Genomic DNA, 57671 nt, shown 5'->3' with positions numbered 1-57671 from the left:
TTGCAATGTTCACTTCCTGCTGACCATTACGCAATGCCGCGTTCACATACGTGAAAATCTGATCCATATAGGCATTGGTCATGGCGTAGCAGCCAATCGACTTACAGTCGCCGTGAATCATCAGGTAGTTGCCGCTGTAGCCCTGGTCACGGTCGTATTGATTCGGAAAGCCAATATTAATCGCGCGATAGAAACGGCTGTCCGGTTTAAGCTGATTCAGTTTTACGCTGTAGAAACCTTCCGGGCTTTTAAAATCGCCTTCACGGCGTTTTGGACCCAGACCGCCCGAAAAATTGCAGATGCGGTAAGTATCCAGCAAGCGGTATTCGTTACCAATCTTGCCGTACAGCTCAAGTGTCCGCTCTTCCTTAAAGATCTGAATATAAACCGGCGTGCCGATTAGCTGTTTCTTTAACTCTTTACTCACAGGGGCCAGTTGCTGAACCGGCTCGGGAGTCATTGCCATGCTGAGGGCTGGCAGTAAAAGCATCGCAAACAGAAGTGCGATTTTGCCCATGCTGTGTATACCTTGAAGTGAAGAAGAACAATGGCGCGTTATGTGCGCCTCTGTTTGCATTATCGGAACTTTCCGCTACCGCAGCGCAACATTAAACATTGTCTGTTTTTTTAGCAATACAGCACGGCGCAAAATGTCTATTTCTTTGGCGGAATGACGCCAAAAATTTGTAAACTTTGTTTGTTATTGCAAGAAATATTGCACAAGCCTTTCCGGACTGTATACTTATCCAGTACTGGAGGGGCGATGCGTAAGATCATTCATGTTGATATGGACTGCTTTTTTGCGGCGGTGGAAATGCGTGACGATCCCTCATTACGCGATATTCCCATGGCCATCGGCGGCAGCCGCGATCGACGTGGCGTTATCAGTACCGCTAATTATCCGGCCCGCAAATATGGCGTACGCAGCGCGATGCCGACCGGTATGGCCTTAAAGCTTTGTCCGCATCTGCGTCTACTGCCCGGACGGTATGACGTCTATAAAGAAGCCTCCAGTCAGATCCGCGCCATCTTTTCGCGTTATACCTCGCTCATTGAGCCACTCTCACTGGACGAAGCCTATCTGGATGTCACCGACAGCCAGCACTGTCAGGGATCGGCCACGCTTATCGCGCAGGACATCCGCGCCACCATTTTTCGCGAAACGCAGCTCACTGCCTCTGCGGGCATCGCGCCCATAAAATTCCTTGCCAAGATCGCCTCCGATTTAAACAAGCCTGATGGTCAGTATGTGATTACACCGACCCAGATGTCCGATTTCTTGCTGGCCTTACCGCTGGCAAAAATTCCCGGTGTAGGAAAAGTTTCAGCAAAAAAGCTCGAAGAGCTGGGTCTGCACACCTGCGCGGACGTGCAAAAAGCCGATTTGGCGCTGCTGCTTAAGCGTTTTGGCAAGTTTGGCAGAGTGTTATGGGAGCGCAGTCACGGCATTGACGAACGGGGCGTGGTGGTTGAACGCGAACGAAAATCGCTGGGTGTAGAGCGGACGCTGGCTGACGATATCGACAGTTGGGAGCGCTGTCTGGAAATTATTGATTACCTCTATGCCGAGCTTGATCGTCGCCTGACGCAGATTCGACCCGATAAGCACATTGCTCGCCAGGGCGTGAAGCTGAAGTTTAGTGATTTCCAGCAGACCACTCAGGAACATGTCTGGCCCGTGCTCAATAAAGAGGACATGATTGCCGTGGCCCGTAAGACCTGGGACGAGCGCCGCGCCGGACGTGGCGTCCGGCTGGTGGGGCTGCATGTGACGCTGGTGGATCCGCAGCTGGAGAGACAGTTGCTGCTGGGATTATAGAGGGGGCGCTTTCGTGTTGAGTGGGGGGATTACGGTCGTACACCGGGAGTTTTCCGCCCGCCAGGCGATGGGGAGTTTCAGCCCGGCCGCCGTTCTTTTCTTAGCGAGCCGGATGCCATCAGAAAACCCCTGTCTGTGGGATCGTGTTACTGATTTAGTATGGTGTTGTCTGAGGATTTGTCTGTTTGCCCAAGGGGCGGGGGTGATTACGGTCGTACACCGGGAGTTTTCCGCCCGCCAGGCGACAGGGAGTTTCAGCCTGTCCGTGCAGGCGGCCGGGTTAAGGGGCTCGCGCCAGCCCCTTAACAATCCCGGCGGCCGCTCTTTCTTTAGCGCGCCGGATGCCGCCAGGAAACCCTTGCCAGTGTGATCGTGTTACTGATTTGGTTTGGTGTTATCTGAGGATTTTTCTTTTTGCCCGCGGGGCGGGGGAGATTACGGTCGTGCAGCGGGAATTTTCCGCCCGCCAGGCGATGGCAGTTTCAGCCTGTTCGTGCAGGCGGCCGGGTTAAGGGACTCGCGCCAGCCCCTTAACAATCCCGGCGGCCGTCAGCCGTCGCTGTTCCTTCGTCACTCACTGCGGCCTGACGGACCGTCCGGATGCGCCGTCCCTGGCGCAGCCGTCCTCTGCGCGGTATCCCTGCCGCTCCGTCCTGGCCTCCGTTCCCTCCTCAGCGCGCCGGATGCCGGCAGGAAACCCCTGCCTGTGGGATCGTGTTACTGATGTGGTGTTGTCTGAGGATTTGTCTGTTTGCCCAAGGGGCGGGGGTGATTACGGTCGTACACCGGGAGTTTTCCGCCCGCCAGGCGACAGGGAGTTTCAGCCTGTCCGTGCAGGCGGCCGGGTTAAGGGGCTCGCGCCAGCCCCTTAACAATCCCGGCGGCCGCTCTTTCTTTAGCGCGCCGGATGCCGCCAGGAAACCCCTGCCTGTGTGATCGTGTTACTGATGTGGTGTTGTCTGAGGATTTGTCTGTTTGTCCAAGGGGCGGGGGTGATTACGGTCGTACACCGGGAATTTTCCGCCCGCCAGGCGACAGGGAGTTTCAGCCTGTCCGTGCAGGCGGCCGGGTTAAGGGGCTCGCGCCAGCCCCTTAACAATCCCGGCGGCCGTCAGCCGTCGCTGTTCCTTCGTCACTCACTGCGGCCTGACGGACCGTCCGGATGCGCCGTCCCTGGCGCAGCCGTCCTCTGCGCGGCATCCCTGCCGCTCCGTCCTGGCCTCCGTTCCCTCCTCAGCGCGCCGGATGCCGGCAGAAAACCCCCGGCCTGTCAGTCCTGGTTTCTTTTAAAAGCGGGTGTTGTCTGTTTGAATGTGTTCAGTGAGGCTTAAAAAGAGCAGACTTGATAAACGGGGAGTGCTTCAGAACCCACAAGAGCAGGTTTTGCGATTACTTACAGCGGCACCGGAAGTGGCTTTAACACAGAGATAGTGAAGCGGGTGTTTGGGGCGGCCTTCCCACCCGCTGAGCGGATGAGGGATTTCCGGATGAGCCGACAGGACGTCGGCGAGAGCCGGGCCGCGCCACGGATGGCGCGTCCTGGCGGTCCGCAGAAATCCTGAAGCAGCGAAGGCACCGCGAAGCGGCGGGTGGGCAGGACGGGAGCCCGGGGTCAAGGGGCCGCGGCGGCTGGCGGCCCCTTGTCGGTCGCCCGCACCGGGCTGGCTGAAACTCCAGGCCGCCTGGCGAGCGAAACCCCCTCAGCGCTTTATAAGCTGTCAGCGACTCAAACCTTCTCAACGCCTGCTCGCGCAAGCATCACTGCAACTCATTATCGGTATCCAAAGGAATAAAAACGCCTGAGCAGGCGAAAATCTCAAAGCGGGGGAGTTGGGCGGCCTTCCCACCCGCTGAGCGGATGAGGGATTTCCGGATGAGCCGACAGGACGTCGGCGAGAGCCGGGCCGCGCCACGGATGGCGCGTCCTGGCGGTCCGCAGAAATCCTGAAGGAGCGAAGGCACCGCGAAGCGGCGGGTGGGCAGGACGGGAGCCCGGGGTCAAGGGGCCGCGGCGGCTGGCGGCCCCTTGTCGGTCGCCCGCACCGGGCAGACTGAAACTCCAGGCCGCCTGGCGAGCGAAACCCCCTCAGCGCTTCATAAGCTGTCAGCGACTCAAACCTTCTCAACGCCTGCTCGCGCAAGCATCACTGCAACTCATTATCTGTATCCAAAGCAATAAAAACGCCTGAACAGACGCAAATCTCAAAGCGGGGGAGTTGGGCAAGACGGGAGCCCGGGGTCAAGGGGCCGCGGCGGCTGGCGGCCCCTCGTCGGTCGCCCGCACCGGGCAGGCTGAAACTCCAGGCCGCCTGGCGGGCGAAACCCTCTCAGCGCTTCACAAGCCGTCAGCGACACAAACCAGCCACCTCGCGCAGCGAATTAACCGCCCCGCGTAAGCGCCACCAACACCCCATTACTTCTTATATTTTGCTTCCAGCGTCGCAAACCACGGCTGGACAAAATCGTTATTGCTGCCCCAGCCCGGAATGATCTTGTTAAGCGACGCGACATTCACAGCGCCAGGATGACTGTCGAGCGCCTGTTGTGAAATCGACGACGCTTTAAATTCATACGTTGCAGGCGTGGTTTCACCGGCGATCTTGTTCGCCACCAGGCGCATATTCACGGCACCGATAGTTTTCGGATCGACCGCGACGGTCTGCACCCACGGGCTGCCTTTCTGGCGCATCAGCTGCAAATCCTGATTGGAAACATCAATGCTGTACAGCTTGATCTCGGTGCGGCCATTTTCCTGCAACGCTTTATACGCGCCCTGGCTGAAGGCATCCCATGCGCCCCAGATGGCGTCAATCTTGCCTTTCGGGTATTTCGCCAGAATCGCGCCCACTTTGTTGGCCGTGTCGCCCTGGACATCCGTTGATACGGCACCAATGGACTCTAGCTGATGAATGCCTGGGTTTTCTTTTAATAATTTTTCATACACCACCTGACGGCGTTCCATCGGCGGGAAACCGGCGACCCATAACTTCACGATGTTAGCTTTGCCGTTGAAGTCTTTGATCAACTGCCCCAGGGAGAGCTGCGCCAGCGAGGCGTCATCCTGGGCGGTCACCGTCACGCCGGGAATCGGGTTGTCTACCGGTGTGTCAAATACCGACACTTTAATGCCCGCGTCAGCGATGCGTTTTACCAGTGCGCTGGCATAGGGCGCTTTGCCGTGTGACAGCACAATACCGTCGTATTTTTGGCTGATCGCCTGATTAACAAAATCCTGAAAACGCGCGTCATCACCGTTGCTGAGGAAGGTGCTGACTTTGAAGCCCAACTGGCGACCCTGCTGAATCGCGCCTGCCACAAACTGAGTCGTATTGTCGTCGGAACCGAGGTTACGGATGACGGCAATACGAATCGGCCCTGCATGATTGGCGATGGCGGCAGGGACAGGCGTTATGGTGTCGGCAAACGCGGCACTGGCGTTTAACAGGCTCAGGGCCAGCAGCGAGAGTGTTATCTTTTTCATTATTCTTAACTCCAGTAGAAGAACGCGTCTTAACGACGCTGTACATAAGTGATGGCCAGCGCTAAGGCCAGCACTAATCCTTTGATAATGTCCATGGCGTAATAGGGCACGGATAACATTACCAGGCCGTTTTGCAGAACCCCTAAAATGACGGCCCCGACCAGCGTACCCAGCGCATTTGGCTTACCGGAGCCGGCCAGTGAAAAGCCGATCCAGGCGGCGGCCACGGCGTCCATCAGATAACCGCTACCGGCATTAACCTGGGACGATCCAATGCGTGAGGCCAGCAGAATACCGCCCAGTCCGGCCAGTAGTGAGGCAATCACATAGGCCAGAACGCGATAACGCGTGGTGCGAATACCGGAAAGTCGGGCGGCTTCGGGGTTTCCGCCCAGCGCATACATGCGGCGGCCGTGTTTGGTCAGCGACAGCGCCAGCTGTGCCACCACGGTCACCACCAGCATGATAATCACGATCGTAGGTACCTGACCCAACAGGTTAAAGGCAGCAGGAATGGTGCCTTCCGCCATATCGCCGCTGGGCAGCACCATGTTTTCCGTAATCGAGCCGCCAAAGCTGTAGGTCATGGCAACGCCCTGAATCACAAACAGGGTGGCTAGCGTGGCCAGCATGTCGGGAATGCGCAGCACGACGATCAGAAAGGCGTTAAACAGTCCCACCAGCGTGCACAGCGCCAGAGTGATGGCGATCGCCGCCGTGGTGTCGAAGCCGTACCAGACAAACAGCGAAATGACCAGGGCGTTTGCCAGTGACGCGGTAGAGCCCACCGAAAGGTCGAAGCCGCCAACGGTCAGGGATACAGAAACGCCCACGGCAATCACGGTTACGATGGCAATAGACCGCAAAATATTGATGATATTGTTCGGCTCCAGAAAGCTGTCGGAAGCCAGGCCAAAGGCAGCGATCAATATCACCACCGTCAGCAACATGCCCCACTTATAGAGGAAATCGAACAGCTGATGGCGCAGCGATGGCGATGCGGAATTCAGGGCTAACTCTTTACTGCTCACGCAGGGGTTCCTCCGGTGGAATAGAGCAAAAGTGTCTCCTCCGTGGCGCGTTGTCCGTCTAATTCCGCCACAATACGTCCGTCCCAGAGCACACAAATACGGTCGCATAAGCCGACCAGTTCAGAAAATTCGCCAGAGGCGTAAATAATCCCTTTGCCTTCATGGGCAAGGTTGCTGATTAGCGTGAACAGTTCCGTTTTGGCTTTTACGTCCACGCCTTTGGTCGGTTCGTCGAAAATCAGGACATCGGCGTTATTGCGTAACCATTTGCCAATCGCCACCTTTTGTTGATTGCCGCCGGAAAGCCGACGTAACGGTTGGGCGGGGCCAGTCGTACGCACGTTAAGACGACGAATCACCGCTTCCGCCCAGCGCCAGGCCTGACGATGGCCGAACAGGCTCCAGCGGGAAAAACTGTCGTCTGCGCTGATACTGAGGTTCATCGCCACCGATTCGTCAATGAAGATGCCCTCTTTGCGGCGCTCTTCCGGCACCAGTGCCATGCGCTGACTCACGGAATCGTGTGGCGATCGCGGTTTCCAGCGTTTACCGTGCAGTTCACCGCGGGCAACCCGGCTTTTACTGGCACCAAATAACGCTTTGCAGAGTTCGGTTTTGCCAGCCCCGGCCAGCCCGGCAATACCCAGAATCTCGCCCTTGTGTAAACGCAGTGAGATATCCTGAAGCAGGTGTTCATCATGTAATCCTTCCACCGCCATGAGTACGGATGAGGACTGCAATGGCCGGCGCGGAGGATAGATATCGGTCAACGGATGACCCAGCATTTTTTCAACGATTTGCTCACCGCTCAGGGAAGCCATTGGGCTACTTTCCACCAGGCGGCCATCGCGCAGTACCGTCAGGCGATCGCAGATGGCTTTCAGTTCGTGAATACGATGAGAGATAAATATCACGCCAATACCGCTGGTCTGCAGGCGACGAACTACGGCGAACAGGCGCTCGCTTTCGTGTTGGTCGAGTGGGGCAGTGGGTTCATCGAGAATCAGAAAGCGGCAGTGGTGCGACAGGGCTCTGGCCAGCAGGATTTGCTGCTTTTCCGCCAGCGAACAACGTTCGACCGGGCGTCTGACATCAATCGTGGCATCCAGCTGCGCCAGCAGGTCCCGCGCCTGACGACGCATATCGCCCCAGCGAAAGCCATGGCCCGGTTCGGCCAGCTGATCCAGCAGAATGTTCTCGGCCACGCTTAACTGGGGCACCAGCGCAACATCCACTTCCTGCTGCACCAGGTGAATGCCGAGCTTTTTGGCGTCACTCGGGCTGCGAATCGACACGGGCTGGCCGTCCAGCAGAATCTCACCGTGATAGTGGCTGTGGGCACCGGAGAGTACCGCCATCAGGGTGGATTTACCCGCGCCATTGGCCCCGGTCAGGGCATGAACCGAGTGACCTTCCGTCAGAAAATCCACTGAGGTTAACGCGGCAAATCCGCCGAAATCGATAGAGATGTTACGCATCTCAAGGCGATTGACTGCACGCATCACGGAGCTCTCCATTAAAGTCACTGATCGCATTTTTTCCCGAAGCTACCGGTGCGGCAACTAACGAAAGCGCATAAGTTAGCACAGAAATTTATTAGCCATCCAGACATCTGGACATAATGGCGGCTAAAGCTGACTAAGCGCAGCAAGTTGGTGATTTAACGGTAAGAAGTCGCCTTAACCCAGCGGATTATGCTGCGCCTGGGCGTCAGTCTTTTTTAAACGGATGCGCTTTTATCTCAGGATCGGAAAATGCGACGTGGTTTTGTCGCAGACTTCACCACGTGAAGAACGCATCGCATCCGTCGCGGTTACTTCACGGCATAGATTTCGGCGAGGTCGGCCAGATCCCAGTTACCGCCTGTTAACAGTACGCAGACTTTCTCAGCGGGCTTCAGGCTGACCGATCCCGCCAGCAACGCGCCAAGGCCGATGGAGGCCGCAGGCTCGGCAATCAATTTTGCCTCACTGGCCAGCACCCGCATGCCCTGAGCAATATGCTCGTCGTCAACCAGCACAATCTCATCTACGTACTTTTCAATAATCGGGTAGGGGTTGCGGCCCGGCACGCTGAGTCTTAAGCCATCCGCAATAGTATTGAGCAGCGGCAGTGACGTTGGCTGTTTGTTGATCCGACTTTGGTAATATTTCGGGGTCAGAGCGGGTTCCGCGCCAATCACTCTGACGGCAGGGCGGGTTTCTTTGATTGCGGTGGCCACACCGGAGAGAAGTCCGCCACCGCCCAGCGGCACAATCACGGTATCCACATCCGGCAAATCATGCAGGATTTCGCAGCCGATCGTTCCCTGGCCCGCCATGACCATCGGATCTTCAAAGCCATGCACTACCGCATAATTGTTGAGCTCGGCAATTTCATACACCTTCTTCCAGCGGGACGCATTGTCGCCATCGAAGAGAATCACCTCTGCGCCCAGGGCGCGCGTATTGTCGATTTTGATTTGCGGCGTTGTGACCGGCAGCACCAGAATGACCTTTACGCCCAGCATTCTGCCTGCATAAGACAGGCCCTGGGCATGATTGCCTGATGAACTGGAAATCATGCCGTTGGCAAACGCTTCAACGGGCAGAGAAAGGACCTTATTCAGTGCGCCCCGTATTTTAAACGCGCCGGTAATCTGCAACGTCTCCGGCTTGAGGTAAAGCTCACAGCCGACCCGTTTTTCAATTTTTTCAGCGCGGAGTAACGGCGTATGACGAATATGGGCAGCGATGCGCTGCTGTGCGTCATGAATGTCCTGCAGGGTGGGGTACGAACGCGTCATATACATTACCTTCGTCTGAACGAAACGTTATTCAAAAAATGCAAATCCGGTTCCGTAGCCTTTTTCAAGGGCCTTGCGGTAAATGCGCCCGGCTGTCGTGTTGTCCTGAATGGCAAGCCCGGTGGAGTCAAAGAAGGTAATTTCCCGATCGTTTTCCCGGCCCGGTTTCATCCCGGACAAAATTTCCCCGATTTCGGCATGGATCGCGTTTTCACTGATGATATTTCTGTCCAGCGCATGCCAGGTTTCTCCTTTCTGCGTGCACTGGGGCAGGGAATCCACGATCACTTTTGCCCGACCAAAAATCTGCGGGTCAAACTCCTGTTTACCGCGCTGATCGGTGCCAATAGCGATGATATGCGTGCCGGGCAGAATCCAGTCGGCCTCAATCAGCGGACCTTTGCCCCGGGTGGTGGTGATAAGAATATCGGCTTGCCCGACCGCCGCCTGACAGCTGTCCGCGATAATGACCGGAATACCTGTGGTGTTTTCAATGTCCGCTTTGAAAGCCTGACGGGTGGCTGGCGTTCGGCTCCAGGCATGGATTTCCTCAATATCCATTACCCGGGCGATCGCCTGGATTTGCATTCTCGCCTGATTGCCAGTGCCAATCGCGGCGATTTTTTTGGCATTTTTACGTGCCAGTGCTCGGACGGAAACAGCGCCCGACGCACCGGTTCGCAGACCGGTAATCAGGCTACCGTCCATCACACAGCACAGGGCGCCGCTTTGGGCATCAAACAGGATGATCGTGCCCATACCGCCCGGCAGACCAGGACGGGACGGGTTTTCTGAAAAACCGCCGGAGGAGGCTTTCATCGAAATCAGTTCGTTGGTGCGGTAATAGCAGGTTTTAAAATCAATCTCGCCACGGGGGGCGGGCAGGTGCAGGCCGATATAGTCAGGCTGTTCCACCAGGCCGCCGTTAAAGGCCCTGTAGGCTTCGTCGACGGCTTCAATGACATCATCAATGCTGATGAGCTGTCGTACATCTTCTTTGGTGAGTAATAAGGTCTTCATGCGTCCTCGGGTCGTGTCAGACGAACGATTCCCGACTAGCGCAATGGTGTTAAAACGCGGTCGGGAAAAGAGGGATTCCCGACATTATTACACTGGCGTTGCAACAGAAAATGCCAATCTGCACCCCGGAGAAACGCTTTAAACTGTTTTAGCGACGGGTGACGAAAGCTAATGCTCGGGCAAGTGCGACGGCGGAAAGGCGAGCGAGGCGCAAAAAAAAAAGGGCTTATGCAGAACATAAGCCCTTAATCTTATGGCGTACGGATTTTATTTCTCCGGCACCACATTCAGCAGTGTAGTCAGCAGCTTCCAGTACAGGCCAACGCTTTCGATATGGACCTGCTCATCGGGGGAGTGCGGACCTGTGATGGTCGGGCCGATCGAGACCATATCCATGTTGGGATAGGGCTTTTTAAACAAGCCACATTCCAGACCCGCGTGGATCACCTGAATATTGGGTGTTTTGCCAAACAGGGCGACATAGGTTTCACGCGTCAGGGCCATGATGGGCGAGTCGGCATCGGGCTGCCAGCCAGGATAGCCGCCTTTTGGTTTGGTCTGCGCGCCCGCCAGCTGGCCGAGTGAGGTCAGCATCTGCACCACATAATCACGTCCCGTGTCGATCAGCGAACGAATCAGACAGTTAATTTCCGCTTTGTCGGCATCCATCGTCACAACGCCCACATTAAGTGAGGTTTCCACAACGCCTTTGGCGACATCAGAGTTGCGGATCACGCCGTTCGGGGTGCTGTTTAACAAATTCAGGAAGCGATCGCGGCTTTCACGGCTCAGCGCCTCGTCCTGATGGGCAACCGGCTCGCTGACAAAAGCAATATTCTTCTCTTTCACACCGTGCTCATTCTGTACCGCAGCCAGGAAGCTGGCGGCGGCCGATTTGAGGTTATCCACTTTGCTGCTGTCGACAGAAACGGTTGCAAAGGCTTCGCGAGGAATCGCGTTGCGCAGTGTACCGCCGGTGAACGCAATCAGGCGAAGATCCAGCTCTGCCGCATGCGCGGTCAGAAAACGGGCCAGCAACTTATTGGCATTCCCCAGGCCCATATGAATATCCGCACCCGAGTGACCGCCACGCAGCCCTTTCAGGGTAAACTTCAGGGTTTCAAAACCGGCAGGAACCGCTTCGCGCGTCAGGGGCAGGGTTGTGATGAAATCGATGCCGCCTGCGCAACCCATGTAGATCTCACCTTCTTCTTCCGAATCGGTGTTGATCAAAATGTCAGCCTGCAGCCAGCCTGGCTGTAAACCAAAAGCACCGTCCATACCGGTTTCTTCGGTCATGGTGAGCAGGACTTCCAGCGGGCCATGGGTCAGGCTGTTGTCCGCCAGTACCGCAAGGGCCGACGCCATACCAATCCCGTTATCGGCGCCCAGCGTCGTCCCGCGCGCTTTCACCCATTCGCCATCAACATACGGCTGAATAGGATCTTTGGTGAAGTCGTGAACGGTATCGTTATTTTTCTGCGGCACCATATCAAGGTGTGCCTGCAGGGCCACGGGCGTGCGTTTTTCCATACCGGCGGTCGCAGGTTTACGAATCAGGATATTGCCGACCTGATCGCGCTCACACCAGAAGCCTTGTTCTTTGGCCCAGTTAACAATGTAGTTAGCCAGCGCTTCTTCATGAAAAGAGGGATGAGGAATCGAGCAGATTTTGGCGAAAAAATCCCACAGCGGCTGTGGAGAGAGTTGAGACAATTCAGACACGACAAGTCTCCTGTGTCAGTGCGCCGGCTTTGCCGGACAGTGCGAAGTTCCAGTGAAAGATCGCCGTCAGTGAACTGACGAGATAGGGCGAGAATATCACTGTTTTTCGTTCTGTGTGTCATTCACCGCGCTAAAAAACCGCAACCAGCCGCCAGGTGCTGGTTTTTAGCGCGTCATGTCCTTATAATCTCGCGCAACCTTTTCCCCGTTGCACATTTTTTAAGCCACACTGACTGGCTGGGATTCCTATTTATGAGCGAAAAATACGTCGTTACCTGGGACATGCTGCAGATTCATGCCCGTAAACTGGCTCAACGCCTGCTGCCTGTTGAACAGTGGAAAGGCATTATTGCAGTGAGTCGCGGCGGTCTGGTACCGGCTTCGCTGCTGGCACGTGAACTGGGTATTCGCTATGTCGATACCGTGTGTATTTCCAGCTATGACCACGATCATCAGCGTGAAATGAAAGTCCTGAAACGCGCCGAAGGCGATGGTGAAGGCTTTATCGTGATTGACGACCTGGTGGATACCGGCGGTACCGCACAAGCCATCCGTGAGATGTATCCGAAAGCGCGCTTCTGCACCATCTTTGCAAAGCCTGCCGGACGTGCGCTGGTTGACGACTATATCGTTGATATTCCGCAGAACACCTGGATCGAACAGCCATGGGACATGGGCGTGGTTTATATTCCACCGATTGTCAAAGGCTGATTGACGCAACACAAACAACGCCCGGTTTTCCGGGCGTTGTGCTTTCTGCGCCTCGCGACTTGCCGTGCAGTACAGTAAACTTAACTGCTGCTGTCTGTGTTGTTAGAGAGGTGATATGTCTGGCAAAAACCTGAGCGTTGAGCTGTTTAAACCTCGCTTTAAACATCCCGAAACGTCGTCGCTGGTACGCCTGCGTCGGCATGCCACGCATGAAGTGCATTCTGCCCTGGATGGCGACAGCCGGCGCGGCTGGTATCGGATGCTTAATAAGCTGATGTGGACATGGCGGGGCGTGCCCGCGCAGGAGATCAGCGAGGTACTGGCACGTATTGCAATCAGCGATGTTGAGCACACCAACCCTGCGCTACTGGATACGGTAATAGGTTATCGCAACGGTAACTGGAACTACGAGTGGAGCAGACAGGCAGGTCGCTGGCAACAACGTGCACTGGACGCGAAAGAGGACGCCCACGACCAGGCCGGGCATGACTGGCTGCACGCGTCTCATCTCTACAGTGTGGCCGCGTACCCCTATATTAAAGGCGATGAACTGGCGGATCAGGCGCAGGCCCTGGCCAGCCGCGCTTATGAAGAAGCGACCCGCCGCTTACCCGGGGAACTCAAAACGCTGACCTTCCACATTGAAGGGGGCAGCCCCGTCAGCGGCTTTTTGCATATGCCGCCTGGCGTGGAAGCCCCTTATCCGACCGTGATGTTTTGCGGTGCGCTGGACTCGCTGCAAACTGACCACTATCGTCTCTTCCACGATTATCTTGCGCCGCGCGGCATCGCTATGCTGACGCTGGATATGCCGTCCGTCGGGAACACCATTAAGTGTAAGCTCAGCCAGGATACCAGCTTTCTGCATCAGCAGGTGCTGCGCGATCTGGCTTCTGTTCCGTGGATCGATCACACGCGTGTAGCGGCGCTGGGTTTTCGCTTCGGTGCTAATGTCGCCGTTCGTCTTGCCTATCTGGAAGCGCCGCGTCTGCGAGCCGTAGCCTGTCTCGGGCCCATCGTGCACAGCCTGCTGACACAAAATACCTTGCAAAACAAAGTACCGGATATGTATATGGACATGCTGGCCAGCCGACTTGGCATGGCAGGCAGTACAGACAGCGCCTTGCGGGCGGAACTGCTCAGCTACTCGCTGAAAAATCAGGGGCTACTGGGACGTCGAACTGCCACGCCCATGCTGTCAGCATACTGGTCCAACGATCTCTTCAGCCCTGAGGAGGAAAGCAAACTGATTGCCAGCTCTTCAGCACAAGGTAAAGCGTTGTTAATTCCGGTAAAACCGGTAGCGGCCAGTTTCGATAGCGCCCTGAATGAAATCTGCGACTGGCTGGCACAACGTTTAAAAAGATAGCTGGCAAAATTGACAGTGTTTGCTACAACTACTAGCTGGAATCATTCGGATCGTTGCAAGACAATGCAGCATGGCTGCTGCGGTTCGAGATATAAAGCCTGTCCTAATGGAGAATTAGCATGACGTTACCGAGTGGTCATCCCCGCAGTCGCCTGCTTAAACGCTTCACGGAACTGGGACCTTACATACGCGATGGAAAATGTAGTGAAAATCGCTTCTTCTTCGACTGCCTGGCTGCCTGCGTAAATGTTAAACCTGCGCCTGAGCTGCGAGAGTTCTGGGGCTGGTGGATGGAGCTGGAAGCGCAAGCCGATCACGTTACCTATGTGTATCATATTGGCCTGTTTGATAAAGAGGGCGACTGGTCTGTCGCCACGATCAAGGGCAAAGATAATTCAGCCCGCGTGGAAGAAACGCTGCGTAATTTCCATGGCCGTTTAAAAGAGACGTTGAAAGAGTTTGAACTGGATCTGGTGCCCGCCAGTGACTTCGATGAAAAACCGATAAAACTCAGCGCCTGAAACTGAAGCCCCTGCGGGGGCTTTGTTGTCAGGATCGATCCCGCTCAGATTGCCCTACAGGAAAGGGCGAGTGATGGTCACTCGCCCTTTTAACAGACACATTCACATTGAGGGTAAAGCACTAAACCTCTCCATCACGCGGGCCGTCATTCCTTCGACAGCCTCTCTCGTCAGGCGAAGCTCAGATTCATCAGAACTGGTAGGTCAGGCCGACAGCAACGATGTCATCGTTGTTAAGCGCCAGCTTGTTGTCTTTATCCAGTTGGTTAATTTTGTAATCAACAAACGTCGACATGTTTTTGTTGAAGTAGTAGGTGGCGCCCACGTCGATATATTTAACCAGGTCTTCGTTGCCGATACCGTTTTCGATATCTTTGCCCTTGGTCTGCACGTAGCCAATAGAAGGACGCAGGCCGAAGTCAAACTGATACTGCGCAACCAGCTCCAGGTTTTCTGCTTTGTTGGCTGAGCCCGAAACGGAGCCGCCAGCGACACGGTTTGTTCCACTGATAGGCGTCATGTTGCGGGTTTCGGTATAAATCGCGGCCAGATAAATACTGTTGGCATCATATTTCAGGCCCGTGCCCCATGATGTCGCTTTATCGCCATGACCATAGGTGCCAGCCTGTTGAGCATTGGTACGGTCGGAAGAGGTAATGGCACCTAAAATGCTCACGCCAGAATCAGCAATGGTATAGCCTAGTGACGCGCCGTAACCGTCGCCATTCTGGCTTCTCGTATCAATGGTTGATGTTCCAACACCGCGCGCGTTAACGCTCTTGTCATCGTTTTTACCCTGATACTGCAGGGCAAACTTCAAACCGTCGACCAGCCCAAAGAAGTTGGTGTTGCGGTAGGTTGCTACACCCGTTGCGCGTTGCGCCATAAAGTTATCCGCACGGGCTGTACCGTCACCACCGAATTCCGGGAAGACGTCAGTCAGCGATTCAACGTCATACAGCACGCCATAGTTACGACCGTAATCAAATGAACCGTACTGAGAAAATTTCAGACCGGCAAAGCCCAGACGGGTCTTGTTACCACTGTTCGCGTCGGAACCTTCGGAGTTATTAACGTTATACTGATATTCCCACTGACCGTAACCGGTCATCATATCGTTAATCTGTGTCTGGCCTTTAAAGCCAATACGGACATAAGATGTATCGCCATTCGCACCGGCATTATCACTAAAATAATGCTTAGCCTTTACTTTGCCGTAGAAATCCAGCTTGTTACCGTCTTTGTTATAAACTTCAGCGGCCTGAGCGGCAGAGGTCAGCGCCAGAGCAGAGATAACGATTGCCAGTGTACTTTTCTTCATTTGCTATCAATCCCAATGAGTAAAATGCTTATATCCTCACTATTTTCTTGCTGCAGGCAGGGCTGCCTTATTCTCTGATGGCTCAGTGAACGCACCAGGGGGCATTCATTTGCCGCCTTGTTACATCAAGAAAACTTTTGAGGCATTAGTGAAAATATTTGTAAAACACCGACTTTTTACCGATGAATGGTGAAGTTTTTATGACAACTTTTATGTTTTGTTGTTAAAGGGGAACTTTTGGTCTACTCCGCACTCTGCAAAATTTGCAGCTTTTCCCTTACTGGCTGTTGGCTTCCCTCACCGCACCTGTTAAAAAGTCGGTTCACAGAAATTTTTTACGGCAGGACAACATGAGTGGCAGTCAGACCCTTGTGGTCAAATTGGGTACCAGCGTGCTTACCGGCGGTTCGCGTCGGTTAAACCGGGCACATATGGTGGAATTAGTGCGTCAGTGCGCGCAGCAGCACGCCGCCGGCCATCGTATTGTGATTGTGACCTCCGGCGCGATGGCGGCCGGTCGTGAACATCTGGGTTACCCCGAACTGCCGCCTACCATCGCCTCAAAGCAGCTGTTAGCTGCGGTGGGGCAAAGTCGTCTGATCCAGTTGTGGGAACAGCTGTTTTCTATTTACGGTATTCATATCGGGCAGATGTTACTGACCCGTGCTGATATGGAAGATCGCGAACGCTTCCTCAATGCCCGCGATACCTTACGGGCATTGCTGGACAACCACATTGTGCCGGTCATCAATGAAAATGACGCCGTTGCCACGGCGGAAATTAAAGTGGGCGATAATGACAACCTCTCTGCGCTGGCGGCAATGCTGGGCGGGGCAGACAAACTGTTGTTACTGACCGATCAGCAGGGATTGTTTACCGCCGATCCGCGCAGTAATCCGGATGCCCAGTTAATCAGCGATGTGCATATCATTGACGACGCACTGCGCGCACTGGCGGGCGGAAGCGTATCCGGGTTGGGCACGGGCGGCATGTCGACGAAGCTGCAGGCTGCCGATGTCGCCTGCCGGGCCGGTATTGATGTCATTATTGCGGCCGGAAGTCGTCATGGCGTGATCAACGATGTGATTGAGGGCAAGCCCGTCGGTACACTGTTTCATGCTCAGCAGACGCCGCTGGAAAACCGTAAACGCTGGATTTTCGGTGCGCCGCCCGCCGGAGAGATCACCGTGGATGACGGTGCGCTTGCTGCGATTATTGCGCGCGGCAGTTCGCTGCTGCCAAAAGGGATCCGCGAGATTCAGGGGAATTTTTCCCGTGGTGAAGTGATCCGTATCCGCAGTTTGCAGGGGCGCGATATTGCGCACGGCGTCTCGCGCTATAACAGTGATGCGATGCGCATGATTGCGGGTCACCATAGTCAACAGATAAGCGAGATTCTGGGCTACGAATACGGGCCGGTTGCCGTGCATCGCGACGACATGATCGTCAGTTAAGGAGTAGACATGCTTGAAGAAATGGGAAAGGCGGCGCGCGCCGCGGCCTGGAAACTGGCGGATCTGTCTGCGGCAGAAAAAAATCAGGTTTTGCTGACTATCGCCGATCGGCTTGAGGCAGAAAGCGAGGGGATCCTGGCGGCAAACGAGCAGGATCTGGCTGAGGCGCGGCAGAACGGCATGAGCGCCGCATTGCTCGATCGCCTGACGTTGACGCCCGCGCGCCTCAGTGCGATTGCCCACGATGTTCGCCAGGTTTGTCGGCTCGGCGATCCGGTAGGGCAGGTGATCGATGGTGGTTTACTGGACAGCGGCTTGCGCATTGAGCGCCGCCGGGTGCCGTTAGGGGTGATCGGCGTCATTTATGAAGCGCGTCCGAACGTCACGGTGGATGTGGCGAGCCTGTGCCTGAAAACCGGCAATGCGGCCATCCTGCGTGGAGGGAAAGAGACATGGCGGACGAACGCGGCTACCGTCCGGGTAATACAAAACGCTTTGCAGCAGCACGGCTTGCCATCAGCTGCCATTCAGGCGATTGAGAATCCGGATCGGGAACTGGTCAATCAACTGCTAAAACTGGACCGCTATGTGGATATGTTGATTCCGCGAGGGGGCGCCGGACTACACAAACTCTGTCGCGAACACTCCACTATTCCGGTGATTACTGGCGGCATTGGCGTTTGCCATATGTATATCGACGACACGATGGATATCGACGCCGCGCTGGATATCATCGTAAATGCCAAGAAGCAGCGTCCGAGTGCCTGTAACTCCCTCGAAACGCTGCTGATCGACGCGGCCATGGCGGCGCGCTTTCTGCCCGCTTTTATGGCCCGCATGGCAGAGGAGAACATTCCGCTGCATGCTGATGCCAGTATCCTGAGTGAACTGCAGCAGGGACCGGCCAGCGTTACCGCCATCCAACAGGGCGATTACGACGATGAATGGCTGTCGCTTGATCTCAACGTTAAACGGGTTGCCGATATGGATGAAGCTATCGCGCATATTCGCGAGCACGGCACGCAGCACTCAGACGCTATCCTGACACGCAGCACACAAAATGCCGCGCGCTTTGTTAAGCAGGTTGACTCGTCTGCTGTTTACGTCAACGCCAGCACGCGCTTTACCGACGGGGCACAGTTTGGTCTGGGCGCGGAAGTCGCGGTCAGTACGCAAAAACTGCATGCCCGTGGTCCAATGGGCCTGGAGGCGCTGACGACCTATAAATGGATTGGCTGGGGAGACGACAGCCTGCGTGCATAACCGCATTTTAGTGAATAAAACGGGAGCCTGTGCAGGCTCCCGTTTTTTTTAGATGGCTTTTTTCGCACCACTCAATGGTAGAGTTTTTCGCCTGTTGGCCGCTTTTTAGTCAGTAAGAGGGAGGTTGTTCATCAGAAACGATGAAGGTAGGGCGCAATTTTTTACACAAGATTACTGAAAGGTGAGGTCAGACGCGGCTTAGCGCCTGATTTTATGCTTCGCTTGGCATAATAACGGTTAACAATAATCAAAAATGCCTGGCAATGCCGTTAGGTAGTCAACGGGCGGTAATATAAAATGAACTGGTAGCAATAACGAAAATAACATTCAGCACCTCTTTCATGGTTGATTATTAACTGATGGTTAAAAAAGAGAGTATCAAACAAGCGTTCACTGCCAGGCTGATCGCCGCGTGTGAAAGTGCGGGCATCACCGGTCATGGCCGAAATAAGCAGGTCGCCTGTGCGCTGCAACAGCAGGGTTGTCAGATTTCCGCACCCGGCGTGTGGAAATGGTTTAACGCGCAGTCCGTGCCCGATAACGGCAATCTTCTGGCGCTCAGCCAGTTACTGGGTGTCAGAGTAGAATGGTTGCAATATGGCATGGAGCAGACCCCGGAACCGTATTTACTGCAGGATATGCCGTGCCAAAAAAGCACGTTTCGCGTTAACAGTTTTGACCTGGGGCAAACGTCAGCAATGGGGGTTCCCGTCGGGGATGACTTCGTTGAAACGATTAAGGCTATCGAATACGGGCAGGAGGAAGCCCGCATCTTGTTCAGCGGCCGCCCGGCCGATCATATTCGGTTAATCGCAATGAACAGCGATGCCATGTCAGACACATTTGCCCCACGGGATCAGCTGTTTGTGGACATTAGCGTGCAGACATTCGACGGAGATGGCATCTACATCTTTACGCTGGACGACAGACTTTACCTCAAACGCCTGCAACTGCAGCATAAAAGAATTGCTGTTATCTCAGATAATAAACGTTACGAAACCTGGTATCTGGACCGGAATGATGCGGGCAGTTTAACCGTTCTGGCAAAGGTGATCATGAGCCAGGCCAGGCAGTATCATATTCTGGGTTAGGCAATTCAGTCAGACTGATGATCCTTAAGTGAAAAAAATAATCGGTCTAAATTCAAAAAGTTAACTTATGGTAAAAAATAAATTAACCAGTGGTGTTTGATAAAGCATAAGAACCTGTTAATAATTTGAGCAGGGACGAAGAAAGTTGTTACCTCCAGGATGAAACGCTCTTAAACAATTGAGGCGCTGCACAAGCGCGAATCAACCCCCCAACGCTAATGAGCTTTGGGATGGGGTGGATGCGTACCGTGCAGTGTCATCAGATGCCGCCCGAACCCTTTGCTTACCCTTCCACCTGACTGATTATTCAGCCGGGAGGAGTGCCTGTGAACAGCATTCCGCGACGTTCAGGCGTGTTCAACGGAGCGAAAATGCTTGCCTGCCACCCTATCGCCAAAGACTCATTCACAGGAGGAGTTATGGCGATAATCCAGTATGGCAAAAGCGTTTTTACAGGCAATGCACGAACTCGCCGTCATCAGCGGCGTCAACCTCTTAACCGTCTCAAACACAGTATTGACGAAGCACTTAACTGTCCACCCGAAACCCGCACGCTTCGCCGCGCAGAGCAAATCTGTCAGCGGCAAGTGATATCGGCTGTTGATCGCGCGATTGCCGCACCGCGCCTGAGAAGCCAGGAGATATCAGGATTTGATAATTGCTGCCTGCCACATGTTCATCTCTATGCGGTCCGTTGAACGAATTTTTCGTCACTGATTTTACGCCTGTCGCAGACATCTCCATCCTTTCTGACCTTTTGTAAATGCTTCAATGCTGCTGCATGTTCACCCGACATCGCCGCTGCGTTTATCCCTGCACTAATCAGTTTGTTTTATGTTTTGTCAGTCCGGTCGGTTATGTCTGCATCGTCTATGAGGAGTTTTTATGAGCCAGATTATTGCAATTCTGAATTTTGAAGAGGGTTACGCAGAAATGCCGTATCTCGATACGCTGGGGTTTCCTACCGTTGCAGGCGGCATCCGTATTGGCCCGAAAGGCGCATCGCTAAGTAACTATGTCATGCGGGTTCCCCGGCGGGTCGGGGATGTCTGGAAGCAATGCATTCTGGAAAACAAGATCACAGATATGCAAAGCCGTGCGCCCATTAAGCTGGCGCTGGAGAAATGTAATGAGGCGCGTACCGATGTTCTGATGAGTATGGCCTATCAGCTTGGCGTAGATGGCATTTTGCAGTTTAAAAACATGCTCAACGCGATTGCTCAGGAAAACTTTGTTGAGGCCGGTGAGGCCATGCTCAACAGCCTGTGGGCGCGGCAGACACCGGGCCGTGTCCGGCGTCATGCCGAAGTGATGCGCAGCGGAAACTATGACGTCTACCGGGGGTTACTATGAGATGGTTACTTTTCATTATCGCGGTGTTAAGCGTCATTATTATTTTGCTGTTAATGCAGCGCTTCACCACGCTTCAGTTTGTTTCTCACGCCAAATTGTTGTTTAAAACCTGGTCTGTATGGCTTGCCTCGCTGGGATCGATGCTCAGTGCCTGGGTTCAGTCGTTTCCGTCTTCTGCGCTCAATGCCTGGCAAACGCTACCGGAGGACGTAAAAAGCATTCTTCCCCACAACTATCTGGGTCTTATCGGTGCCTTCATGGTGGCGATGGGCGTGATTGCGCAGTTTGTTCGCCAGAAAACCCTGCTCAATGAAAAACGGCAAAGTAAGGAGATGGAGTCATGACGTTTTTTTCTCTGTTAACCAACGGCGGCTGGCACTGGTTGGCTGCGTTGGGTGCGCTGATGGCGGCTTTGGGAGCCAGTTACTTTGGTGGCAAAAAAATTGGCAAGGTGCAACAGCAGGCGCAGTCAGAAGCCGAGGGGGCCAGGCAAGAGGCAGACCGCCTGACGAAGATTACTCATCAACAGCAACACAATAGTGAGGAGGCGAAGCGTGTGGCGACTGATAACCTCAATCTTGATGATGCTGCTGCTCGCGACAAGTTGCAGCAGTCCAAATATAACCAGCCCTGAACCCATCATCTCTAACGATTCAGCCTGCATTCTCTTTTCCCCTATTTACACCCATGGCGATGACGCGCAGAAGGCAGACATTCGCACTGTGCGCGCCATCAATGCCCATAACGATCTCTGGGATGCGCTCTGTGGGCACCCCTCATCGTCAAAATAGTTAACTAATTGATTTATAAACCCTTATCCTGAGGAGGATATCATGATTGAAGTCAACTCATTTGCTGAGCTGCGTACTACCATGCCGTCAAAAGCAGGTGAAATTGCCGTGTTAAAACGCTACTACGACAAAGACTCCAGTTTCCGGGGCGGCGGTGATTTTGTGGGATTCACCGGCACCACCACGTTAAAAGACGATGGCGGTACAGTCGCCGTTGGCAATAACTTTTACTGGAAGCGTTCGATTAACGATCCACGTGAAGTTAACATCCTGCATTTTGGCGCGAAAGGCGATGGCGTAACCGATGACACCGATGCGTTTAAACGTATTCTTGGCTGGTCACAAACTTACAGCCAAAATATGAAAGGTTTACCGGTCCGTTTTCCCGGCGGACGTTTCCTGATCATGCCAATGGACCTGAGTGATACAGAAATGCCGTTCTTTGGTCTGGCCGGCGATGACCTGGCGCTGGGTTCTCTGCCTGGCACAACCCTTATCTCCGACAAAAGCGCCAATACGCTGTTTAAGGTTAAAGCCCGCAGGACGACGATCCGCGGTATCACCTGGGACGGGCAAGCCAGCGCGGATATTGTTGCCAATAAAGCCACCATCACCCCTGAGATGTGCAGCAACACTCAGCCTTTCTTTGAAAATATCTGTGTGGAAGGGCAAATCGTCAATATTAGCTGTTTTCGCGGCCAGCGCAGTGGCGGCACGATTTTTAAACTGCAGGACACGCTCGACAGTAAGTTTGAGCAAATCTACACCAATACCACCTACTCACGGGTGTTTGATATTGGCTGGTCAAATTCGCCCAATGGCGTGTGGGATCACTCCACGGCGGTTGAATTGTGCAACGCGAATTTCCAGACAGGCTATGGCGATGCCACGCTTTATATGCCGCGCATGACACAGGCGATTATGCGCAACGTGTGGATTGAACATACGCGTAATCCCGGCGATCTGTCTGATGGCGGCTGGACAATTGATACGCTCAACGTCGAAGACTGTAGTGCACCTTTAATCCTCAATAATGCGCGCGTGGTAATGCGCCATATTAACCTGCAGGCGGGCGCAAAGCTCAGCCAGGATCTGGTCACGGGCAAATGGCTTTCTACTTTCGAGTATGGCTATCGCCGCGACGAGAACTACGGCACGTTTATGAGTGGATCGCTACGGGCAGGGTACTTCAGTGGCTATAAAGTCGTGAATAATACTGCGACGGATAACTGGTATCGCCTGGGCCAGGTGTTTTTCCCTTCCCCCAATCAGCAATGGGTTATTGAGTTGATTGGCAAAGCGGATAACACCACGCCTTCGGGGACTGCTACGTCACCCGTTAACATGCCGGGTACAGGGAAAACGTGGATCAACCTACAACGGCTGGATACCGTCTGGGCGGATGCCTGCCACATGGGTCAACCTGCTGTTATGGATATTCGCTACAACCGGGTGGGCACCACCTATGCTGGCGTGTGGGTCAAGCTGCGCGCTAACAGCGGTGAGACCATGTTTAACCTGAAAACCACCGGGCCGACGCGCTTTGACACCGGATCCTGCTCACTTTTCCAGAGTGATATGTCTCAGGTTGATGACGTCACAAAAGTCGGGACGCTAAAACCCGCTGCGCGCTTTGGTCTTCACAATGGTGTAGCGGGGCTGGGTGCCAATGAAAAAGGGGTGGTAACCCTGGCGACCGCAGAAGGCTCGCCGACAAATAAAACAACGCCGACCGGATTTGTGCTGATGAATATAAACGGCGTCGATCGCAAGGTAGCGTATTACGATTAGCATGCATACACATTCGCGAGGCTTCGGCCTCGCGACATTTATTTACATGCTGGCAGATGTTGAAGTGTTATTGCGATGATCTGACGCGCTGTTCGGACAGATCGCTTCCTTTTTATAAACCTTTACTAAACAACCTGCCGTTATTCGCCATGAGTGATAACGCAAAGCGCACTGCATGACAAAAATTTTTACGTTTCAATACTAAAAATTAAAGTCCCAATAACTCTTCGCAAGAAACACTCCATTCTTGCAACACAAGGAACACGTTGTATGGTGGCTGCCATTATCATTGGTATTTTTATTATTAGCGTTATCTATGCGCACTCACGCGGTGTAGAAAAGCAAAAGTTTTCACGTCAGTTATTTGATCACTCGACCTTTATGGCGCCCATCAATATGTTTATGACGGGCTTCTCCAGGTTGCCGGCAAAACAGCCTTATTTCCCAACGGATGATTTTCCTGAACTTCGTCAGCTTACCGATAACTGGGAGGTTATCCGTGAGGAGGCGATACGGCTTCAGGATCACATCAAAGCGGCACAAAGCCATAATGATGCAGGTTTTAACACCTTCTTTAAACGTGGCTGGAAACGTTTTTACCTTAAGTGGTATAGCGATGTGCACCCTTCAGCACAGCAGCTGTGTCCTGTGACCACGGCACTGGTGAGTCAGATCCCGTCCATCAAAGCAGCCATGTTTGCAGAACTGCCTGCAGGCAGTCATTTAGGTAAACACCGCGATCCCTACGCGGGATCGGTGCGTTATCACCTTGGCCTGGTGACGCCCAATGACGACCGTTGTTTCATCGAAGTGGATCGCCAGCGCCATAGCTGGCGCGATGGTCAGGCGGTGATTTTTGACGAAACGTATGTGCACTGGGCGCAGAATGAAAGCGAGCAAACGCGCATTATTCTGTTCTGCGATATTGAGCGGCCGATGAAATGGCGCTGGGCACAGGCGGTTAATCACTGGGTTGGCAATACATTAATGTCGGCAGCCGCCTCGCCCAATGATGAGAATGACAAAACGGGATTCATTAACCGGATTTTTAAATACGTTAATGCTGTTCGCGATGCCGGACAGAAGCTGAAAAAGCGTAACCGGACCCTTTATTACTGGGTAAAACATAGCTTAATTGCCCTGATCTTTTTGGCGATCATTGTCCCGGGTATGATGTAGCAAAATAACAAGGCGGTCAGGCGCAGACTGACCGCCTCATTGGCTGGCGAATATAACCGACAGCCCTTACTTTAGTTTGAACTCACTGGCATCAATCGCATAGTGTTTCATTTTTCGCCATAAGGTGGTGCGTCCAATATTCAGCATCGCCGACATAGCCTGTACCTTGCCGTGCGTCATTCGGGCTGCCTGAAGAATCGCTTCTTTTTCAATGGCGCGAAAAGACAAATCATCCGGCAACAACGCCGTGCCGGCAGTATTATCAGCCTGTTCAGAAAACAGTGATTCAGGCAGGTTGCTTAGCCGGATATGGCCATTTTCACTGCGGATCGCAATATTCTCGATTACGCTGTTGAGCTCAAAGTCATTGCCTGGCCATCCATACTGCATTAACTGCGTGATAACCTCGTCATCCACTTTAAAACGTGATGAAAACCGCTTTTCCAGCCTGCGCAACCGGTTGTTAATGAGACAGGGAATGCTGTGACGGCGCGCCCGCAGAGGCGGTATGGCAATTTCAAAGGAATGTAAGGCGTAATAAAGCTGACGGCTAAAACGATTCTGTCCCACAAGATGGGCCAGATTAGTGGTCGTCGTGGCAATCACTTTGATATCAACAGGAATAAGCCGCCGGGCATCCAGCCGGGTCAGTACGCCCTGTTTAATGACCTGAAGCAGCACAGACTGCTGAGCGGGAGTCAGATATTCAATCTTTTCCAGAAACAACGTGCCGCCGCTGGCCAGCGCCAGTCGGCTTAACCGGCCATCTTCATCCTCGCCAGGCGCACTGCCTGTAAAATCCTCTCCCAGGGAATTGTCGGCATAAAGTTGACAGTTAACCGCAATGTAGGGACCACTCGCCCGGTCGCTTTCATTATGAATCGCCTGGCTGAGTAGCTCTTTCCCCACGCCTTCTTCCCCACACAGTAAGACCGGAAAGCGGCCTTTTGCGGCCTGACGGCCGAAACAAACCAAACGTCGTGTTTCCGCATCTTCTTCAGGCATTTGTTCAAACGTATGGCTGACTTTGCCTAACTGACTGGTCATCAGCTGGCGCATCTGCTCAACCGGATGAAGCAGCAAAATAAAACTGTTGCCCTGGGGTTCAACAATCGGTTTCAACGTAATGACGGCATCCACAAACTGGTGCTGGCTTTCAAACGTGACTTCTACATGCTTCAGCGCCTGAACCTGGGTGATGGCCCGACGCAACAGGGCAGGCAGGATCACCAAATCCGCCAGCATTTTTCCCTGACTGGTCAGCGCATTCAGATGCAACATCCGTGCGGCCCGGGCGTTGAGAAACTGCAACACGCCTTGCTCGTTCCAGGCCATCACGCCGTCATCCATGCTTTCCAGCAGGCCATTGAGTTGATTCAGATGGCGGTTGGACTCGGTAAGCAAAGTGTCCGTCAGTAACGAGTTGCCCACTTCACGGGCAATGGCTAACGTCAGAGAAAGATCTGACGATGCCTGCGTCTTGTCCTGGCAGGCCAGAGAAATGGAGCCAAATAAGCGACCATGATTATCAAATATTGGGGTTGAGCAGAAAAACCAGGGATGAAGGGCCCGTTTGAAGTGCTGTTCGCCGTGGGTCTTAATGGGCTGACCTTCAAGCGCCGCCAGCGATAAGGCACAGGTACCGATAATGCTTTCCGCACAATAGCTGCCATCCCGCATGCCTAATGCGTCAAGCTGCATCAGCGTTTCAGGCGCGCCGCAGCGGGTCAGAATACAGGCTGATTCGTCCAGAATGAGCAGCGCACAGGCACGGTTTTCCATGTATTCCCATGCATCCTCCAGCGTCGCCTGACCGAGGGTTATCAACGCGGCTTTACGTCGACATATGGATTCATAGGTCAGGCCCTGCGCCTGGTGTGGCGTCTGCCAGTTATCGCGTTGCATATATTTACTGCAGCGCTGCCATGACTGCGTAATCACCACTGAACCGTCATTATTGCTATGGGGAGGTAAACCCGTCATCACGTTTTCCGCCAGAAAACCATAGAAAATCCCTCTGACAGATCCGGTCAGAGGGACGCCAGGTGCCCGTGATACCCGGGCCAGCGGTTACCGGCAGTCGGCTAACGTGACAGCCACTGCTGCCCCAGCAGATCCGCAGTCACAATGGCTGCGTACACGCTGTCCGGTGTAACCGGGAACGGCATATTGTGGATGGTTTCGCCTTCCACGCAGGCCGCATGGGCAACCGCGCTTATTTTCTCTTCAATGCCGTGTTTCACTCCCATCTGTGCCAGCGTGACAGGCAGGCCCACTTTCTGGCAGAAGTTCAGCACGGTTTCGATCTCATCTGTCGGGCTGTTTTGCAGTACCAACTGCGCGAGCGTACCAAACGCCACTTTTTCGCCATGATAAAGATGATGGCACTCTTCCAGCACGGTAAATGCGTTGTGAATCGCATGAGCGGCAGCCAGACCGCTGCTCTCAAAACCAATACCACTCAGATAGGTGTTGGCTTCCACAATACGTTCCAGGGCTTCCGTGACGACGCCCGCCTGGGCGGCACAGCGCGCTTTTTCGCCCTCAGCCAGAAGCGTCTCGTAGCACAGACGCGCCAGGCTTAACGCGGCCGCGGTCGATTTCCCTCCCGCCATGCTGGTTGCGCCCGAGTCATAACAGGCTTTTGCTTCAAACCAGGTCGACAGGGCATCACCCATACCGGCGACCAGTAAGCGAACCGGGGCTTTGGCAATGATTGTAGTATCCATGACCACCATGTCAGGGTTTTTGGGATAGATCAGGTACTCAGCAAACTCACCGGATTCGGTATAAATGACCGACAGCGCGCTGGTGGGCGCATCCGTCGACGCGATGGTCGGGATCACCACCACCGGCAGTTTCAGATACCAGGCGACGGCTTTAGCGGTGTCCAGCGTTTTCCCCCCACCCAGTCCGATCACGCCCCGGCAGCCATGCTGTTCGACAAGGGCCATCAGGCGTTCTATTTCCGTCCGGCAACACTCCCCGTTAAAGCGTTCGGCATGGCAGGTCACACTGTGGCTGGCAAGGCCGGACAGGACCTGATCGCCCGCCAGTTTCATCACAACGTCATCGGCAATCACAAAAAAATGATTTGCCAGGTTTTTGGCATATTCCCCAAAGGACAACAAGGCATCGGGGCCCTGAATATATTTCGCTGGAGACTGAATAATTTTTGGCATTCCTTTCACCCTCAAGTAAGAACATGTTCGCAAGATGAACGCGCGCATCTTTCTGGCTCAGTTGGCGATGTGAGCCGGATGATGACCGGCGTACGCGATTCACTTTACGATCAACGGTGAGGGGAAATATTTTTGACGCCAACGTTCTTATATGGAACGCCATACGGCCAGTTATGTTCCATCCTGAAACAATAAACGCGCTCGAAAAGCCATGTTGCGATCGCGATCGCCTCTTAGCGGTTAAGAGACTACCGGGAACCCATGTGAGAGGAAGGACGCGACTGCGCGCCAGCCTGAGGGGATAAAACGCTTATCGCTCAGACAGATTGATCACATGCAACGTTCCCGATTTCTTGCTTTGCCTCTCATTTTTTGCCGTAAGTGCGATAAAACGTTTCATAACGAAACATAATAACGCAGCAAAACGTTCCCTTATGGAACGCTGAAGAGGGGCATTTTTTTTCCTGTCGACTCCGTAAGAATCACTCCACCGACGCGCTGCTTTTCGCCGTCTCGCTCTCCTGATAATGCTGTCCCTTTTGCTGAGGCAAGAGCGGCGGCAAACCGATGCTAACGGAGCATACCCATGAAAAAGCTGATTAATCGTGTGGAAGATGTATTGAGTGAACAACTTGCAGGCTTCGCTCGTGCCCATCCTGAACTGACGCTGCATCAGGATCCAGTTTGTATGACGCGCGCCGATGCGCCTGTCGCCGGAAAGGTTGCCTTACTGTCGGGCGGCGGAAGCGGCCATGAACCGATGCACTGCGGATTTATTGGTCCGGGCATGCTTTCGGGTGCCTGCCCGGGTGAGATTTTCACCTCGCCAACGCCGGATAAAATGTATGAATGCGCCATGAAAATTGACGGTGGTGAAGGCGTACTGATGATAATCAAAAATTACACCGGTGATATTCTCAACTTCGAAACCGCCACCGAGCTGCTGCACGAAAGCGGTGTAAAAGTCACCACAGTGGTGGTTGACGATGACGTGGCCGTAAAAGACAGTCTCTACACGACAGGACGACGTGGTGTGGCGAATACGGTACTGATTGAAAAACTGCTTGGAGCCGCAGCGGAGCGGGGCGATTCACTGGAAGCCTGTGCGGCGCTGGGACGTAAACTCAATAACCTGGGCCACTCGATCGGTATTGCGTTAGGCGCTTGTACGGTACCCGCCGCCGGCAAACGCTCGTTCGAACTTCAGGACAACGAAATGGAGTTCGGTGTAGGGATTCATGGCGAACCCGGCATCGACCGCCGTACTTTTACCTCGCTGGATAAGACGGTCGATGAGATGTTCGACACGCTGCTGGAGAATGGCAACTACAGCCGTACCCTACGTCACTGGGATCAAAACAGCGGAAGCTGGCAAGAGGTTAAACACAGTAAGCAGGCATTAACCCGCGGCGATCGTGTGATTGCGCTGGTTAATAATCTGGGCGCTACGCCACTGTCAGAACTGTATGGTGTTTATAACCGCCTGGCTCAGCGTTGCGACGAAAGCGGCATCACTATCGCGCGAAATCTGGTGGGCAGCTACTGCACATCGCTGGATATGGTGGGCTTTTCCATCACGCTGTTAAGCGTGGATGATGAGGCCCTTTCACTGTGGGATGCCCCGGTACACACACCTGCCCTGAACTGGGGCTGTTAAGGAGTTCGACATGTCACTTACCCGCGCCCAAATTGTGAACTGGCTTTACCGCTGTGGTGAAGTTTTTACCCGTGAAAGTGATTTTCTCACCGGCCTGGATCGCGAAATTGGCGACGCCGATCACGGCTTAAATATGCACCGGGGTTTCAGTAAGGTGGTCGAGAAGCTGCCCGCGATTGCCGATAAGGATATTGGCTTTATCCTCAAAAATACCGGCATGACGCTGCTTTCCAATGTGGGCGGTGCCAGCGGGCCGTTGTTTGGCACTTTCTTTATCCGGGCGGCGCAGGTCACACAGGCACATCAGAGCCTGACGCTGGAAGAGCTGTATCAAATGATACGCGAAGGGGCCGAAGGCGTGGTGAATCGAGGAAAAGCGGAACCCGGCGATAAAACGATGTGTGATGTCTGGCTTGCGGTGGTGGCGTCACTGCGGCACGCCAGTGAGCAAAATATGTCGGTCATCGCCGCGCTGGATGCCGCCTGCGAGCAGGCAGAAACGGCCGCTCACGCCACCATTACAATGCAGGCCCGCAAAGGCCGCGCCAGTTACCTGGGAGAGCGCAGTATTGGTCATCAGGATCCGGGGGCAACATCGGTGATGTTTATGATGCAGATGCTGGCTGCCGCCGCCAAAGCTTAAGGAGAAGCACATGGTAAATCTGGTGATCGTGTCACACAGTGCGTTGCTGGGTAACGGCGTGGAGATGCTGGCGCGACAAATGTTAACCGGCGATCGCTGCAAGCTGGCGGTCGCTGCCGGCATTGACGATCCTGATCATCCGATTGGCACGGATCCCGTGAAAGTGATGGCGGCGATCGAATCGGTGGCAGATGCGGATCATGTTCTGGTCATGATGGACATGGGAAGTGCGCTGTTAAGTGCAGAAACGGCGCTTGAGCTGCTTGATCCTGCCATTGCGGCCAAAGTGCGTTTGTGTGCCGCACCGCTGGTGGAAGGTACGCTGGCGGCAACCGTCAGTGCGGCGGCGGGTGCCGATATCGAAAAGGTGATGACGGTGGCCATGAAGGCGCTGGAGGCGAAGCAGGCACAACTGGGTATTGCATCTGATAGTGCCGTGGCCAGCGTCGCCACCGTTAACCCACACGAGGACGCACAATCGGTCACGGTGACCGTAAAAAATCACCATGGCCTGCACGTCCGTCCTGCTTCACGGCTTGTGACCACGCTGGCTGGTTTTGATGCGGAGTTGGTACTGAAAAAAGATAACCAGTGTGTCACGCCAGACAGTCTCAACCAGATTGCTCTGCTGCAGGTGCGCTGTAACGATCAGATTACCTTGTCGGCACGTGGCCCCGAAGCGGGCGCTGCGCTGGAAGCGTTCACCTCTCTGGCGGCGGAAAATTTTGGCGAGCAACCTGAAACGATGTCGCTCAGGACAACGGTACCGGACACGGGACAGGTGCAGGGTAAAGCGGTGTTTTATCCCTTGCCGCTGGCGCAGCCTGACCGGCGTCCATGTGCCGATGAGCAGCAGGAATGCCGACGGCTGAAGCAGGCAATCGCTGACACTCTCTGTGATCTGGATGCGCTGCATAAACGGGCAGAAGCGAATTATGGCGAGGCGGTAGCCGCTATTTTCGCCGGGCATCACACGTTGCTGGATGATGCAGATATGTTTAATGAAGCCTGCGAGAAGATTCGCGCGGCACGGTGCTGTGCCGAATCCGCCTGGTATGAGGTGCTCATGGCGCTAAGTCAGCAATACCGGCAACTGGATGATGCTTACCTGCAGGCGAGATTTATCGATATTCAAGACATCCTGCACCGCACCCTGTGTCACCTTAGCGGTCGTGAGATTACGCTTCCAACACCGGATGTCCCCGCGATTCTGATTGCCGATGACATCTTTCCCTCTGCGGTCGCCAGTCTGGATGTGAAGCAGATAAAAGGCATTTGCCTGCGGGAGGGCAGTGCGCTCTCTCACGCTGCCATTATTGCCCGCGAAGCCGGTGTTGCTTTTCTCTGTCAGCAGGGTGATATGCTGGATATCATTCAGCCAGAGGACAGGCTGATGATAGATGTCGCCGGGCAACAGATCAGAAGTCTTTAGCGCTTTTCATTCGCCCCTGATGAGGTCTTCGGGGGCTTTATTTCGCGCTAAAATAACCCAACTTTCCAGAGCATCCTGTTTTCTCACGCCTTTCCCTTTTCAAACGACGCATTTTTTTCGCACGAAATGTGGGCTAAAAAATGCTTACATTTCAAACCAGAAACTTAAGTTAATGCGTCTGAAAAGCGCCAGATAAAAGCAAATCTGCCTGAAAACTTCATACTTACCTGACGGAAAAATAAAGCTGCAGGATTGCGTTTTATTTAAGTCACGGTTTTTATTTTTTAATTTGCATTAAGTCGCCCGCGCTTCGCTTAGTAAATTAAATATGCAATACATTGTCGTTTTTTCTTTTTATCAGGAATTTTCCAATAGTTCAGGTGATATTATGCTTTCGCTTGCTTACAAAAAACTTACATTTCTTTTCATTAGGCAATCCAATGAGAATAAAAGCAGGGACGTGGCTGGCGTTAAGCGCTTTACTGATCTCCGCAACGGCGTGGGCTGATCCCTTAACGCCGGGCGATCGCGATTATCTCCAGAATCAGCAACAGCAACGCCTGCAACAGGACCAGCAGCAGCGTGATGCACTCTGGCAGGCGCTGTCCCCTCAGCCTGCGCCTGCGCCGCGCACCGGTGCGACCGGCCGCTGCTTTCCTGTCCATCAGATTGTGATTCGCAACGCCACCTTACTTTCCGCGCATCAGCAACAGTCGCTCACGTCGGGTTATCTCGGTCACTGCCTGAACTTAACGCAAATTAATGCGCTGGTGCATGCCATTTCCGACTGGTATATGCAAAGGGGCTATATTACCAGCCGCGCCTTTTTAACAGAACAGGATCTTACCTCCGGCCAGCTTATTATTCCTGTGCTCGAAGGCAAACTGGACACCATTATTCTGGACGGTAAACATCCACGTATATTGCGTATGGTTTTTCCGGGAATGGAGGGAAAAATACTTAACCTGCGCGATATAGAACAGGGCATGGAACAGATTAACCGTGTCAGAACGGTGCCTGTGCAGATTGAAATTCAGCCCTCGCCCAGACCGGGTTATTCCATTGTTAACTTAACGGCAAAGCCTGAATTTCCGCTCAGCATGACGCTGGGTTTTGATAACAGCGGGCAGAGAACGACCGGCGTCGGGCAGCTTACGGCTTCACTGACGGGAAACAACCTGCTGGGGCTGGCGGATCGCTGGTTTGTGAGCGGCGGACGCAGCAGTGCCTTCAGCCGCTGGCGTGACGCCCAGAATCTGCAGGCCGGCGTCAGCGTGCCTTATGGTTATGGCCTGCTGGATTACAGCTACAGCTGGAGCAACTACCACAGCCACTTTATCAACAACGGTTTTACCTGGTTCAGCAACGGCGACAATATCGCGCACCGTCTCAATGGATCGTGGGTGCTGTTTCGCAACGGCGATATTAAAACCGGCGTACAGGCAGGCCTGAATCATTATTCCAGCCATAACTGGCTCAATGACGCGCCGTTAGTGAGCAGCAGCCGTAAATTAACCAGCCTACAGTTTGGCCTGAATCATACGCAGAAAATTGCCGGTGGCGTCGCCACGCTGAATCCCACCTTCAGCCGCGGTATGCCGTGGTTTGATGCCGAGAGCGATGCGGGCAAAAACGGCAGCCTGCCGAAAGCGGAATTTCGCAAATGGAGCATCAGTGCCAGCTACCAGAAACCGCTCACCCAAAAACTGTGGTGGCTCAGCAGCCTTTACGGGCAGTGGTCACCGGACACGCTCTACGGCAGTGAACGCCTGACGATCGGCGGCGAAAGTTCCGTGCGCGGTTTCAAAGAGCAGTATCTGTCGGGTGATGTCGGCGGTTATTTACGTAATGAGCTTGATTACAGCCTGTTTACCTTACCGGGACTGGGTGACGTCACCGCACTGGCGGCGGTCGACGGGGGCTGGCTGAGAAGCGATCCGCTGAACCCTCAGTTTACGGGCACGATATGGGGCAGCGCCGTCGGCCTGGGGACCCGTAACCAGTATTTCTACACCCAGTACACCGTGGGCATTCCGCTCAGCTATCCCGGCTATCTCCAGCCGGATCACGTCAGCATCTACGCCCGCGTCGGGCTGGTTTTCTAAAAAGAGGAACTGATTATGGATGATCGTCAGCCCGTTTCCCTTGCCCGCCGCGCACTCAGCTATCTCATCTGCTATCTGGTGGCGGTACAACCGATGCTGCCGGTGATGGCCGCGGAAATCACACCGGTAACTCCGGGCACGAAAATGGATGCGGCGGGCAATGGCGTGCCCGTGGTCAATATTGCCACGCCGAATCAGGCGGGCATTTCTCATAACCAGTACGATCAATATAACGTGGGGCAGCAGGGACTGATCCTGAACAATGCCACGGGTCAGCTGACGCAGACCCAGCTTGGCGGGCTGATTCAGAACAACCCCAACCTCCGCGCCGGTCAGGAAGCGCGGGCCATCATCAACGAAGTGGTGGGCGCGAACCGCACCCAGCTACAGGGGTACACGGAAGTTGCCGGCAGGGCGGCGAACGTCATGGTCGCAAACCCCTATGGCATTACCTGTAACGGCTGTGGATTTATCAACACGCCGAACGTCACGCTGACCACCGGTAAACCGCAGTTCGATGCCAGTGGTAATCTGGCTGCGCTGGAAGTCAGTAAAGGCACCATTACCATTGAGGGCCAGGGGCTGGACGGCAGCAAGGCCGATGCGGTGTCGATTGTGGCACGCGCAACGGAAATCAATGCCGGCATTCACGCTAAAGATCTCACCGTGACGCTGGGTGCCAATCGCGTCGGGCAGGACGGGTCCGTTACGCCCATCCGCGGAGAAGGGCCTGCGCCGGGCGTGGCGGTGGATACCAGCGCGCTGGGCGGTATGTACGCCAACCGTATTCATCTGGTGTCCAGCGAGAAAGGCGTTGGCGTCAACCTGGGTAATTTACTGGCCAGACAGGGCGATATCACCCTGGACGCGAACGGCAAACTGGCGGTGCATGACAGCCTCAGCAGCGGGGCACTGACCGTCAGCGCGCAAAGCGTTGAGCTGAGCGGGGAACATAAATCCGCTGGCCCGGCGGCGATAACCGCACAAAACGGTATCAGTCTGAATAACGGGAGCCTGGGAAGCGATCGTGCCGTTTCATTGCAGGGCGGCAGTCGCCTGCAGGTCAGCGGCGGCAAGATAATGGCCGGTGACAGCATCAACCTTGCCGCAACCAGCTTGTCGCTGGACAGCGGCAGTGCGCTCAATGCAACAAACAATATCTCGTTAAACGCGCAACCAGACTTCACCGGCGGCTCAGGCCTGGACCCGGCCGGTCAGTTTGATAATGCCGGACAACTGACCGCAGGTAACAACCTTTCCCTGAATGCGTTCACAGCCGCGAACACAGGATCGTTGTCAGCAAAGGGGCAACTGTCCGCGATCGGCAACAAGGTTACGAATCAGGGTGCCTTGCAGGGCAACAGGATCCGGCTGAAAAGTGAAGTGTTAACTAACAGCGGTACGGTGCAGGGTGCTGATGCACTTGCGCTGGAGACGATCACGCTGAATAACAGCGGCTCGCTGACGGCACCACAGTTGGTCCTCAACAGCGACGCCATCACCAACAGCGGTCTGTTGCAGGGCACGCAGAATCTGACGTTATTAAGCCAGCATCTGACTAACTTAAAAAAAGGCAGTATTGCGACGGCGGGCGATTTGACGCTTAACCTGCCTGACTTCAGCAACAGCGGGCTGCTGAGCGCGGAGGGTGCACTGAACCTGAGCGGCAACAGTCTTGTCAACGATGGCGAAATCAACGCCAGCACGCTTCATTCTGACAACGGTCAACTGTCAAATCTCGCGGGCGGTAAGCTGCTGGCGACAGGCACGCTGCAACTGACAAACAACCAGTTTGCTAACGGCGGGCAGATTGCTGCTAATCAGTCTGAACTTACCGCCGACAGCCTGAATAACGCGGGCAGAATTCAGGGCACTGACAGCCTGACTTTGAATGCTGGCACCCTAAATAACCGTCCGGGTAGCGAACTACTGACCTCAGGGCAACTGACGCTTAACGGCGGTGACCTGAATAACGCGGGATTAATTCAGGGAGAAAAACTGGCCCTGACGGCGGACAACTGGGTAAACAGCGGCAGTGCGCTCAGTGCCGGTGATGCCACGTTGAAGGCGAAAACCCTGACCAACAGCGGAAAGATACTGGGTCAGCAAAGCGTCGCGCTGCAGGGTAACACAACCGACAACAGTGGCTGGCTACTGGCAAAAGTGCTGGCGTTTCAGGGGGATTTAACCAACAGCGGCCTGATTCAGGGCGACACGGCGCTGACTCTGAAGGGCGGCAGCCTGAGCAATCAGGCGACGGGCCAGTTGCAGACGGCGGGCAACGCTGACATTACGGCCTCCTCTCTGAACAACCAGGGACAGCTGCAGGGCGATAATCTGGCTGTCACAGCACAAAGCTGGCAAAACAGCGGCAGTGCGCGTGCCATGAAAAACGTCACTGCTTCTGTGGCTGGCGAGCTTAATAATGGCGGCACCCTGACAGGCCAGCAGGCAATGAACCTGCAGGCTGGCAAGGTGATCAATGGCGGCACGCTTGCTGCCGATCAGTTATCTCTTCAGGCCCCCCTGCTCAGCAATGCCGGCCTGTTACAGGGCAACAGTGCACTGGCGATGACCAGCGCACAGATTGCAAATCTGGCAAACGGCCGGCTTGTCAGCGGCAGCGGCCTGAGCCTGGCGCCCGTTAAGCTCATCAACGATGGGGCAGTACAGGTAGCGGGCACCTTCAGCGTTAACGGGGGTGATTTTACCAACAACGGTCAGGTGAATGCGGACGCGCTGAACGCCACGCTGACCGGCACGCTGAATAATGGCGGAAACGGCAAGCTGCTGGCACGCCAGCTGGCGCAGGTACAGGCGCAGTCACTGACTAACGCCGGGATCGTTGCCGGGCAGCAACTGCAAATCACGGGCGATACCTTACAAAATCAGGGGCTGCTGCAGGGCGACAACGCGCTGACGGCAGGGTTCCGTCAGCTGGATAACCAGGCCAGTGGTCAACTGATTACCGGTGGCGCGCTGACGTTACAGGGTACGGATGCCCGTAACGCCGGCACCTGGCAGGGCAGCCAGCTCAGATACCGTTTCGGCAGCTTAAAAAACACCGGCACCCTCAACGGCACCGGCATACTGGACGGGCAAACCACAGGGCTGCTGGATAACAGCGGCAACCTGATTGCGGGCGGCAACGCCAGCCTGAATACCGACAGCCTGGTTAACAGCGGCAAAATCATGGCGGGCGGCCTGACGCTGCGCGCCGCATCGCTCAGCAACAGCGGCCTCTGGCAGGGCAGCACGTCACTTGATGCGGTCAGCACCGGCGATCTCACCCAGTCTTCAACAGGCAGAGCGTTAAGCGGTGGCGATCTGCTACTGGGCGCCGCGACGTTAAATACCGCCGGCACCCTGCAGGGCGGGAATAGCCAGATCACTGCCGGGAGCTGGCAAAACCAGGGATCGCTGTTGAGCACCGGCGATCTCACCGCCGCGATTGATAACGACCTCTATAACGGGGGCTCACTCCTCAGTCAGGGCGGTGCGCAACTCAGTGCGCAAAATCTGGTGAATACCGGCGCTGTCCTCGCCGAAAAAACCATGATGCTCAGCGGCGGTACGCTGAACAACAGTGGCGCTATTCAGGGCGACACGCTGTCGGTCACACCGGCCAGCGTGACCAACCAGGGCAACCTTATCGGCCTGAAATCCCTGACGCTCGGACCGGCCCCGCAGCGGTTCAGCATGCTGCTGGCGCAGTCCGCGCCGGCGCGTGAACTCGTCAACAACGCGGGGGGACAGCTCCTGACACAGGGGACGCTGAACATTACGGCCGGTAACGTCACCAACAACGGCACCTGGCAGGGGCAACAGATCCTGCTGAGTGCAGCAAAACTGGCAAACGGCGGGGCGATACAGAGCGCTGATGGCCTGCAGCTGACATTAACCGACAGGCTGGATGCCGCCGCAGGCAGCAAAATATCAGCCAACGGTACAGCTGCCCTACAGGCGCTGACGCTGGCGAATCAGGGACAGTGGGTTGCCAAAAACCTCATGCTGAAAGGCGACACGCTCAGCAACAACGGTAATATTGCCGGTACAGACGGCCTGACGGTTCAGCTCAACGGCGCACTGACGCAGCAGCAGGATAAAACGTTGCTCAGCGCCGGGAAGCTCAGCCTGCAGGCTGCCTCGCTCAGCAATGCGGGCCGTATTCAGGGCAGCGACCTGGTAATCAATACCGGAACGGTAGACAACACTGGCCGCCTGCAGGGTGATAACAGCCTGCAACTCAGCACCAGCGGCCATCTGACCAACGCCACCAGTGGAACGGTGCTTTCGCAGAATGCACTGAGCCTGACCACGCCGGATTTGTATAACGACGGTCTGATTCAGGGGGCCGGCGGCACAGTCAGCGCCACAAATTCTGCCACCAACAACGGCAGACTGCTGACGGGCGGCGTGCTGACCTTCACCACGCCGCAGCTGGTGAACAACGGCTGGCTGCAGACGGGGCAGCTCACGCTGAATGCGTCCGGCCTGACCAACAACGGCACGCTGCTTGCCGATCAACAGGGTACCCTTAACGGCACCAATTTCCAGAACCAGGGCACAGCGCAGGCCGGCAACCTTGCCGTGAATTATCAGACCCTGAATAACAGCGGCACGCTACTCGGCACAGGACAGCTGAGCGTGAATGCCGCGCAGGTAAATCTGGCCGGATCGGGACGGCTGTTCAGCGGTGGTGGTTTGACGCTGGTAAGTAACGGTTTTGACCAGTTCGGCCAGGTCGTTGCGCTGGGCGATGCAGTGCTGAATCTGGCGAACAGCTTCGTCAGTCATAATACGCTGGCGGCGGGTAACCGGCTGACTCTTAACAGCAACGGCTCGCTGGAAAACCAGAGCACGATGCAGGGGCAGGGCGTGACCCTCAATGCGGGCGGCGATCTGACCAATAATGGCCAGATTACCACCGGCAGCGCCGACAGCAGTCTGACGGGCAACCGCATCGCCATGAACGGTGCCGGCAGCCTGCAGGGCGGTGGCAACGTCACCCTGAACAGCCGCAGCGACGTCACGCTGGACGGTTTTACCGGCACGCTCGGTAACCTGACCATCAGCACGCCGGGCAGGCTGGTCAACACGGCGCTGCTCTACGCCGGACAGAATCTCTATTTATTTGCCAACAGCATCCGTAACCAGCGCGGCGATATTCTGGCGGGCAACAGCCTGTGGATGCAGCGCGATGGCGCGGGCAATGCCAACGGGGAAGTGATCAACACGTCGGGGACGATTGAGACGCAGGGCGGGGATATCAATATCAATACCGGGCATTTGCTGAATACGCGGGATGGTTACCGGGTTACAGATACATCGCATCAATATGAAAATGGAAGCAGCGATCACATTCAGCGAAACATGTCTGATTTTAGTTCAAAAGATTATGTTACATGGGTGGATTCTTATACACATGGCGATAGTCAACTTATAGATAACTATTACTGGTGGGCACTTAATAAAGACCAGTGGCAGCAAAAGGTTCTTATAGGAGATAGAACAACAAACATAACAGCCAGTGGAGGAGCGGCTAGGCTCGCTTCAGGCCATAACCTTAATGTCTATGGAAATAATCTAGAAAATATCGCTAGTAATCTTCTGGCTGAAGTTAATATGACCCTTTCTGGACAAAGCCTCAATAATAGCTCAGCTAATAGTGGAAGCTATCAGATTTGGCAGACATATAATTGCTCTGTGTCAAGTAATCCTACATGCAATAATATGTCCCAAGAAGGTTTTCAAGAAATGCCACCGTTATATTTTTATATAACCGGTCAGCCAGAATACATCGAAACTAATAAGGGTATTGATTATCGTGCTGTCATTCAAGCTGGTGGTAATGTCAGTGTGAATTTTAGCAGCAACATCAGTAACACCAATACAACCTCCAACGCAGGTTGGTCTGGGAATACGATTTCAGCGCCAGGCATAAGAGGACTGGCCTCACTGAGCCAGGCGGGCGGGCAACAGCGTCAGCAAATCGCAGGAACCGACAAGGTAACCGTTAACTCACCGCAGTGGCGCGATCAGCTTCAGGGTGTCCTGCAGCAGGTCAACAGTGATAGTTCACTGGATAACAGCACACCTGATAAGGCTTCGCTTGTTACTCATGCATCAGGCAGCTTCAGCCGCGCCGATTTAAGTCAGTCAGGTAGACTGATTTCTGATCCTTCAGTCAGCTCAGCTAATCTACGCAGTTATAAGCCAGCCACAGTGGATACCAGTGCCTATCCGATTCCGTCTGGCGATAATGGCTATTTTGTTTTTGGTAACAGTAAAAGTCCCTATTTAATCACTCTCAATCCAAAACTTAACGGTCTGGGACAACTGGATAACAGCCTGTTTGGCGATCTTAACGCCCTGCTTGGCCGGCAGCCCGGCCAGGCACCGCAGGAAACGCGTCAGCTTTATACTGATAAAACCACGTTCCTGGGGTCGTCTTATCTGCTTGATCGTCTCAACCTCAAGCCAAATTACGACTACCGTTTCCTTGGCGATGCGGCCTTTGATACGCGCTACGTCAGTAACGTGGTGCTAAACCAGACCGGCAGCCGTTACCTGAACGGCATTGGTTCCGAACTGGATCAGATGCGCTATCTCATGGATAACGCTGCTTCTGCGCAACGCGCGCTGGGATTACAGTTTGGTGTTTCACTGTCCGCTCAGCAGGTAGCCTCACTTGATAAAAGTATTGTCTGGTGGGAAGCCGCGACGATAAATGGCGAGACGGTAATGGTGCCCAAAGTCTATTTATCATCCAAAGATGTGGAAATGCATGACGGCAGTGTGATTGCAGGGAATAACGTGACACTTTCCGGCGGTGATATTACCAACAGCGGCAGTACTGTTACCGCGAAAAATAACCTGGCTGTGAGTAGTCAGAACAGCGTAAATAATCTTAGTGCCGGTATGATTTATGCTGGCGAAAACTTACAGCTGACAGCGATAAATAATATTAACAACGTCAGTTCAAGCATCAGCGGTAAAAGGGTCGCCCTTGAGAGTATTAATGGCGATATCAACAATACGACGGCGACAAAGTTGTGGGAATTAAAGGGTACTGGCGATAAAAGTAACACCGTTTCAGCAAGCCAGACCTTCGTCGGTCCTACGGCGAGCATTAAATCGCTAGACAGCATGAGCCTTAAAGCCGGCAACGACATTAATGTTAAGGGGGCCAACGTTAATGCTGGCGGCGATCTGCTTATGAATGCCTGGCACGATATTGCCATAGCAAATAACCAGGAAACATCGGGCTATCAGATTAATGGCTTCGATTTTCAAAACAGCAGTACGCAAAAAATTACCAACACAGCCAGCCAAATTTCGGCAGGCCATAATCTGGCGATCCAGTCAGGCCATGATTTAAATGTGATGGCCAGTAATCTTAACGCTGCAAATGATGCTTCGCTACAAGCGGGCAATGATCTGAACCTCAGCAGTGCTACCAACAGCCAGAACAGCAGAAATGGCAACCAGGAATCCCATTCCACCGGACTGGATCGCACGGCTGTCAGCAGCGGCGGCAGTCTCAGCCTGGCTGCGGGTCAGGACATCAACAGTCAGGCCGCCGCCATCGCTGCCACCGGCAACGCCGCGCTGAAAGCGGGCCGGGATATCAACCTGAATGCCGACGCTACCGGTTCCGGTTACAGCGAAAGGGGCGACAAAAAAACCGTTATCAGTGAAACCGTGCGCCAGCAGGGCACGGAAATCGCCAGTGGTGGCAGTACGACCATGGCTGCCGGACGCGATATCAACACTCAGGCGACAGACGTGACGGCACAGCGGGATATCGCGCTGCAGGCCGGGCGCGACGTTAACCTGAATACCGCGACCGAAAGCGACTATTACTACAAAGAAGAAACCAAAACTAAAAAGGGCTTCCTGAGTAAAAAGACCACGCACACCATTCAGGAAGACAGTGCAACGAATGAAAAAGGCACCCTGCTGAGCGGCAACAATGTCTCGGTTAAAGCAGGCAATGATCTGCTGGTAAAAGGTTCCCAGGTCGTCGGTGACGGCAACGTGGCACTGGATGCCGGTAACAACGTCAGCATCGCCGCAGCGACCAATACTGACTCCACCTGGCGTTTTTCAGAAACGAAAAAGAGCGGCCTGATGGGAACGGGCGGCATTGGGTTCAGCATCGGCAGCAGTAAATCTCTCCAGGAGATGCGCGATAAGGGAACGACGCAAAGCCAGAGCATCAGTACGGTCGGCAGCACGAAAGGCAATGTTTCAGTCACTGCCGGCAGGCAACTGCAGGTTAATGGCGCCGATCTGGTTGCGGGCGGCAGCATGGCCCTTCAGGGCGACAGCGTAGCCATTACGCCGGGACATGACCTGCGCACGCATGACGAGAGAACGGAGCAACGGACCAGTGGTTTAACGCTGGCACTGTCTGGTGCAGTGGCCGAAGCCGTGAACAGTGCCGTGGCGGCAGCCCAGTCAGCCAAACAGCAGAGCGACGGGCGCATGGCTGCGCTTCAGGCGACGAAAGCCGTTTTATCGGGTGTACAGGCCGGGCAGGCCAGTCAGCTTGCCCAGCTTAAGGGGGACCCGAACAACGGCATTGGCATCAGTATTTCACTGTCTACCCAGCAATCAAAATCCGAGCAGCATCAGCAGTCCGATACGGTTAATGGTTCAACCATTAATGCTGGCCGGGATCTCAGTATCAACGCGACCGGGAAGGGGCAGGGACCTGACAGCGGTAACCTGCTTATTGCTGGCAGCCAGTTAAAAGCCGCCGGTGACACCAGTCTGCATGCCGCAAATGATATTACGCTCGCCGGCGCAGCAAACACCCGGCAGACCACAGGTAAAAACAGCAGCAGCGGTGGGGGCATTGGCGTCAGCTTTGGCGTGGGTTCGGGAAGCGCGGGCTTGAGCGTGTTCGCCAGCGTCAATGGCGCTAAGGGCAGTGAGAAAGGCAACGGTACGGTCTGGAGTGAAACCACACTGGACAGTGGCGGCAGGGTCTCTATCAGTAGCGGTCGGGATACGACGCTCAGTGGCGCTCAGGTCAACGGGAACAGTGTGAAAGCGGATGTGGGCCGCGATCTGACTCTTACCAGTCTGCAGGACAGCGATAAATACGACTCGAAGCAGTCCAGTTTTGGTGCAGGTGGCAGCTTTACCGTTATTGGCACCATAGGTGGCTCCGGCTACATCAACGCCAGCCAGGACAAGATGCACAGTACCTTTGACAGCGTGAAGGAGCAGAGTGGCCTGTTCGCGGGTCAGGGCGGCTTTGATGTCACGGTGGGTAACCACACGCAGCTCAATGGTGCGGTCATCGCCAGTCAGGCCGGGGCGGATAAAAACCGTCTGGATACGGGAACGCTGGGTTTTACCGATCTGCATAACGCGGCCGACTACAAAACGGAACACCAGGGCATCGGCATGAATACGGGTGCCAGCCTGGCGGGCCAGTTCGCCGGGAATATGGCTAACACCATGCTGGCAGGCGCTGGCGGAAAAGGGCATGCTGAAGGAACTACCCGGTCAGCGGTGGCTGACGGGACGATAGTGGTGCGTAATCAGGCTGACCAGAAGCAGGATACCGCCACGCTGAGTCGCGACACGGCACACGCTAACGACAGCATCAGCCCGATCTTTAACAAAGAGAAAGAACAGCAGCGACTGCAGACCGCGCAGATGATTGGCGAGATTGGCAGTCAGGTGGGCGATATTGTCGAAACGCAGGGCGCAATTGAAGCGGCGCGCGCTGCAAATAATGACATGAAGCAGGCCAGTCCGGAAAAACTGCAGCAGGCTAAAACGGACTGGGAAAAAGCGAATCCGGGCAAGACGCCGACCAGTGAGCAAATCAGCAAGCAGGCCTGGCAGAGCTATTACGATAGTGCGCTCAGTGCCTCGCCTTTCGCTGTGGGTGGCAGCGTACAGCGCATTGTCACAGCCGCAACGGCTGCCGTACAGGGACTGGCTTCGGGTGACATCCGCGCCGCTGCCGCCGGTGGCGCAGCCCCCTATATTGCCAACCTCATCGGACATTCAGATTTAGACCCGGCCGGCCGGTTAATGGCGCATGCGGTTGTCAATGCGGCGCTTGCGGCCGCTCAGGACAAAAATATCGCAGCAGGGGCCGCAGGGGCGGTGACAGGCGAGCTGACCGGCATGCTGGCGAGCGAAATCTACGGCAAGCAGCCGTACGAAATGAACGACAGGGAGAAAGAAACCGTATCGGCGCTGGCAACACTGGCAGCGGGTCTGTCTGGCGGTCTGGCGGGGAGCGGGGCTGCAGATATGGTTACCGCTGCTCAGGCCGGGAAGGTTACGGTTGAGAATAATTATCTGAGCAGCACGGAGAAGAGCCGCCAGACGGAGTTGAACCACAAGCAGAGCCTGACGCCGCAGGAGCAGAAAGAGAAAGACATGCTTAACCGCAAGGATGCGGAAACCAGTAAGGCGTTGGTTGATGCCTGTATGAGTGGCAGCGCAGAGGCCTGTAGCGCCGCCCGGCAGGATGCGCTGGAGAAGCAGGGCACCTATCAGAATCTGGGTTACCAGAATCAGAAGGAAGCGCAGGAAGGCTATCAGCAGATACAGCAGTTGCTGAATGGCACCAGTGCGGAGGCGAAGCAGACGCAGGCGCTATTTAACGGCATGGTGGCGGCGTACATACGCACTGGTATGAGTGAAGAGGCGGCCCGGGCTGCGGTGGGCTACCAGCTTGGAGCCATGTATATTGCCGGAGGGATAGCGGGTGCGGCAGCAACATTATATCCATCTAAAAATAGTATGATATCTAATGTTAAGGCCATAAGTGCAGACGAAGCAAATGCTCCTTTCATCAATAGAGGCTGGAATGCTCCTTATGATTCAGCGACACAGGTCAGAACATTCACGACGACATCAGATTTGACTTTTGTGCGTGTTTCTACATCAAATAACCCTATAGGTGCATTTCTGGTTCGGGCGGATGAAATTGCAGGAATGACACCTGAGCAAATTCAACAACATCTGGCATTACCAAACGTACCAACACAAGTTGCGGAGGTTACTGTACCAGCTGGTACTAGAATGCAAGTTGGTAAGGTCGCCGCTCAACCTGAATTTGGAGCTTCCGAAAGCGGAGGTGTGCAATATCAACTTTTAGATCAAATTCCAGATACTAGCTTTGGTGTTCCTAGACCGATAAAGTGAGAGTGTGATAATGAATGATAATGTTTTGAGCGAAGTTCTGCTTGATGATGGAAAAAAAATTGTAGTTATTAATCGATTAGGCATGCAGGATCTATATGGGAAAGTTGAGTGCGCACGGAATATTTATTATCTAAATGGAGATGGTGAGATGATTTGGAGGGTTTTTAGCAACTATGATGATGAGGGTAATCCCTTTACAAATATTAGATTAATATGTAATGAGATTGAAGCTTATAGATGGGATGGAGGGTGTTATTCCATAGATAAAGAATGTGGGTTTGCTACTCCTAAACAATTACTGAAATGATGATAAGATCCTTTTTTGGGATGTAAATCTTTATTTTCAGCAAGGTGTCCTTAACCGATGCTGTCCATCTTGTCATTCATGTGGGAGAAAGTTTATCGATGAATCAAGATGTGTTTTATTGTAAATCATGGTTTAGAGTAAAGGAAAAATTAGATATGTGGTTGGAAAAAATCGCATAAAAATATATCGCTGTTGAGCCTATCACAGCACTTATTGGTTCAGGCTAACACCATTTTTTATCGAAGTAATGAAAATAAAAGGATTTCTCAGGGGGCTTTTTCTTAATGGAGATATGAAAGATTTTTTTATATGCAATTTTAAAGGATAGTGGTGCGCGATCAGGCTGACCAGAAGCAGGATACCAGCCACGCTGAGTCGTGAAACGGCCATGCCAACGACAGCATCCGCCCCTTAGCTCGCCGAACTAATCCACAAAAATATCCCCACAACAGGCCCTCACTGCAAGGAAGTAGTGAATACCGCACATATCTTATGGCACATGCTGTTGTAGGCGCAGCCATTGTGCAGGCTCAAGGCAAAACAGTGCGCTATCCGGTGCCAGTGGTGCAGCGCTGGGCGAATTTATCGCTCAGGAGATGTATCCGGGTATCGCGCGGACGGATTTGAGTGAAGAGCAGAAGCAAACCATCAGCCCACTCGGAACGCTGGCAGCGGGGCTTGCAGGTTGTTTGGCAGGTGGCAGTGCGTCAGGGGCGATAGCGGGCGTTCAGGCGGGGAAAAATGCATTAGAGAATAACGCTCTTGGTTCAGCGGATGGCTACTCACTTGGTGATAAGCATGACGAACATGAACAAGAAATGGGTGATAGGCCAATTCATTTGTTCACTCTTAAACCGGGGCTTGAGCCGAAACGAGATGAACAGGGGCGTCCTCTCACTTATGCTTCAGGATTAGTTGTTCCGATAAAACCTGATAGCTTACCTGCCGGCTACAATCCTACTTCGTCTGGTGAAGTTGTCGGACCCAAAGGAGGAGTCTACACAAGTACTGGTAAGTTAGATTCAAATGGTAATACTATTTATAGCAATAGCGGTGGATACTATGTCTTTGACGGAAAGACGAAAACATCAGTTGAATCACCCAACGCATCTAATCAAATAAGGAATAATTATGAGCAGGGCAAAGCATTCGAAGATGAAATATACAATAAATACTCAAGAGGCCTGCCAGAATCAGCTCGCGAGATTACAATCAAAACAGACAATGGTACAAACGTCAGAGTTGATATAATGACAAGGGATGATAATGGTGGGGTTTCTTGCATCGAATGTAAGTCTTCATCAACAGCACCATTAACACAGAATCAAAAGATAGGTTATCCTGAGCTTGAAAAAATGGTGGTACTATAGTCGGTGCGGGAAAACCTGGTTTTGAGGGGGGCACTAAAATTCCGCCAACCCAAGTGATTATTATTAGGCCGGAAAGTAAAAGAGAGTAACTATGTCAATTGAAGAAGTAAATAAGGTCGATTTTATCAATGCATCGGATGAAGATGATGAGCTTGTACTTTTGGGTATTACAGATCATTTATCATGGGAGGATGATATTAATGGGCATTTGCTTTTGCTTCAAGATAAAGTAAATGCTTACTTAAACTTCATTCTTAGTGATCAAATGAGAGAGTTATCTCCCGCTTTATGTGGGAAAAGTAAATTCTGCATTCAGGTTTTTTTTAAATTTTTACCGCCGAAAGAAGTTGATGATTTTGTTTCTAAATTTCAAGTGGCATTAAAAGAGTACAATATTGATTTGATTAGTCACCATGTTGGTTGATTTTTAAAAAAAGATTTTTATAAAATTGCATGCTATCGTTTTTATTTGAAGCTATGGGGCATTAAGCCATCTTATAATTTTTTTTGATGCTTAAGTTGAGTTTTTTGATGGAAATGATTAAGAGATTAAAGAGACTTGCTTGCTTTTTAGAATGTTTGTCTGCTTGGCGAATTGATAGCTTTCAGATGTTTTGGATGAAAATATACATAATTATATTTTTTGAACGTTGATTTTGTTATGAACATAATTGTACAGAAGATTTTATATATTTAAGTTGAAATTTTTAGCGACAGAGCAATCTGTTACGTCTTTTATATGCGCCTTTACGAAAGAATGGCAAAGCGGCTTTTTTTTAAAGTTCAACACTATATAGGTTCAGCATTATTGCATAACCTCACCATTCCAACGCCCATCCTGAAACCTCCCCACCACCCGTTCCCTCAACCACCTGTGCCCCAAATCCCGGTGCGATCGCGCATGCCATAGCATCACCAGCTCAAAGCCCGGGATCGCCATCGGGGGCGGCACGGTCATCAATCCCGGCATCATCGCCCCCACTCTCTCCGGCATCAAGGCGACCAGGTCAGTCGTGCTCAGCACGCTGCCCATCAACAGAAAGTGGGGTACAGAGAGTACCACTTTCCGGCTCAATCCTCTGGCTTCCAGCACCGTATCCGTCACCCCACGAAAGCCGCCGCCGTCTGGCGACACCACCACATGCTCCAGCGCGCAGAGCGCTTCGGCGGTGATAGCAGAATGCAGGGCGGGATGACCCTGACGGCCTGCTACCACATAGCGCTCCTGAAACAGTGGGCGGACATGCAGCCCGTCAGGCACGCCGTCACGCAGATGAAGCACCAGATCGACCGTGCCTTTTTCTAACTGCTGTGCAATCAACGCCGGTTTCATATCCAGAATGGCAAGCCGGGTGCCCGGTGCTTCCTGACGTAAGGTATTCATCAACGGCATCAGCGCGGTCTGCGCACCATAATCCGTGGCGGCAATGCGCCAGGTGATGTCTGCTTCTGCGGGCACAAAGGGTCCCGGCTCGGCTACGACTTCATCGATTCTGGCAACCAGTTCTTCAAGCGAAGGGCGTAATCCTTCTGCTCGTGCCGTAGGGCGCATACCATGAGAAACCGGAATCAGTAGCGGATCGTTAAATAAAGTACGCAGGCGTTCCAGCCGGGCACTGACGGAAGGCTGGGAAAGGTTTAACCGTTCAGCGGCACGGCTGACGCTGTTTTCCTGTAGCAGGACGTTTAACGTGATCAACAAATTCAGATCGGGCTTCATGGTATCAGTCCTGTCTATAGCGACTATCTGTTCCTTTACTTTTACTGATAGCACAATCAGGCGCAGGCTACCTGTCTCTTTTATCAACACGGGATAGTTTATGAATGTGTTAATCGTTGTTGCTCACCCTGAACCCCGCTCGCTTAACGGTGCGCTGGCGCGTTTTTCCGTCAGTCATCTGGAACGGCTGGGCCATCAGGTGTGCGTTTCCGATCTCTATGCCATGAACTGGGAGGCACGCGTATCGCCTGCCGACACACAACATCGCCAACATGCCGAACGGTTTACTCCCTCACTGGAATCCACTCAGGCTTTTGAAGGTGGTTTTCAAAGCGAAGACATCCAGCAGGAACAGGAAAAACTACTGTGGGCCGATGCGGTGATTTTGCAGTTCCCGTTATGGTGGTTTTCGATGCCCGCCATCTTGAAAGGCTGGATCGATCGTGTTTATGCCTGCGGGTTTGCCTACGGCGTAGGCGAACATTCAGATACGCACTGGGGCGATCGCTACGGTGAAGGTACGCTGGCAGGGAAGCGCGCCATGCTGGTGGTCACGATGGGCGGATGGGCGTCGCATTACAGTCCGCGCGGCATCAATGGGCATATTGATGACATCTTGTTTCCCATTCAGCATGGCATTCTGTTTTACCCCGGCTTTGACGTGCTGCCGCCGTTCACGGTTTACCGTACCGGCCGGATCGATAGTGTACGTTTTGATGCGCTCTGTCAGGAACTGAGTAAGCGGCTCGATAACCTGTTTATTACTGCACCTGTTGGCTATTATCGGCAAAACGGCGGGGATTACGCGATCCCCGAGTTAACCTTGCGTGACGATCTGGCAGCCAGTGAGCAGGGCCACAGAATCCACATTCGCCAAGGCTGAGGGCAGAACAGGGCAGAGGCACCGCGTCTGGCTTATCTGCCCTGTTTGCATCGATTTCAAAATAACCCTTGCATGCAACGCGAGGATGTGACCTAATGAATCGTCGGTTTGATTAACAGACGCTATCAAAGTAAGTATCTACAGCAGTTCTCATCTCTAAGCCTGTCGCGAGACATTCCTTCTTTTTGAGTCTTCTCTTACGTTCTGATTGAAATCTGTTCTCAGGCCATTACGCCGGAAGGCTCAATTATTTAAGGAATTAAACATGTCTAACAAAATCCGCGGTACCGTTAAATGGTTCAACGCTGAGAAAGGCTTCGGTTTCATCTCTCCTCAGGACGGCAGCAAAGATGTATTCGTACACTTCTCTGCAATCCAGGGTACTGATTTCCGTACTTTAGATGAAGGTCAACAAGTTGAATTTACAGTAGAAAATGGTGCTAAAGGCCCAGCTGCTGCAAACGTTGTTGGTCTCTAAGGACTGAAAATTACGCGTTTCAAGTGTCCTCACTGTAATGGCTCGCAGTACCGTACATCACATTTCGATGTGACAAGAGCCAACCCGCATGGAGCAAAATGCATTTTTTGCAAAACGGTCGTTGTTCAGATTAACGCGACAAGGATTGCAACTCAGAGTCAGCCACAGGCGCTCTGAAAAGGCTAAAGAGCGTTATAGCGTTGTGCATTTACCGTAATCAAAAAGGCTGCCAGTGGCAGCCTTTTTTCATTCCCTTTTCGCGAAATGTAGAAGCCGGTTTCCAGGCTGCGCTTATACCATCAGCACAAGAACGCCGGCCCAGAACGCCAGACAGGCTATCACCATTGCAATCCAGCTCAGCTGACGTAAACGCCCGCGGAACAGGGGCTTACGTACGACAGGAAGCGCTTCACTCTGCATTTTCATAGTCTCATGTATTGAACGTTAGGTGACAGCAGGGCAGGGTTGTGCTGCCCGCTACGTTTTAGCTTGCGGCTTCCAGCGCTTTGAAAATGACATCCGACAGTTCGTTTAATTCGAACTTGGCAACATAGCCATCAGCCCCGACTTTGCGAACGTGATCTTCGTTAGCACTGCCCGAAAGTGAGGAGTGGATCACGACGGGAATATGACGCAACGTGGTGTCGCGCTTGATATTGCGCGTGAGCGTAAAGCCGTCCATTTCCGGCATTTCCAGGTCGGTTAACACCAGCGCGATCTTGTCGTGAATGGATTCACCCTGCGACTGAGCCTGCTGGTGGATCGCTTTGATTTTTTCCCACGCTTCCAGGCCGGTGTTACACATGACGGCAGGAATGCCCATGCTCTTCAGACCCTGCTCCAGCAACTGGCGGGCAACTTTGGAGTCTTCAGCCACAATCGCGACGGAACCGGGCTTCATTTTATACTGACGCTCTTTCGGCGCTTCAGGCTCCACGCCACGAACGGACGGGATGATGTCATAGAGAATCTGTTCGACATCCAGCACCATGGCCAGATTGCTTTTTTGTTCGTCGTCATCCAGGCACGCGATACTGGTGATGTTACGTCCACCGATACCGGCTTCAGCGGTATGAACCTGGCTCCAGTTAAGACGCACGATGTTTTCAACGGATTCGACGGCAAACGCCTGCGTATTACGCGCGTATTCGGTCACCAGCAGCAGGTTCAGGCCCGTTTCAGGCACGCAACCGGCTACCGCAGGCAGGTCAATAACAGGAATAAACTGTCCACGAATGCTCGCCATGCCCAGCAACGGCGAACGCATGCCCGCAGCTTTCGTAATCGGCGGCATCGGAACAATTTCACGCAGTTTAAATACGTTTATCCCAAACAGCTCTGATTTACCTTTTAACTGGTCAGAGCCAAGGCGAAACAGCAGCAGCTCAAACTTATTCGATAAGGCGAGATTCGCTCTCTCATCGATCTCTTTCTGAAAATTATCCATCGTTGCCTCAGCGTCAGCGCAGCAGGTGAAAAAGGGTGTGATGAAGTTATCGGCAGCCTTCGGAAAAAGGTGAGAGGGGAAAACGCACGTTAAGAGATTATTGTGCCAGGCTTAACAGTGAGAACGCAGCATGGATACTTTTCCCTATAAAGGAGTAAGCGATGAAAAAATTAGTACTGGCGACCTTACTGGCGGTAGCGACCACAGGGGCTTACGCGGAAGAAGGTGGCTTCAAGGCAGGTGATACGCCGCCGCCACAGCATAAACAGGATGCAGGCTACAAAGGGTCAGAAGACACAGGACAGACGCACATCGATCAGATTCGTGACTTTCGGCAGGGCGGTTACGTCACGCTGGAAGGTTATATCGTAAAAAAAGTCGCGGACAATAATTATCAGTTTCGTGACAGCACCGGCACTTTAACCATTATTGCGCCGAAGAAAACGTTCGATGGCAAAACCTATTCCGCTGACGACAAAGTTCGCGTCAGTGGTAAAGTGCACGGGAAAGGTGACAAAACCACGCTGCACGTTATGCGGATCGATGAGCCATAATCGGCAGGGCGAGAATGATTCTCGCCCTTTCTTTTAGTCTTTCAGCAGTACAGCCCGGCAGGTTTTGCCTTTGATTTTGCCCTGCTTAAGTTTGACCAGCGCAGATTTTGCCTGGGCCGCTTCAATCGCTACATAAGCGTGCGTCGGGGTGAGATCAATCTTACCGATCTGATCGGCGCGATAGCCTGCTTCTCCTGTCAGCGCACCCAGAATATCGCCGGGCCGAATCTTGGCCTTACGCCCACCATCAATGCAAATCGTCATCATGGCTGCCGGCAACGGCTTACTACTTTTCCTGAGCGCACTGGCGGCAACCCATGGCAGCTTCTGCTGCAGGAAATCTTCTAACGCATGCGCGCGCGCCATTTCATCGGCCGCGACAAAACTCACGGCAGCGCCTTCTTCGCCCGCCCGCGCGGTACGGCCGATACGATGCAGATGCACTTCGGGATCCCACGCCAGCTGGTAGTTCACCACCAGCGACAGCGACTTGATGTCCAGGCCGCGGGCCGCGACGTCCGTCGCCACCAGCACGCGACCACTGCCGTTAGCAAACCGGATCAGCACACGTTCGCGATCGCGTTGTTCCAGATCGCCATGCAGGGGCAGGGCGCTGATATCGCGGGCGTTAAGCGCGGCGGCAATATCATCACATTCGCGTTTGGTGTTGCAGAACACCACACAGGACGATGGCTGGCGTTCGCTGAGCAGGCTAATCAGCAGCGACAATTTTTCGCCGTGCGTCGCTTCAATAAATTGTTGTTCGATTGCCGGCAGTTCGCTGACCTCTTCCGTCACGACGCTCAGCGCATCACGTTGAAAGCGCTGGCTCAGTGTTGCAATGCCGTCTGGCCAGGTGGCAGAGAACAGCAGCGTCTGACGCGCGGCGGGCGTGGCGGCGATAATGGTTTCCATATCGTCACGAAAGCCCATTTCCAGCATCCGATCGGCTTCGTCCAGCACCAGCGTGCGCAGACTGTCGAGCTGCAGCGTTTCGCGCTTGAGGTGGTCAAGAATACGGCCCGGCGTACCGACCACAATCTGCGGCGGATGCACCAGCGAATCGCGCTGCGCACTCATGGGCTGGCCGCCGCATAAGGTCAGAATTTTGATATTGCGCGTGAAGCGCGCTAACTGCCGCAGAACGTTGCTGACCTGATCGGCCAGTTCTCGCGTCGGACATAAAATCAGCGCCTGAGTCTGAAAACGCGCACTGTCGATATGATGCAACAGGCCAATACCAAATGCGGCCGTTTTGCCGCTGCCGGTTTTTGCCTGCGCACGAACGTCGCGTCCGGCTAAGATAGCGGGCAGTGAGGCGGCCTGGACCGGCGTCATGCTGGTATAGCCCATCTCGCGCAGGTTATCGAGCTGACTATCGGGAAGAGAATTAAGCGAGGAAAAAGCGGTCACGGGTGCGGCCTCTGCGGCTGTAAGTTGGGGCATCATTGCGAGCGCAAGTCTGTCAGAAAGCGTACACAACAGCAATGTTAACCTGCAAACCCTGCGCCGGGCGGCGCTTTTATCTAAGAATAAACTGAAGATGAAAAAGATTAGTTGGGAAATTTTAATCAATTAAAGCGTCAGGTGTGAAACCGCTTACATAGACTAAGCCATTAAGATTAAGAATGTTTTTTCTAATATTTTCTTTGTAATACACAATTTAAAGTTAATCAGATTATTCCGCATTTGCGACGGAATTAACGCATTAATAATGCAAAAGTATCGCCAGAAGAGAAGATGAAAACGACTTGTAAACGCCTTTATATTGAGGAGGATACATCGATATCACTACTGGCAGAGGATTTTTTCATTGAATAATATCCCGCAGATCTTGCATGAAGACGTACTTAAAATCGTAGGTCGTGCAGTCCTGACATTGCATCTCTATGGGGAAAGCTTATCGGCAGATAAAGTGGCCTCTATGATTGGATGTTATGCCGAAGACGATCCGGTGGCTTCTGATGGCGCCCATCTCTATACGCTTGCGATGGCGTTAATGTCACAGACGAGGGAGGCTCGGGTTTAGCGTCGCCTTCATTCGGCTGTCCGCGCCCCATGCCAGCTCTCTGACAGGGGGCGCGTCCGCATCTGCACGCGGTTTCTGGTTTTACAGCGTCCTTTACCACTGCCTGTCAGTGAAAAACTCACTGCCAGTGCAGATCGGCAAATGTCACCAGTGCCTCTGCCAGCTGGCGCTGAAGCGCCTCATCCGGCTGGCGACAAAACAGCGCCAGCTCAAAAGTGTTAATCACCGGCAAGCCCTGCTGGTCGCCCAGCACACGATGTGCAGGCAGGCGACAGCTGGCAGGCAACAGCGTAACGCCCAGGCCCTGGGCACTGGCGGCAGACAGGGCCACAAGGCTGGCACTGCTGTAACCGATGCGCCAGCTGCGGCCCAACCCATCCAGCGTCTGGCAGATCTCCTCGCGATAAAGTCCCTGTTGAGGAAACAGGACCAGCGGCACCGGCGAATGCTCAAAGCAGGGATATGCGGCGCTGTCCAGCCATAACAGCGGCTCGGGTCGGGAAGCCAGCGGGCGTTCACCGTAAGGTTGCTTAATCAGCATGATATCCAGTTCCTCCCGCTGCCAGGCCCGACGTAGTTCTACCTGCATCCCGCTCATCACATCCAGCCGCATATGGGGATGTTCGCGACTGAACTGCGCCAGCAGGGCAGCCGTGGGGGCCGCAAAATCTTCCGGAACGCCAAGCCGCAGCACACCATCGCGCCACTTATCGCTTAACACATCGAGTGCTTCGCCATTCAGGGCAATGATACGGCGGGCATAACCCAACAGCTTCTCGCCTTCCTCCGTGACGGTTACCTGATGTGATGAGCGGGCCAGCAGTGCTTTTCCCACCCTCTCTTCCAGTCGCCGCACCTGCTGGCTCACTGTTGATTGCGACAGGTGCACGCGATCGGCGGCACGGGTGAAGCTGGCGGTTTCGCAGACCGCAACAAAGCTCAGAAGCTGCTGGGGCGTGAACATAGGCTGGCGATTCATTTTTCCACTGCCTGTCATGATGATATTCCATTTCCAAATAGTAACCACAGCTGTCAGGCTGACAAGGTTTACTTCCAGGATGGCCCATGAAAAAAGAGAATATTGTGATCGTTACCGCCCTTGTGCTGGCGGGACTGAATATGCGTCCACTGATGACCTCCGTCAGTCCGTTGCTGGATCAGTTACGCGAAAGCATTGGACTCTCCGCCTTGGCAGCGTCACTGCTGCCTGCGATTCCCATGATGATGATGGGAGCGATAGCGTTAATCAGCGCACCACTTATGCAGCGTGTTCAACTGCGCGGACTGCTGTGTGGCGGACTGGCGCTGTTAGTGTTGGCGCTCCTCAGCCGCCTTTTTGTGGCGCAAGGCGAATCGCTGGTAGGGAGCACGCTACCGGGCGGCATTGGTATCGGGATAGTGCAAATGGCGATGCCGGGCTTTATCCGCCAACGCTTTCCACAACGCAGTGCGATGATGACCGGGCTGTGGTCTGCGGCCCTGATGGGCGGGGGCGGACTGGGTGCCGCATTAACACCGTGGTTAAGTGCTCATCTGAGCTGGCAGATGGCCCTCAGCAGCTGGGCCGTGCCTGCGCTGCTGGCCATCCTGCTTTGGGCATGGATGCCCGGGGTGACGTCGCCAGCGCGCGCGTCGGTCGTGATGCCTTCACTATGGCGCAACGCGCGCGCCTGGATGCTGGCGCTCAGCTTTGGTTTAGTGAATGGCGGTTATGCCATTTGCGTGGCCTGGTTGCCTGATTTCTACCATCAGCTCGGCTGGAGCGCGCAAGCGGGCGGAAGCCTGTTGGGCGTGATGATTACCTGCCAGGTCGGCGGAGCGATGGTGTTTCCGCTGTTGACGCGCGGCCCGGATCGGCGGCCGCTGTTGCTGTTAACGCTGATTTTTCAGCTAAGCGGTATGCTTGGCCTCCTGTTTGCACCGCTTTACCATCCATGGCTGTGGGTGGGAATGGCGGGCGTGGGGCTGGGTGGTGCCTTTCCCCTGGCGCTGGTGCTGGCGCTGGACCATCTGGCGCATCCGCAGGCGGGCGGACGACTGGTGGCGTTCATGCAAGGGATTGGCTTTATTATTGCTGGCATTATGCCGTTTATCGCCGGTCAGTTGCATGCACTGACCGGCGATTTCTCCACGATCTGGTGGCTCCAGTGCGGCGTTACGATTGGACTGGTCGGGTTAAATCTGCGTTTTCATCCGCAAAGTTACAAATACGCCTTTACACAACCGTGATTGGTCCGACCAAAACAGCTAAACCTTTTCAGTGCTTCACATAACGTTAAAATTAAAGCCGTAACTGTTGCCTTGGGTTAACAGCGGGTTAAGTATCTGTAACGGATAAGCCCCAACTGGCAAAATTGGTAGGACCAATAAGCAGAGCGGGCGTGACAGATGCGCCCTGTGTTTATGCCCGTCGCGCATCGCTCTCATCACCTTTCTGGAGATAACGGCATGCAGGTCTGGCAGCAAAATTATGATCCGCTCAATAACATCTGGCTCTCCAGCCTGATTGCGTTACTGCCTGTTCTGTTTTTCTTTTTTGCGTTGATTAAGCTAAAGATGAAAGGCCATCAGGCTGCCACCATCACTGTCATGCTGGCGCTGGGAGTTGCGCTGCTGCTGTATCATATGCCGTGGCAGCAGGCGCTGGCCTCAGCGGCCTACGGCTTCCTGTACGGTCTGTGGCCCATTGCCTGGATTATCGTGGCCGCGGTCTTTGTCTATAAAATCTCGGTCAGGACCGGGCAGTTCGATATCATTCGCGCGTCCATCTTGTCGATCACGCCGGATCAGCGCTTACAGATGCTGATTGTCGGTTTTTCCTTTGGTGCCTTTTTAGAGGGCGCGGCAGGCTTTGGTGCGCCGGTGGCGATCACGGCTGCGTTGCTGGTAGGGCTGGGTTTTAATCCGCTTTATGCCGCAGGGTTATGCCTGATCGTGAATACCGCGCCGGTGGCGTTTGGTGCGATGGGTATTCCCATTATTGTGGCGGGGCAGGTTACCGGTCTGGACAGCTTTGCCATCGGTCAGATGGCCGGACGCCAGCTGCCTTTTTTAACCGTCATCGTGCTGTTCTGGATCATGGCGATCATGGATGGCTGGCGCGGGGTGAAAGAAACCTGGCCGGCGGTGATGGTTGCGGGTGGGTCGTTCGCGATAGCACAATTCCTGAGTTCAAATTTCCTGGGCCCGGCGTTACCCGATATTATCTCTTCGCTGGCATCACTCGTTTCCCTGACTCTGTTTCTGCGCGTCTGGCAGCCGGTTCGCATCTTTCGCTTCAGCGATGCCGAAAATCAGACGGCGACGCAACCCGCACGTCAGCAGACGTATACGACAAAGCAGGTCATTCGCGCCTGGATGCCCTTCCTGTTTCTCACCGCAACGGTAACGCTGTGGAGTATCCCGCCCTTTAAAGCGCTGTTTGCCAAAGGGGGTGCACTGGCCAACTGGGTGATGAGCATTCCCGTCCCTGGCCTGCATGACTGGATTACCCGGATACCGCCGGTTGTGGCACAGCCCAGCGCCTGGCCCGCCATTTTTAAACTGGATCTGCTGTCTGCAACCGGCACTGCCATTCTGATTGCGGCAATTGTGGCGATTATCTTTCTGAAAATGAAACCCAGAGCGGCAGTCGGGACATTTGTCGAAACACTGAAATCCCTGATGTTGCCCATCTACTCCATTGGTATGGTGCTGGCCTTTGCCTTTATCTCGAACTACTCGGGTTTATCAGCCACGCTGGCGCTGGCCTTAGCGCACACGGGCCATGCCTTTACCTTTTTCTCCCCCTTTCTGGGCTGGCTTGGCGTGTTTCTTACCGGTTCGGATACCTCCTCCAACGCGCTGTTTGCCGCGTTGCAGGCCACCACGGCGCAGCAGATTGGCGTTTCCGATATCCTGCTGGTGGCAGCGAATACCACGGGTGGCGTCACCGGTAAAATGATCTCTCCCCAGTCGATCGCTATTGCCTGTGCA

The 57671-nt window shown here is 53.9% G+C and carries 41 protein-coding genes and 1 pseudogene (2 of these 42 cut by a window edge); 27 read left to right on the top strand and 15 right to left on the bottom strand.

Features of this window, described 5'->3' with window-relative positions; all coding sequences use genetic code 11:
• Positions 1–517, bottom strand: partial view of a peptidoglycan meso-diaminopimelic acid protein amidase gene (dpaA, locus tag GC090_RS16115; RefSeq protein WP_033738547.1) — the 5' portion only. Its footprint begins 224 nt before the window's first position; the window shows 517 of its 741 coding nt (coding positions 1–517); it begins with the start codon at positions 515–517; its stop codon lies off the left edge, out of view.
• A gap of 246 nt (positions 518–763) precedes the next feature.
• Here dpaA and dinB point away from each other — a divergent pair, with 246 nt between their 5' ends.
• A complete protein-coding gene (gene dinB / locus GC090_RS16110; protein WP_058708247.1) occupies positions 764–1819 on the top strand; it encodes a DNA polymerase IV in 1056 nt (351 codons plus the stop codon).
• A gap of 2413 nt (positions 1820–4232) precedes the next feature.
• Here dinB and GC090_RS16105 read toward each other — a convergent pair.
• From GC090_RS16105 to pepD, 6 genes are all read right to left on the bottom strand, one after another.
• Positions 4233–5300, bottom strand: coding sequence for a sugar ABC transporter substrate-binding protein (locus tag GC090_RS16105; RefSeq protein WP_262959895.1), 1068 nt, complete (start codon positions 5298–5300; stop codon positions 4233–4235).
• Positions 5301–5329: 29 nt separating this feature from the next.
• Entirely contained in the window at positions 5330–6331 is a 1002-nt protein-coding gene (locus tag GC090_RS16100) for an ABC transporter permease (protein ID WP_006118048.1), read from the bottom strand.
• Positions 6328–7833: a sugar ABC transporter ATP-binding protein gene (locus tag GC090_RS16095; protein WP_133745291.1), complete on the bottom strand. Its 1506-nt coding sequence runs from the start codon at positions 7831–7833 to the stop codon at positions 6328–6330. The genes GC090_RS16100 and GC090_RS16095 overlap by 4 nt, the downstream gene beginning before the upstream one ends.
• A gap of 311 nt (positions 7834–8144) precedes the next feature.
• On the bottom strand, positions 8145–9116 hold the full coding sequence (locus GC090_RS16090) for a threonine/serine dehydratase family protein (protein WP_033738776.1): 972 nt from the start codon (positions 9114–9116) through the stop codon (positions 8145–8147).
• A gap of 27 nt (positions 9117–9143) precedes the next feature.
• Positions 9144–10136 (bottom strand): ornithine cyclodeaminase family protein, encoded by a 993-nt coding sequence (locus GC090_RS16085; RefSeq protein WP_133745023.1) that lies wholly within the window; start codon positions 10134–10136, stop codon positions 9144–9146.
• Between the two features lie 267 nt (positions 10137–10403).
• Positions 10404–11861: a beta-Ala-His dipeptidase gene (gene pepD, locus GC090_RS16080; protein ID WP_133745024.1), complete on the bottom strand. Its 1458-nt coding sequence runs from the start codon at positions 11859–11861 to the stop codon at positions 10404–10406.
• Between the two features lie 252 nt (positions 11862–12113).
• Between pepD and gpt the strand changes: the two genes are divergently transcribed.
• From gpt to crl, 3 genes are all read left to right on the top strand, one after another.
• Positions 12114–12572: a xanthine phosphoribosyltransferase gene (gene gpt, locus GC090_RS16075; RefSeq protein WP_006118053.1), complete on the top strand. Its 459-nt coding sequence runs from the start codon at positions 12114–12116 to the stop codon at positions 12570–12572.
• Positions 12573–12687: 115 nt separating this feature from the next.
• Entirely contained in the window at positions 12688–13941 is a 1254-nt protein-coding gene (gene frsA / locus GC090_RS16070) for an esterase FrsA (protein WP_324020386.1), read from the top strand.
• A gap of 119 nt (positions 13942–14060) precedes the next feature.
• On the top strand, positions 14061–14462 hold the full coding sequence (crl, locus tag GC090_RS16065) for a sigma factor-binding protein Crl (RefSeq protein WP_006118055.1): 402 nt from the start codon (positions 14061–14063) through the stop codon (positions 14460–14462).
• Between the two features lie 190 nt (positions 14463–14652).
• Here crl and ompC read toward each other — a convergent pair whose 3' ends face one another.
• A complete protein-coding gene (ompC, locus tag GC090_RS16060) occupies positions 14653–15783 on the bottom strand; it encodes a porin OmpC (protein ID WP_324020385.1) in 1131 nt (376 codons plus the stop codon).
• A gap of 350 nt (positions 15784–16133) precedes the next feature.
• On the opposite strand from ompC, the gene proB reads away from it, so the two are divergent.
• The 9 genes from proB (at position 16134) to lpxO (ending at position 24705) form a co-directional block, all read left to right on the top strand.
• A complete protein-coding gene (gene proB, locus GC090_RS16055) occupies positions 16134–17237 on the top strand; it encodes a glutamate 5-kinase (RefSeq protein WP_058702747.1) in 1104 nt (367 codons plus the stop codon).
• Positions 17238–17246: 9 nt separating this feature from the next.
• Positions 17247–18500 (top strand): glutamate-5-semialdehyde dehydrogenase, encoded by a 1254-nt coding sequence (gene proA, locus GC090_RS16050; RefSeq protein ID WP_324020382.1) that lies wholly within the window; start codon positions 17247–17249, stop codon positions 18498–18500.
• Between the two features lie 359 nt (positions 18501–18859).
• Complete coding sequence (locus GC090_RS16045; protein WP_039338546.1) at positions 18860–19591, top strand: S24 family peptidase; 732 nt, start codon at positions 18860–18862, stop codon at positions 19589–19591.
• 419 nt (positions 19592–20010) lie between these two features.
• Positions 20011–20289, top strand: coding sequence for a transcriptional antitermination N peptide (locus GC090_RS16040; protein ID WP_072193621.1), 279 nt, complete (start codon positions 20011–20013; stop codon positions 20287–20289).
• A 187-nt stretch (positions 20290–20476) separates the two neighbouring features.
• Entirely contained in the window at positions 20477–20944 is a 468-nt protein-coding gene (locus GC090_RS16035) for a lysozyme family protein (protein ID WP_033738569.1), read from the top strand.
• Complete coding sequence (locus GC090_RS16030; protein WP_006118062.1) at positions 20941–21288, top strand: DUF7940 domain-containing protein; 348 nt, start codon at positions 20941–20943, stop codon at positions 21286–21288. Before GC090_RS16035 ends, GC090_RS16030 begins: the two co-directional genes overlap by 4 nt.
• A complete protein-coding gene (locus GC090_RS16025; RefSeq protein WP_033738571.1) occupies positions 21285–21578 on the top strand; it encodes a hypothetical protein in 294 nt (97 codons plus the stop codon). Before GC090_RS16030 ends, GC090_RS16025 begins: the two co-directional genes overlap by 4 nt.
• A 199-nt stretch (positions 21579–21777) precedes the next feature.
• A complete protein-coding gene (locus tag GC090_RS16020) occupies positions 21778–23526 on the top strand; it encodes a putative phage tail protein (RefSeq protein WP_324020378.1) in 1749 nt (582 codons plus the stop codon).
• 270 nt (positions 23527–23796) lie between these two features.
• On the top strand, positions 23797–24705 hold the full coding sequence (lpxO, locus tag GC090_RS16015) for a lipid A hydroxylase LpxO (protein ID WP_033738574.1): 909 nt from the start codon (positions 23797–23799) through the stop codon (positions 24703–24705).
• Between the two features lie 66 nt (positions 24706–24771).
• Here lpxO and dhaR read toward each other — a convergent pair whose 3' ends face one another.
• Together dhaR and GC090_RS16005 are read right to left on the bottom strand one after the other, a co-directional pair.
• The gene (gene dhaR / locus GC090_RS16010) at positions 24772–26688 is read right to left on the bottom strand and encodes a dihydroxyacetone kinase operon transcriptional regulator DhaR (protein WP_324020375.1); all 1917 of its coding nucleotides are present in this window, start codon (positions 26686–26688) and stop codon (positions 24772–24774) included.
• A 101-nt stretch (positions 26689–26789) separates the two neighbouring features.
• Positions 26790–27887, bottom strand: a complete 1098-nt coding sequence (locus GC090_RS16005; RefSeq protein WP_033738579.1) for a glycerol dehydrogenase — start codon at positions 27885–27887, stop codon at positions 26790–26792.
• A gap of 586 nt (positions 27888–28473) precedes the next feature.
• Between GC090_RS16005 and dhaK the strand changes: the two genes are divergently transcribed.
• The 8 genes and pseudogenes from dhaK to GC090_RS15965 all read left to right on the top strand — a co-directional run bounded on the left by dhaK (position 28474) and on the right by GC090_RS15965 (position 47009).
• On the top strand, positions 28474–29544 hold the full coding sequence (dhaK, locus tag GC090_RS16000; protein ID WP_033738582.1) for a dihydroxyacetone kinase subunit DhaK: 1071 nt from the start codon (positions 28474–28476) through the stop codon (positions 29542–29544).
• Between the two features lie 10 nt (positions 29545–29554).
• On the top strand, positions 29555–30187 hold the full coding sequence (gene dhaL / locus GC090_RS15995) for a dihydroxyacetone kinase subunit DhaL (RefSeq protein WP_006118067.1): 633 nt from the start codon (positions 29555–29557) through the stop codon (positions 30185–30187).
• A 10-nt stretch (positions 30188–30197) separates the two neighbouring features.
• Positions 30198–31619, top strand: coding sequence for a dihydroxyacetone kinase phosphoryl donor subunit DhaM (gene dhaM / locus GC090_RS15990; RefSeq protein ID WP_324020373.1), 1422 nt, complete (start codon positions 30198–30200; stop codon positions 31617–31619).
• Between the two features lie 440 nt (positions 31620–32059).
• Positions 32060–33724, top strand: a complete 1665-nt coding sequence (locus GC090_RS15985) for a ShlB/FhaC/HecB family hemolysin secretion/activation protein (RefSeq protein ID WP_324020371.1) — start codon at positions 32060–32062, stop codon at positions 33722–33724.
• Positions 33725–33739: 15 nt separating this feature from the next.
• Positions 33740–44908: a hemagglutinin repeat-containing protein gene (locus GC090_RS15980; RefSeq protein WP_324020369.1), complete on the top strand. Its 11169-nt coding sequence runs from the start codon at positions 33740–33742 to the stop codon at positions 44906–44908.
• 10 nt (positions 44909–44918) lie between these two features.
• Complete coding sequence (locus GC090_RS15975; protein WP_324020367.1) at positions 44919–45215, top strand: DUF7957 family protein; 297 nt, start codon at positions 44919–44921, stop codon at positions 45213–45215.
• A gap of 486 nt (positions 45216–45701) precedes the next feature.
• A pseudogene (locus tag GC090_RS23275) lies at positions 45702–45989 on the top strand (VENN motif pre-toxin domain-containing protein); the annotation flags it as partial.
• Positions 45990–46676: 687 nt separating this feature from the next.
• Positions 46677–47009: a DUF6572 domain-containing protein gene (locus tag GC090_RS15965; RefSeq protein ID WP_172913475.1), complete on the top strand. Its 333-nt coding sequence runs from the start codon at positions 46677–46679 to the stop codon at positions 47007–47009.
• Between the two features lie 381 nt (positions 47010–47390).
• Here the strand turns inward: GC090_RS15965 and GC090_RS15960 are convergent, their stop codons facing one another.
• Positions 47391–48305 carry a LysR family transcriptional regulator gene (locus GC090_RS15960; protein ID WP_324020363.1) on the bottom strand — a complete coding sequence of 305 codons (915 nt, stop codon included), beginning with the start codon at positions 48303–48305 and terminating at the stop codon, positions 47391–47393.
• 100 nt (positions 48306–48405) lie between these two features.
• Between GC090_RS15960 and GC090_RS15955 the strand changes: the two genes are divergently transcribed.
• The 3 genes from GC090_RS15955 (at position 48406) to GC090_RS15945 (ending at position 49843) form a co-directional block, all read left to right on the top strand.
• The gene (locus GC090_RS15955; protein WP_324020361.1) at positions 48406–49188 is read left to right on the top strand and encodes an NAD(P)H-dependent oxidoreductase; all 783 of its coding nucleotides are present in this window, start codon (positions 48406–48408) and stop codon (positions 49186–49188) included.
• 265 nt (positions 49189–49453) lie between these two features.
• Positions 49454–49666, top strand: a complete 213-nt coding sequence (cspA, locus tag GC090_RS15950) for a transcription antiterminator/RNA stability regulator CspE (protein ID WP_006118073.1) — start codon at positions 49454–49456, stop codon at positions 49664–49666.
• Between the two features lie 3 nt (positions 49667–49669).
• On the top strand, positions 49670–49843 hold the full coding sequence (locus GC090_RS15945; RefSeq protein ID WP_110268586.1) for a cold shock small protein YmcF: 174 nt from the start codon (positions 49670–49672) through the stop codon (positions 49841–49843).
• A gap of 114 nt (positions 49844–49957) precedes the next feature.
• Here GC090_RS15945 and GC090_RS15940 read toward each other — a convergent pair whose 3' ends face one another.
• Together GC090_RS15940 and GC090_RS15935 are read right to left on the bottom strand one after the other, a co-directional pair.
• Positions 49958–50092 carry a hypothetical protein gene (locus GC090_RS15940; protein ID WP_255421330.1) on the bottom strand — a complete coding sequence of 45 codons (135 nt, stop codon included), beginning with the start codon at positions 50090–50092 and terminating at the stop codon, positions 49958–49960.
• Positions 50093–50150: 58 nt separating this feature from the next.
• Entirely contained in the window at positions 50151–51113 is a 963-nt protein-coding gene (locus tag GC090_RS15935; RefSeq protein ID WP_006118075.1) for a chemotaxis protein, read from the bottom strand.
• Positions 51114–51274: 161 nt separating this feature from the next.
• On the opposite strand from GC090_RS15935, the gene GC090_RS15930 reads away from it, so the two are divergent.
• A complete protein-coding gene (locus tag GC090_RS15930) occupies positions 51275–51667 on the top strand; it encodes a YgiW/YdeI family stress tolerance OB fold protein (protein ID WP_006118076.1) in 393 nt (130 codons plus the stop codon).
• A 33-nt stretch (positions 51668–51700) separates the two neighbouring features.
• Here GC090_RS15930 and dbpA read toward each other — a convergent pair whose 3' ends face one another.
• Positions 51701–53080: an ATP-dependent RNA helicase DbpA gene (gene dbpA, locus GC090_RS15925; RefSeq protein ID WP_006118077.1), complete on the bottom strand. Its 1380-nt coding sequence runs from the start codon at positions 53078–53080 to the stop codon at positions 51701–51703.
• A gap of 734 nt (positions 53081–53814) precedes the next feature.
• Positions 53815–54675, bottom strand: a complete 861-nt coding sequence (locus tag GC090_RS15920; protein ID WP_033738778.1) for a LysR family transcriptional regulator — start codon at positions 54673–54675, stop codon at positions 53815–53817.
• Positions 54676–54761: 86 nt separating this feature from the next.
• On the opposite strand from GC090_RS15920, the gene GC090_RS15915 reads away from it, so the two are divergent.
• Positions 54762–55925 (top strand): cyanate transporter, encoded by a 1164-nt coding sequence (locus GC090_RS15915; RefSeq protein WP_324020359.1) that lies wholly within the window; start codon positions 54762–54764, stop codon positions 55923–55925.
• A 219-nt stretch (positions 55926–56144) separates the two neighbouring features.
• Positions 56145–57671, top strand: the 5' portion of a protein-coding gene (gene lldP, locus GC090_RS15910) for an L-lactate permease (protein WP_033738598.1). 129 nt of this gene lie beyond the right edge of the window; 1527 of the gene's 1656 nt are visible here — the first part of the coding sequence; it begins with the start codon at positions 56145–56147; its stop codon lies off the right edge, out of view.

Source organism: Pantoea sp. JZ29, from assembly GCF_035190385.1.
In the GTDB taxonomy this organism is placed as follows: domain Bacteria; phylum Pseudomonadota; class Gammaproteobacteria; order Enterobacterales; family Enterobacteriaceae; genus Pantoea; species Pantoea stewartii.
This window is presented reverse-complemented; position numbering and strand designations above follow the sequence as displayed.

Bases quoted from the DNA above. Each gene is read 5' to 3' on its own strand.
- GC090_RS16045 (WP_039338546.1), top strand. From the start codon at position 18,860: ATGGTTAAAAAAGAGAGTATCAAACAAGCGTTCACTGCCAGGCTGATC.
- dhaK (WP_033738582.1), top strand. From the start codon at position 28,474: ATGAAAAAGCTGATTAATCGTGTGGAAGATGTATTGAGTGAACAACTT.
- GC090_RS15975 (WP_324020367.1), top strand. From the start codon at position 44,919: ATGAATGATAATGTTTTGAGCGAAGTTCTGCTTGATGATGGAAAAAAA.
- proA (WP_324020382.1), top strand. From the start codon at position 17,247: ATGCTTGAAGAAATGGGAAAGGCGGCGCGCGCCGCGGCCTGGAAACTG.
- GC090_RS15980 (WP_324020369.1), top strand. From the start codon at position 33,740: ATGGATGATCGTCAGCCCGTTTCCCTTGCCCGCCGCGCACTCAGCTAT.
- GC090_RS15965 (WP_172913475.1), top strand. From the start codon at position 46,677: ATGTCAATTGAAGAAGTAAATAAGGTCGATTTTATCAATGCATCGGAT.
- GC090_RS15985 (WP_324020371.1), top strand. From the start codon at position 32,060: ATGAGAATAAAAGCAGGGACGTGGCTGGCGTTAAGCGCTTTACTGATC.
- dhaR (WP_324020375.1), bottom strand. From the start codon at position 26,688: ATGACGGGTTTACCTCCCCATAGCAATAATGACGGTTCAGTGGTGATT.
- GC090_RS16090 (WP_033738776.1), bottom strand. From the start codon at position 9,116: ATGACGCGTTCGTACCCCACCCTGCAGGACATTCATGACGCACAGCAG.
- lpxO (WP_033738574.1), top strand. From the start codon at position 23,797: ATGGTGGCTGCCATTATCATTGGTATTTTTATTATTAGCGTTATCTAT.
- GC090_RS15930 (WP_006118076.1), top strand. From the start codon at position 51,275: ATGAAAAAATTAGTACTGGCGACCTTACTGGCGGTAGCGACCACAGGG.
- ompC (WP_324020385.1), bottom strand. From the start codon at position 15,783: ATGAAGAAAAGTACACTGGCAATCGTTATCTCTGCTCTGGCGCTGACC.
- dhaM (WP_324020373.1), top strand. From the start codon at position 30,198: ATGGTAAATCTGGTGATCGTGTCACACAGTGCGTTGCTGGGTAACGGC.
- dinB (WP_058708247.1), top strand. From the start codon at position 764: ATGCGTAAGATCATTCATGTTGATATGGACTGCTTTTTTGCGGCGGTG.
- GC090_RS16085 (WP_133745023.1), bottom strand. From the start codon at position 10,136: ATGAAGACCTTATTACTCACCAAAGAAGATGTACGACAGCTCATCAGC.
- cspA (WP_006118073.1), top strand. From the start codon at position 49,454: ATGTCTAACAAAATCCGCGGTACCGTTAAATGGTTCAACGCTGAGAAA.
- GC090_RS15960 (WP_324020363.1), bottom strand. From the start codon at position 48,305: ATGAAGCCCGATCTGAATTTGTTGATCACGTTAAACGTCCTGCTACAG.
- GC090_RS16095 (WP_133745291.1), bottom strand. From the start codon at position 7,833: ATGCGTGCAGTCAATCGCCTTGAGATGCGTAACATCTCTATCGATTTC.
- frsA (WP_324020386.1), top strand. From the start codon at position 12,688: ATGTCTGGCAAAAACCTGAGCGTTGAGCTGTTTAAACCTCGCTTTAAA.
- GC090_RS16035 (WP_033738569.1), top strand. From the start codon at position 20,477: ATGAGCCAGATTATTGCAATTCTGAATTTTGAAGAGGGTTACGCAGAA.
- gpt (WP_006118053.1), top strand. From the start codon at position 12,114: ATGAGCGAAAAATACGTCGTTACCTGGGACATGCTGCAGATTCATGCC.
- crl (WP_006118055.1), top strand. From the start codon at position 14,061: ATGACGTTACCGAGTGGTCATCCCCGCAGTCGCCTGCTTAAACGCTTC.
- GC090_RS16025 (WP_033738571.1), top strand. From the start codon at position 21,285: ATGACGTTTTTTTCTCTGTTAACCAACGGCGGCTGGCACTGGTTGGCT.
- GC090_RS16105 (WP_262959895.1), bottom strand. From the start codon at position 5,300: ATGAAAAAGATAACACTCTCGCTGCTGGCCCTGAGCCTGTTAAACGCC.
- GC090_RS16020 (WP_324020378.1), top strand. From the start codon at position 21,778: ATGATTGAAGTCAACTCATTTGCTGAGCTGCGTACTACCATGCCGTCA.
- GC090_RS15920 (WP_033738778.1), bottom strand. From the start codon at position 54,675: ATGAATCGCCAGCCTATGTTCACGCCCCAGCAGCTTCTGAGCTTTGTT.
- GC090_RS16030 (WP_006118062.1), top strand. From the start codon at position 20,941: ATGAGATGGTTACTTTTCATTATCGCGGTGTTAAGCGTCATTATTATT.
- proB (WP_058702747.1), top strand. From the start codon at position 16,134: ATGAGTGGCAGTCAGACCCTTGTGGTCAAATTGGGTACCAGCGTGCTT.
- GC090_RS15955 (WP_324020361.1), top strand. From the start codon at position 48,406: ATGAATGTGTTAATCGTTGTTGCTCACCCTGAACCCCGCTCGCTTAAC.
- GC090_RS16040 (WP_072193621.1), top strand. From the start codon at position 20,011: ATGGCGATAATCCAGTATGGCAAAAGCGTTTTTACAGGCAATGCACGA.
- dhaL (WP_006118067.1), top strand. From the start codon at position 29,555: ATGTCACTTACCCGCGCCCAAATTGTGAACTGGCTTTACCGCTGTGGT.
- GC090_RS15915 (WP_324020359.1), top strand. From the start codon at position 54,762: ATGAAAAAAGAGAATATTGTGATCGTTACCGCCCTTGTGCTGGCGGGA.
- GC090_RS15940 (WP_255421330.1), bottom strand. From the start codon at position 50,092: ATGAAAATGCAGAGTGAAGCGCTTCCTGTCGTACGTAAGCCCCTGTTC.
- GC090_RS16005 (WP_033738579.1), bottom strand. From the start codon at position 27,887: ATGCCAAAAATTATTCAGTCTCCAGCGAAATATATTCAGGGCCCCGAT.
- GC090_RS15935 (WP_006118075.1), bottom strand. From the start codon at position 51,113: ATGGATAATTTTCAGAAAGAGATCGATGAGAGAGCGAATCTCGCCTTA.